At 63.5% G+C, this 56,068-nt stretch carries 55 protein-coding genes, 3 tRNA genes and 1 riboswitch (1 of these 59 running past the window's edge); of the genes, 14 read left to right on the top strand and 44 right to left on the bottom strand.

Features of this window, described 5'->3' with window-relative positions; all coding sequences use genetic code 11:
* A protein-coding gene (locus ACFOLG_RS00835; protein ID WP_386087427.1) for a peptidoglycan DD-metalloendopeptidase family protein crosses the window boundary here: on the top strand, nucleotides 1-406 show its 3' portion. Its footprint begins 683 nt before the window's first position; the window shows 406 of its 1,089 coding nt (coding positions 684-1,089); its start codon lies off the left edge, out of view; it ends in the stop codon at nucleotides 404-406.
* A gap of 45 nt (nucleotides 407-451) precedes the next feature.
* Complete coding sequence (rpoS, locus tag ACFOLG_RS00840; protein WP_386087429.1) at nucleotides 452-1,399, top strand: RNA polymerase sigma factor RpoS; 948 nt, start codon at nucleotides 452-454, stop codon at nucleotides 1,397-1,399.
* Nucleotides 1,400-1,457: 58 nt separating this feature from the next.
* Here the strand turns inward: rpoS and ACFOLG_RS00845 are convergent, their stop codons facing one another.
* The 3 genes from ACFOLG_RS00845 to ACFOLG_RS00855 are packed head-to-tail and all read right to left on the bottom strand — an operon-like array spanning nucleotide 1,458 to nucleotide 5,227.
* Complete coding sequence (locus tag ACFOLG_RS00845) at nucleotides 1,458-3,401, bottom strand: transglutaminase TgpA family protein (RefSeq protein ID WP_386087431.1); 1,944 nt, start codon at nucleotides 3,399-3,401, stop codon at nucleotides 1,458-1,460.
* The gene (locus ACFOLG_RS00850; protein WP_386087433.1) at nucleotides 3,391-4,335 is read right to left on the bottom strand and encodes a DUF58 domain-containing protein; all 945 of its coding nucleotides are present in this window, start codon (nucleotides 4,333-4,335) and stop codon (nucleotides 3,391-3,393) included. Before ACFOLG_RS00850 ends, ACFOLG_RS00845 begins: the two co-directional genes overlap by 11 nt.
* Nucleotides 4,319-5,227, bottom strand: coding sequence for an AAA family ATPase (locus ACFOLG_RS00855; RefSeq protein ID WP_386087435.1), 909 nt, complete (start codon nucleotides 5,225-5,227; stop codon nucleotides 4,319-4,321). The genes ACFOLG_RS00850 and ACFOLG_RS00855 overlap by 17 nt, the downstream gene beginning before the upstream one ends.
* Before the next feature lie 137 nt (nucleotides 5,228-5,364).
* Here ACFOLG_RS00855 and ACFOLG_RS00860 point away from each other — a divergent pair, with 137 nt between their 5' ends.
* Nucleotides 5,365-6,324 (top strand): histone deacetylase family protein, encoded by a 960-nt coding sequence (locus tag ACFOLG_RS00860; protein ID WP_386087436.1) that lies wholly within the window; start codon nucleotides 5,365-5,367, stop codon nucleotides 6,322-6,324.
* Between the two features lie 54 nt (nucleotides 6,325-6,378).
* Here the strand turns inward: ACFOLG_RS00860 and def are convergent, their stop codons facing one another.
* Complete coding sequence (gene def / locus ACFOLG_RS00865; RefSeq protein ID WP_386087438.1) at nucleotides 6,379-6,879, bottom strand: peptide deformylase; 501 nt, start codon at nucleotides 6,877-6,879, stop codon at nucleotides 6,379-6,381.
* A gap of 65 nt (nucleotides 6,880-6,944) precedes the next feature.
* Nucleotides 6,945-7,577, bottom strand: coding sequence for a glycerol-3-phosphate 1-O-acyltransferase PlsY (plsY, locus tag ACFOLG_RS00870; protein ID WP_386087440.1), 633 nt, complete (start codon nucleotides 7,575-7,577; stop codon nucleotides 6,945-6,947).
* Between the two features lie 68 nt (nucleotides 7,578-7,645).
* Between plsY and folB the strand changes: the two genes are divergently transcribed.
* Nucleotides 7,646-8,005, top strand: a complete 360-nt coding sequence (folB, locus tag ACFOLG_RS00875) for a dihydroneopterin aldolase (RefSeq protein WP_386087442.1) — start codon at nucleotides 7,646-7,648, stop codon at nucleotides 8,003-8,005.
* A 77-nt stretch (nucleotides 8,006-8,082) separates the two neighbouring features.
* Here folB and ACFOLG_RS00880 read toward each other — a convergent pair whose 3' ends face one another.
* From ACFOLG_RS00880 to ACFOLG_RS00945, 14 genes are all read right to left on the bottom strand, one after another.
* A complete protein-coding gene (locus tag ACFOLG_RS00880) occupies nucleotides 8,083-8,391 on the bottom strand; it encodes a hypothetical protein (protein ID WP_386087444.1) in 309 nt (102 codons plus the stop codon).
* Between the two features lie 97 nt (nucleotides 8,392-8,488).
* Nucleotides 8,489-8,866, bottom strand: coding sequence for a group II truncated hemoglobin (locus tag ACFOLG_RS00885; protein WP_386087445.1), 378 nt, complete (start codon nucleotides 8,864-8,866; stop codon nucleotides 8,489-8,491).
* Nucleotides 8,867-8,955: 89 nt separating this feature from the next.
* On the bottom strand, nucleotides 8,956-10,212 hold the full coding sequence (locus ACFOLG_RS00890) for a D-amino acid dehydrogenase (protein WP_386087447.1): 1,257 nt from the start codon (nucleotides 10,210-10,212) through the stop codon (nucleotides 8,956-8,958).
* A gap of 88 nt (nucleotides 10,213-10,300) precedes the next feature.
* A complete protein-coding gene (locus ACFOLG_RS00895; protein ID WP_386087449.1) occupies nucleotides 10,301-11,164 on the bottom strand; it encodes a CheR family methyltransferase in 864 nt (287 codons plus the stop codon).
* Between the two features lie 63 nt (nucleotides 11,165-11,227).
* A complete protein-coding gene (erpA, locus tag ACFOLG_RS00900; protein WP_349588435.1) occupies nucleotides 11,228-11,578 on the bottom strand; it encodes an iron-sulfur cluster insertion protein ErpA in 351 nt (116 codons plus the stop codon).
* A gap of 93 nt (nucleotides 11,579-11,671) precedes the next feature.
* Entirely contained in the window at nucleotides 11,672-12,715 is a 1,044-nt protein-coding gene (gene argC, locus ACFOLG_RS00905) for an N-acetyl-gamma-glutamyl-phosphate reductase (RefSeq protein ID WP_386087451.1), read from the bottom strand.
* Between the two features lie 122 nt (nucleotides 12,716-12,837).
* Entirely contained in the window at nucleotides 12,838-13,230 is a 393-nt protein-coding gene (gene rpsI / locus ACFOLG_RS00910) for a 30S ribosomal protein S9 (RefSeq protein WP_386087453.1), read from the bottom strand.
* An 18-nt stretch (nucleotides 13,231-13,248) separates the two neighbouring features.
* A complete protein-coding gene (rplM, locus tag ACFOLG_RS00915) occupies nucleotides 13,249-13,677 on the bottom strand; it encodes a 50S ribosomal protein L13 (RefSeq protein ID WP_386087455.1) in 429 nt (142 codons plus the stop codon).
* Nucleotides 13,678-14,027: 350 nt separating this feature from the next.
* Nucleotides 14,028-14,741: a purine-nucleoside phosphorylase gene (gene deoD / locus ACFOLG_RS00920; RefSeq protein ID WP_386087457.1), complete on the bottom strand. Its 714-nt coding sequence runs from the start codon at nucleotides 14,739-14,741 to the stop codon at nucleotides 14,028-14,030.
* A gap of 160 nt (nucleotides 14,742-14,901) precedes the next feature.
* Complete coding sequence (locus ACFOLG_RS00925; protein WP_386087459.1) at nucleotides 14,902-16,122, bottom strand: phosphopentomutase; 1,221 nt, start codon at nucleotides 16,120-16,122, stop codon at nucleotides 14,902-14,904.
* 138 nt (nucleotides 16,123-16,260) lie between these two features.
* Nucleotides 16,261-17,028 carry a deoxyribose-phosphate aldolase gene (deoC, locus tag ACFOLG_RS00930; protein ID WP_386087460.1) on the bottom strand — a complete coding sequence of 256 codons (768 nt, stop codon included), beginning with the start codon at nucleotides 17,026-17,028 and terminating at the stop codon, nucleotides 16,261-16,263.
* Nucleotides 17,029-17,233: 205 nt separating this feature from the next.
* A complete protein-coding gene (locus tag ACFOLG_RS00935; protein ID WP_386087462.1) occupies nucleotides 17,234-19,444 on the bottom strand; it encodes a RelA/SpoT family protein in 2,211 nt (736 codons plus the stop codon).
* A gap of 37 nt (nucleotides 19,445-19,481) precedes the next feature.
* On the bottom strand, nucleotides 19,482-20,540 hold the full coding sequence (gene mutY, locus ACFOLG_RS00940; RefSeq protein ID WP_386087464.1) for an A/G-specific adenine glycosylase: 1,059 nt from the start codon (nucleotides 20,538-20,540) through the stop codon (nucleotides 19,482-19,484).
* 104 nt (nucleotides 20,541-20,644) lie between these two features.
* On the bottom strand, nucleotides 20,645-22,849 hold the full coding sequence (locus ACFOLG_RS00945) for a hypothetical protein (protein ID WP_386087466.1): 2,205 nt from the start codon (nucleotides 22,847-22,849) through the stop codon (nucleotides 20,645-20,647).
* Here ACFOLG_RS00945 and ACFOLG_RS00950 point away from each other — a divergent pair.
* Nucleotides 22,748-23,941 (top strand): THUMP domain-containing class I SAM-dependent RNA methyltransferase, encoded by a 1,194-nt coding sequence (locus ACFOLG_RS00950; protein ID WP_386087468.1) that lies wholly within the window; start codon nucleotides 22,748-22,750, stop codon nucleotides 23,939-23,941. The genes ACFOLG_RS00945 and ACFOLG_RS00950 overlap by 102 nt on opposite strands.
* A gap of 78 nt (nucleotides 23,942-24,019) precedes the next feature.
* Entirely contained in the window at nucleotides 24,020-24,619 is a 600-nt protein-coding gene (locus ACFOLG_RS00955) for a MarC family protein (protein ID WP_386087470.1), read from the top strand.
* 145 nt (nucleotides 24,620-24,764) lie between these two features.
* On the opposite strand, the gene ACFOLG_RS00960 is transcribed toward ACFOLG_RS00955, so the two are convergent.
* From ACFOLG_RS00960 to hppD, 4 genes are all read right to left on the bottom strand, one after another.
* Nucleotides 24,765-24,840: transfer RNA gene (locus tag ACFOLG_RS00960), tRNA-Phe, on the bottom strand.
* Between the two features lie 22 nt (nucleotides 24,841-24,862).
* Nucleotides 24,863-24,938: transfer RNA gene (locus ACFOLG_RS00965), tRNA-Phe, on the bottom strand.
* 122 nt (nucleotides 24,939-25,060) lie between these two features.
* On the bottom strand, nucleotides 25,061-25,717 hold the full coding sequence (maiA, locus tag ACFOLG_RS00970) for a maleylacetoacetate isomerase (protein WP_386087472.1): 657 nt from the start codon (nucleotides 25,715-25,717) through the stop codon (nucleotides 25,061-25,063).
* Between the two features lie 277 nt (nucleotides 25,718-25,994).
* Nucleotides 25,995-27,068: a 4-hydroxyphenylpyruvate dioxygenase gene (gene hppD / locus ACFOLG_RS00975; RefSeq protein WP_386087474.1), complete on the bottom strand. Its 1,074-nt coding sequence runs from the start codon at nucleotides 27,066-27,068 to the stop codon at nucleotides 25,995-25,997.
* A 361-nt stretch (nucleotides 27,069-27,429) separates the two neighbouring features.
* On the opposite strand from hppD, the gene ACFOLG_RS00980 reads away from it, so the two are divergent.
* Nucleotides 27,430-27,912, top strand: coding sequence for an Lrp/AsnC family transcriptional regulator (locus ACFOLG_RS00980; RefSeq protein ID WP_386087476.1), 483 nt, complete (start codon nucleotides 27,430-27,432; stop codon nucleotides 27,910-27,912).
* 252 nt (nucleotides 27,913-28,164) lie between these two features.
* On the top strand, nucleotides 28,165-29,970 hold the full coding sequence (locus ACFOLG_RS00985) for a sensor domain-containing diguanylate cyclase (RefSeq protein WP_386087478.1): 1,806 nt from the start codon (nucleotides 28,165-28,167) through the stop codon (nucleotides 29,968-29,970).
* A gap of 85 nt (nucleotides 29,971-30,055) precedes the next feature.
* Here ACFOLG_RS00985 and metF read toward each other — a convergent pair whose 3' ends face one another.
* The 3 genes from metF to metK form a co-directional block, all read right to left on the bottom strand.
* Nucleotides 30,056-30,892: a methylenetetrahydrofolate reductase [NAD(P)H] gene (gene metF / locus ACFOLG_RS00990; protein WP_386087480.1), complete on the bottom strand. Its 837-nt coding sequence runs from the start codon at nucleotides 30,890-30,892 to the stop codon at nucleotides 30,056-30,058.
* 140 nt (nucleotides 30,893-31,032) lie between these two features.
* On the bottom strand, nucleotides 31,033-32,433 hold the full coding sequence (gene ahcY / locus ACFOLG_RS00995; RefSeq protein WP_386087482.1) for an adenosylhomocysteinase: 1,401 nt from the start codon (nucleotides 32,431-32,433) through the stop codon (nucleotides 31,033-31,035).
* A gap of 105 nt (nucleotides 32,434-32,538) precedes the next feature.
* Nucleotides 32,539-32,603, bottom strand: a riboswitch (S-adenosyl-L-homocysteine riboswitch).
* 119 nt (nucleotides 32,604-32,722) lie between these two features.
* Nucleotides 32,723-33,892: a methionine adenosyltransferase gene (metK, locus tag ACFOLG_RS01000; protein WP_386087484.1), complete on the bottom strand. Its 1,170-nt coding sequence runs from the start codon at nucleotides 33,890-33,892 to the stop codon at nucleotides 32,723-32,725.
* Between the two features lie 69 nt (nucleotides 33,893-33,961).
* Between metK and ACFOLG_RS01005 the strand changes: the two genes are divergently transcribed.
* Both ACFOLG_RS01005 and ACFOLG_RS01010 read left to right on the top strand, forming a co-directional pair.
* The gene (locus ACFOLG_RS01005) at nucleotides 33,962-34,846 is read left to right on the top strand and encodes a lysophospholipid acyltransferase family protein (RefSeq protein WP_386087486.1); all 885 of its coding nucleotides are present in this window, start codon (nucleotides 33,962-33,964) and stop codon (nucleotides 34,844-34,846) included.
* A gap of 11 nt (nucleotides 34,847-34,857) precedes the next feature.
* Nucleotides 34,858-35,724, top strand: a complete 867-nt coding sequence (locus ACFOLG_RS01010; RefSeq protein ID WP_386087488.1) for a lipid A biosynthesis lauroyl acyltransferase — start codon at nucleotides 34,858-34,860, stop codon at nucleotides 35,722-35,724.
* A gap of 279 nt (nucleotides 35,725-36,003) precedes the next feature.
* Here ACFOLG_RS01010 and ACFOLG_RS01015 read toward each other — a convergent pair whose 3' ends face one another.
* From ACFOLG_RS01015 to tpiA, 18 genes are all read right to left on the bottom strand, one after another.
* Nucleotides 36,004-36,300, bottom strand: coding sequence for a DUF2818 family protein (locus tag ACFOLG_RS01015; protein ID WP_386087490.1), 297 nt, complete (start codon nucleotides 36,298-36,300; stop codon nucleotides 36,004-36,006).
* A 10-nt stretch (nucleotides 36,301-36,310) separates the two neighbouring features.
* Nucleotides 36,311-37,765 (bottom strand): NADH-quinone oxidoreductase subunit NuoN, encoded by a 1,455-nt coding sequence (nuoN, locus tag ACFOLG_RS01020; protein ID WP_386087492.1) that lies wholly within the window; start codon nucleotides 37,763-37,765, stop codon nucleotides 36,311-36,313.
* Nucleotides 37,766-37,783: 18 nt separating this feature from the next.
* Nucleotides 37,784-39,280, bottom strand: a complete 1,497-nt coding sequence (locus tag ACFOLG_RS01025) for an NADH-quinone oxidoreductase subunit M (protein WP_386087494.1) — start codon at nucleotides 39,278-39,280, stop codon at nucleotides 37,784-37,786.
* A 40-nt stretch (nucleotides 39,281-39,320) separates the two neighbouring features.
* Complete coding sequence (gene nuoL / locus ACFOLG_RS01030; RefSeq protein ID WP_386087496.1) at nucleotides 39,321-41,369, bottom strand: NADH-quinone oxidoreductase subunit L; 2,049 nt, start codon at nucleotides 41,367-41,369, stop codon at nucleotides 39,321-39,323.
* A gap of 36 nt (nucleotides 41,370-41,405) precedes the next feature.
* Nucleotides 41,406-41,711, bottom strand: a complete 306-nt coding sequence (nuoK, locus tag ACFOLG_RS01035) for an NADH-quinone oxidoreductase subunit NuoK (protein WP_174875937.1) — start codon at nucleotides 41,709-41,711, stop codon at nucleotides 41,406-41,408.
* A gap of 20 nt (nucleotides 41,712-41,731) precedes the next feature.
* On the bottom strand, nucleotides 41,732-42,376 hold the full coding sequence (locus ACFOLG_RS01040; RefSeq protein ID WP_386087498.1) for an NADH-quinone oxidoreductase subunit J: 645 nt from the start codon (nucleotides 42,374-42,376) through the stop codon (nucleotides 41,732-41,734).
* Nucleotides 42,377-42,385: 9 nt separating this feature from the next.
* On the bottom strand, nucleotides 42,386-42,865 hold the full coding sequence (gene nuoI / locus ACFOLG_RS01045; protein ID WP_197693963.1) for an NADH-quinone oxidoreductase subunit NuoI: 480 nt from the start codon (nucleotides 42,863-42,865) through the stop codon (nucleotides 42,386-42,388).
* Nucleotides 42,866-42,894: 29 nt separating this feature from the next.
* Nucleotides 42,895-43,941: an NADH-quinone oxidoreductase subunit NuoH gene (gene nuoH, locus ACFOLG_RS01050; protein ID WP_386087499.1), complete on the bottom strand. Its 1,047-nt coding sequence runs from the start codon at nucleotides 43,939-43,941 to the stop codon at nucleotides 42,895-42,897.
* A 3-nt stretch (nucleotides 43,942-43,944) separates the two neighbouring features.
* Complete coding sequence (gene nuoG / locus ACFOLG_RS01055) at nucleotides 43,945-46,302, bottom strand: NADH-quinone oxidoreductase subunit NuoG (protein WP_386087501.1); 2,358 nt, start codon at nucleotides 46,300-46,302, stop codon at nucleotides 43,945-43,947.
* Nucleotides 46,303-46,305: 3 nt separating this feature from the next.
* Nucleotides 46,306-47,601: an NADH-quinone oxidoreductase subunit NuoF gene (nuoF, locus tag ACFOLG_RS01060; RefSeq protein WP_386087502.1), complete on the bottom strand. Its 1,296-nt coding sequence runs from the start codon at nucleotides 47,599-47,601 to the stop codon at nucleotides 46,306-46,308.
* Entirely contained in the window at nucleotides 47,601-48,101 is a 501-nt protein-coding gene (gene nuoE / locus ACFOLG_RS01065) for an NADH-quinone oxidoreductase subunit NuoE (RefSeq protein ID WP_386087504.1), read from the bottom strand. Before nuoE ends, nuoF begins: the two co-directional genes overlap by 1 nt.
* Nucleotides 48,101-49,354 (bottom strand): NADH-quinone oxidoreductase subunit D, encoded by a 1,254-nt coding sequence (locus tag ACFOLG_RS01070; protein WP_386087506.1) that lies wholly within the window; start codon nucleotides 49,352-49,354, stop codon nucleotides 48,101-48,103. Before ACFOLG_RS01070 ends, nuoE begins: the two co-directional genes overlap by 1 nt.
* Entirely contained in the window at nucleotides 49,347-49,928 is a 582-nt protein-coding gene (locus tag ACFOLG_RS01075) for an NADH-quinone oxidoreductase subunit C (RefSeq protein ID WP_386087541.1), read from the bottom strand. The genes ACFOLG_RS01070 and ACFOLG_RS01075 overlap by 8 nt, the downstream gene beginning before the upstream one ends.
* 21 nt (nucleotides 49,929-49,949) lie before the next feature.
* Nucleotides 49,950-50,426 (bottom strand): NuoB/complex I 20 kDa subunit family protein, encoded by a 477-nt coding sequence (locus tag ACFOLG_RS01080; protein ID WP_047966924.1) that lies wholly within the window; start codon nucleotides 50,424-50,426, stop codon nucleotides 49,950-49,952.
* Nucleotides 50,417-50,773 carry an NADH-quinone oxidoreductase subunit A gene (locus ACFOLG_RS01085; RefSeq protein WP_349588513.1) on the bottom strand — a complete coding sequence of 119 codons (357 nt, stop codon included), beginning with the start codon at nucleotides 50,771-50,773 and terminating at the stop codon, nucleotides 50,417-50,419. The genes ACFOLG_RS01080 and ACFOLG_RS01085 overlap by 10 nt, the downstream gene beginning before the upstream one ends.
* A gap of 94 nt (nucleotides 50,774-50,867) precedes the next feature.
* Nucleotides 50,868-50,953, bottom strand: a tRNA-Leu gene (locus ACFOLG_RS01090).
* Nucleotides 50,954-50,967: 14 nt separating this feature from the next.
* Nucleotides 50,968-51,312: a preprotein translocase subunit SecG gene (secG, locus tag ACFOLG_RS01095; RefSeq protein WP_349588516.1), complete on the bottom strand. Its 345-nt coding sequence runs from the start codon at nucleotides 51,310-51,312 to the stop codon at nucleotides 50,968-50,970.
* A gap of 1 nt (nucleotide 51,313) precedes the next feature.
* Nucleotides 51,314-52,060, bottom strand: coding sequence for a triose-phosphate isomerase (gene tpiA / locus ACFOLG_RS01100; protein WP_386087509.1), 747 nt, complete (start codon nucleotides 52,058-52,060; stop codon nucleotides 51,314-51,316).
* A gap of 150 nt (nucleotides 52,061-52,210) precedes the next feature.
* Here tpiA and pstS point away from each other — a divergent pair, with 150 nt between their 5' ends.
* From pstS to pstB, 4 genes are all read left to right on the top strand, one after another.
* Complete coding sequence (gene pstS, locus ACFOLG_RS01105; RefSeq protein ID WP_386087511.1) at nucleotides 52,211-53,248, top strand: phosphate ABC transporter substrate-binding protein PstS; 1,038 nt, start codon at nucleotides 52,211-52,213, stop codon at nucleotides 53,246-53,248.
* A gap of 79 nt (nucleotides 53,249-53,327) precedes the next feature.
* The gene (gene pstC / locus ACFOLG_RS01110) at nucleotides 53,328-54,290 is read left to right on the top strand and encodes a phosphate ABC transporter permease subunit PstC (protein WP_386087513.1); all 963 of its coding nucleotides are present in this window, start codon (nucleotides 53,328-53,330) and stop codon (nucleotides 54,288-54,290) included.
* A 51-nt stretch (nucleotides 54,291-54,341) separates the two neighbouring features.
* Nucleotides 54,342-55,205, top strand: a complete 864-nt coding sequence (gene pstA, locus ACFOLG_RS01115) for a phosphate ABC transporter permease PstA (protein WP_386087543.1) — start codon at nucleotides 54,342-54,344, stop codon at nucleotides 55,203-55,205.
* 13 nt (nucleotides 55,206-55,218) lie between these two features.
* On the top strand, nucleotides 55,219-55,983 hold the full coding sequence (gene pstB, locus ACFOLG_RS01120; protein ID WP_386087515.1) for a phosphate ABC transporter ATP-binding protein PstB: 765 nt from the start codon (nucleotides 55,219-55,221) through the stop codon (nucleotides 55,981-55,983).
* Nucleotides 55,984-56,068: the final 85 nt, after the last annotated feature.

The raw sequence follows: 56,068 nt of genomic DNA on the forward strand, positions 1-56,068 counted from the left end.
ACCGGCCAACAACGGTGCCGACGACAAGGCCAAGACAGCCGGCCCGGTCTGGGGCTGGCCGACGCAAGGTAGCGTGATCAGGGGCTTCTCTGATCAGAACAAAGGGCTGGACATCGGCGGCAAGGCGGGGCAACCCGTAGTGGCGGCAGCCGATGGCAAGGTGGTGTACAGCGGTAACGGTCTGCGTGGCTACGGCAAGCTCATCATCCTGCGCCACGACAAAACATTCCTGTCCGCCTATGCCCACAACAGCCAGCTGCTGGTGAAGGAAGGTCAGACGGTCAAAAAAGGGCAGAAGATCGCCGAGATGGGTAATACCGACACGGATCAGACCAAACTGCACTTCGAGATCCGCCAACTCGGCAAGCCTGTAGACCCAAGCAAGTACCTGGAACAGCACTCATGACGGCTAATCCCCGTCTTGAGTCCTAACACAAGCGGGGGGAATATCATGAGCGACGAACTGGACCTGCTGGAAGAAGTACTGGACGAAGAGGCCGAAGCGGAAACCGGGCTGCGCACCGAAGCCGAAGAGGCCGAGGAGACCGCTGCTGCCAAGGAATACGAGGAGATCGCCGACGTTACCCAGATCTACCTCAACGATATCGGTAGCAATGCGCTGCTGACCCCGAGCGAGGAGGTCGCACTGGCTCGTCGCGTAGTGCAGGGTGACTTCACCGCTCGGCAGAAGATGATCGAGCACAACCTGCGCCTGGTTGTGAACATCGCCAAACACTACATCAACCGCGGCCTGGCCCTGCTCGACCTGATCGAGGAAGGCAATATCGGTCTGATGCACGCGCTGGAGAAGTTCGATCCGGAACGCGGCTTCCGCTTCTCCACCTATGCCACCTGGTGGATTCGCCAGAGCATCGAGCGCGCGATCATGAACCAGTCGCGCACCATCCGCCTGCCGGTACATGTCATCAAGGAACTCAACGTCTACCTGCGCGCCTCGCGCCACCTGGAAAGCCAGATGGGACGCGAACCGACCATAGAGGACATCGCGCACCTGACCGGCAAGACGGTGGAAGAGGTGCGCAAGGTACTGAACCTGAACGAACGCATGGCCTCGCTGGATGCGCCGCTGGACATCGATCCGATGCTGTCCATTGGCGAGTCGATCCCGGACGAGCAGCACGAAGAGCCGGACATCCAGCTGCACAATGCGCAGATCGAGCACTTCGTGCACGAATGGCTGGCACAGCTCACCGACAAGCAGCGCATGGTGATCGAACGCCGCTACGGCCTGAACGGCCACGAGGTCTGCACGCTGGAGGAGCTGGCCAGCGCACTGAGCCTGACCCGCGAGCGGGTACGCCAGATCCAGATCGAAGGGCTGGAACACCTGCGGCGCATCCTGCGTCGCCGTGGTGTCACCAAGGATTTCCTCATCTAGCCCCACCCGCCGCAGGCCTCATCCCATCGCCGCTAGCCTGCTAGCGGCGATGTTGTTTTCAACCCGTGCGCCGCGGCCGAAACTGGCGCAGCTGCCGCCGCCACTGCTGAGCGGCATCGGTGCGCGGTTGCGGTGCATACTGCCAGCGCTGCCACTGCTGCAGCAGCGCGTCCAGCTGCTGGTAATCCGCTGCGGCCAACCCCTGTGCCTTTTCCAGCAACTGGCTGGCGGTATCGCTGTCGCGCGCGGCAATCCCCGCGCGCCGCAACCGGCGCAGCAGCTGCTGCCAAGCCAATTGCGCTGCCGGCAGCGTGCGACGCTGGCGCCGCAGCAGCCACCACGCCAGCGGCACCAGCACCAGCGCCATACCGCCGCCCAGCAACAGCAAGACCGCGCTTACCGAGACCCCATCCAGCCCCAGGCGCTGAAACAGCGAGCGCTGCCGTTCCGCGTCATAGCCCACCACCCAGCGCTGCCAGCCAAAGCTGGCCGCCTGCCATTGCTGCGTCGTCCAGCGCAGCCAGTCCGGGGGGCGCCCGCCCAGCAAGGGCATGGCCGGCGCCGCCGCCGGCAGCGCCTGCTCGATACCGGCGACACTGCGCTGCGGTGCCACCAGCGCGGTGGGGTCCACCCGCTGCCAGCGCCCAGCCAGCCAGACCTCGCTCCAGGCATGCGCATCCGAGGAACGAACCAGCCAGAACGCGCCGCCCGGATTGAACTCCCCGCCCTGAAACCCCACCACCACCCGCGCCGGAATGCCGGCCGCCCGCGCCAGCACAGTAAAGGCGGAGGCGAAATGCTCGCAAAAGCCCTGCCGACTCCCAAACAGGAAACCATCCACCACATCGCCTTGCAGCTGCGGCGGGCTCAGCGTGTAACGCAGGCCCTGCGCCTGCAGCCATTGCTGCAGCGCCGCCAGCCGCGCCTGCGGCTCGGGAAAGCCGGCGGCCAAGCCTTGCGCAGCAGACAAGGTCCGCGGGTTGCCCGCCGGCAGCCGCAGATATATCTGCTGCACCCGCGGCGACATGTCCTCCAGGTAATAATCGCTGGCCAGGCTGCCGAGCCGGTAACGCAGCCGGCTATTGTTGCCGACATCATTGCGACGCAGGCGCTGTTGCGACACCAGCCGCACCCCGTCACCGACCTCGCTGGCCTGCTCCAGCTGCGGCAACAACCCGCGGTACGGCTCCGCCACCACGTCATAGCGCAGCAGCGGACGCTCGGCCGGCAGCCGGCTGGGCACCGAATACGGCAGGAAGCCCGCGTTCCAGCTCTCCCCGTCGAACTGATCGAACACCATCACCCGCCAGTACAGCTGCGCCGCCAGCGGCTGGCGGCCGAAGAATTGCGCGGTGAACGCCGGCTCGCGGGAAGGAATCATGCGGCCAACGCTGCCAGGGCTCATGCTGTCGGCCAGGCCGGTGGTAGCGCGTTTGTCCTCGGTAGGCATGCTCCACAGCGGGCCGGGCAGGCGCGGCATGACCACGAACAGCACCAGCATCACCGGGAAGGACAGCAGCAGCACGCGCGCCGCCAGACGCGGGCTGACCCGGGCATCTTCGCCTGCCAGCAGCACCATGGCCCAGGTCAGCGCAAACAGGCTCAGCACCAGCCAGGCGGCAGCCAGCGGCCCCTGCTCGAACAGCAGCGGCGTGGAAGCCAGAAAGAAGCCAGCTGCCAGCAGCACCCGCCAGTCGCGGCGGTCGCGGGTTTCCAGCGCCTTGCCAGCCACCAGCAGCAGCAGGAAGGCGACCCCGCCTTCGCGGCCAACCAGCGTGCGTAGCGTCAGCCACAACGCCAGCACCGGCAGCAGCACGCCCAGCAGCAGCCATAGCCGGGAGGGCAACTCGCGCTGCCGCCACACCAGCGTGCCACGCCAGGCCAGCAGCAAGGCAAACAGCAGCGGCACCCAACCTGGCAGGTAGAAAAACAACGGCAAGCTGGTCAGCGCCAGCGCCGTCAGTACCGCGAAGGCCGGCAGCCGCAGCGCACTAGCTGGCATCACGCACTCCAAACTGCGCCAGCGCCAGCAGACCGGGGGTGATGGCGCCGTCCGCCAGCAACAGCTGCTGTTGCGGCAGGTTCAGCACCACCGTCGCCCCTGCCTGCTGCGCCTGCAGCAGGCGCCAGCACAGGCGGGACAGTCGCTCCTCCACCGCCATCGCCGGCGGATAATCGCTCCAGTCCAGTTGCCACTGCTGTCCTTGCGGCAGCAGGGAAACGAACTCGCGTGCGGCCAACACCTGGCTGCGCGCGTACACCCGCCAGGCGATGCGGTGCATGCCCTGCGCCGGCTGCCAGGCCGCCAGGCCGGCGAACTCGTCGCCATCGCGGCGCTGCAACAGCGGCGCGTCTTCGCCGCCAGCCGCCATAGCAGCACGCGCATCCGGCAACGGTTGCGGATACACCCACACGCTGGCGGCCAACCTTAGCGGCGCAAAGGCGCGGATCAGGCCCAGCGGCGCCTCCGACCACACCTGCAACGGCGGCATGGCAAGTTGGCCGCGCCGCGGCGCCGCCAACGCCAGCAGCACGCGGCCATCGTCTTGCCAGCGCTCGCGCTCGCCGCCGTCCTGCCAGCCCAGCCGCAGCCGCCCCGCTTCCGCCTGTGGCCAGACCAGATGCAATACAAAATCGGCGCGTTCGCCGGCAAATACCGCGCCGGCAGCTTCGGCGCGCAGCGCCAGGCCGGCCAGCTGCCGGTAAGCCATGAACACCGACAACAGCAACAATGCGATGATCCAGAACGACAGCACATAGGCCAGGCTGACGGCGTAATTGAGCGCGCCGATCCACACCAGCACCGCCACACCGAACAGCAGCAGGCCGAAGCGGGTCGGCAGCAGGTAGATGCGGTTCTGGCTGAGGGTGACCGACGGCGCGCGCGGTGCGCGCCGGGTTATCCACTGCTGCAGTGCCTTACGCCAGCGCGACATGGTCCAGCAGGCGCGTAGCCAGTTGCACACTGCTGCTGCCGGGCAGGCGCGGCGTCAGCCGGTGCGCCACCACTGCCACGAACACCGCCTTGATGTCCTCCGGCAGCACGTGATCGCGCCCTTCCAGCAGTGCCCAGGCCTTGGCCGCGGCCAACAGCCCCAAGCCGGCGCGCGGGCTGAGCCCATGCACGAACTGCTCGTTCTGCCGCGTGGCCTGCAGCAGGGCCAGCACGTAGCCGGCCAATGCCGGCGACACATGCAGCGCCGCCACCTGCTGCTGCAGACTGCGCAGTTCGCCCGCGGCCAACGCCGGCTGCAGCTTGGGCAGCAGCTGGCGCCGGTCGCCATCCTGCAGCAGCTTGAGCTCGGCATCCGCCGGCGGGTAGCCCAGCGAGATGCGCATCAGGAAGCGGTCGAGCTGCGACTCCGGCAACGGGAAAGTGCCCTGCTGCCCGAACGGGTTCTGGGTGGCGATCACGAAGAACGGCGACGGCAGTGCATGGGTGGTGCCATCCACCGATACCTGCTGCTCCTCCATCGCCTCCAGCAGGGCGGACTGCACCTTGGGCGAGGCGCGGTTGATTTCGTCCGCCAGCAGCAGCTGGGAAAACACCGGGCCAGGGCGGAACTCGAAGCGCCCGTCGGACGGCAGGAACACGCTACTGCCCAGCACATCGGCCGGCAACAGGTCGCTGGTGAACTGCACGCGGCGATAGCTCAGCCCCAGCACCGCCGCCAGGCTGTGCGCCAGCGTGGTCTTGCCAACGCCAGGGACGTCCTCGATCAGCAAGTGGCCGCCGGCCAGCAGGCAGGCCAGTGCCAAGCGGGTGGCCTGCGGCTTGCCCAGAATCAACGCATTCAGTTGACGATTCGCAAAAGTGACGGATTGCATTTGCCCCCGCTTACGCGCAGTATCTATTAAAAGATCATATATCCCGATTGTCCCGGCAAAGCAATAGAGCCGGCGGCGCACTCCGTGTCCATCGGCAAGCCCGTGACAGACCCGCCGCCGGAAACAAGGAAACGCTCGTGTTGACCTGGTTGAAATCCCATCTTCCCGGCGGTGGCCTGACCGCCTTCATCTCGCACTCCAGCTGTCTGCAACACAATATGGGGGTTGGCCACCCGGAGTGCCCGGAGCGCCTGATCGCCATCCGCGACCAGCTCAAGGCCGCGCAGATCTTCGACAGTCTGAACGAAGTCGATGCCCCGCTGGTGAGCGAGCAGCAGCTGGCCCGCGTGCACCCGCCGCACTATGTGGAGTACATCGAATCCTGCGCGCCGTCGGTGGGCACCTTCCGCGTCGACCCCGACACCGCGATGAACACCGGCACGCTGCCGGCCGCGCTGCACGCCGCCGGCGCGGTGGTCAAGGCGGTAGACATGGTGATGAACCGCGAGGCGCCCAACGCCTTCTGCGCCATTCGCCCGCCCGGCCACCACGCCGAAAGTGCCAAGGCGATGGGCTTCTGCTTCTTCAACAATATTGCCGTCGGCGTGGCGCATGCACTGTCGCAATACCGGCTGGAGCGGGTGGCGGTGATCGATTTCGACGTGCACCACGGCAACGGCACCGAGGAAATTTTCCGCGATGACCCGCGCGTGCTGATGGTGTCCACCTTCCAGCACCCGTTCTATCCGTATTGTGGCGACGTGCCGCTGGGCGACAATATGCTGAACGTGCCGCTGAAAGCCGGCAGTAGCGGCCGCGAATTCCGCGAGGCGGTGGAATACCAATGGCTGCCGCGGCTGCAGGAGTTCAAGCCGCAGATGATCTTTATCTCCGCCGGCTTCGACGCCCACCGCGAGGACGACATGGGCTCGCTGGGGCTGGTGGAAGCCGATTACGAATGGGTGACGCGCCAGCTGGTACAGCTGGCCGCCGAGCACTGCGAGGGCCGCATCGTATCGGCGCTGGAAGGCGGCTACGACCTGTCGGCGCTGGCGCGCAGCGTCACCGCGCACGTGAAGGTGCTGTCCGACGGCTAGCCCGGCCGCGCCCCCACCAGGCACAACGGCACCCACAAGGGTGCCGTTGTCGTTTCAGCCTGGGCGCCGCCATTGCGGGTGGCGCCAGTACAGCCAGCACTGCCGCCAGCGCGGCAGGTGGTCGATGAACACCCGCCCGGCCAGATGCTCCAGCTCGTGCTGGATGGCGGCAGCCAGAAAGTCGGCGGCCTGGTACTGCTGCCAGCAGCCGACACGGTCCTGCGCCCGCAGCGTGATACGGTTGGCGCGGCCAACCTTGGCGCGCACGCCGGGCACGGACAGGCAGCCCTCACGGTTGACGTCGTAGCCGCTGCTGTCCAGCAGCTGCGGGTTGATCAGCAGCAGTGGTGCATCGCGGCGTGCGCTGACATCCACCACCGCCAGCGCCAGCGACTCGCCCAGCTGTGGCGCCGCCAGCCCGACCGCGTTGGTGGTGGCGTAGAGAGTATCCAGCAGATCGTCGATCAGCGGCTGCACGGCGGAGAAATCGGTAACCGGCTGTGCCGGCTGACGCAGGCAGGCGTCACGCAGGGAAAGGATGGGGCGAATGCTCATGACGAGAACCTGCACCCGAGCACGCTGCGTCGCCCGGAACGGACGCGCAGCGCGCGGGGCGGTTCTCAGGGCTGCGACTGGTCGCCGGAAGACGGTTTGCCGATCTTGTCTTCGTTGCCGGTCAGCAGATTGATCAGGTTCGATTTATGACGATGAATAACCAGGATGGCAATGATGATGCAGGTGCCGAAGTACACGCTTTGCGGCCCGACAATAAAGTAGGCATAAACCGGCACCAGCACGCAGGCCACGATGGCGGACAGCGAGGAGATCTTCACCACGAAGGCCATGAACAGCCAGGTGACGACCGCGGCCAGGGCCAGCCAGGCGTTGAAGCCGAACAGCACGCCCACGGCGGTGGCCACGCCCTTGCCGCCCTTGAAGCCGAAGAACAGCGGCCACATGTGGCCGATCAATACCGCCAGGCCGGCCATCGCCATGCCCTGCTCCGTCAGGCCGTAAGCCGGGCCGAAGGCCTGCACCAGCGCCACCGCCACCCAGCCCTTGACGCCATCGCCCAGCAGCGTCAGCACCGCGGCCAACTTCTTGCCGCTGCGCAGCACATTGGTGGCGCCCGGGTTTTTCGAGCCGTAGGTCCGCGGATCGGCCATGCCCATGAACTTGGACACGATCACCGCAAACGACAGGGAACCGAGCAGGTAGGCGCCCAAAATGAAGGCAAATGCTGTTGTGGTCATGTCTTATCCACTAGAATGCAAGGCTTGGCATTTTACGGTATCGGGCAGCAAACCCAAAGCCCGCAACGATGGACATTATTTACTTGCGCGAAGTGCGCGCCGAAACGGTGATTGGCGTGTACGACTGGGAGCGCACCGCGCCCCAAACCGTCCTGCTGGACATCGAATACGGCATCCCCAGCGAAGTGCCGTGCCACAGCGACGATATTGGCGACACCATCCACTACGGCGAGGTGGTGGAACGCGTGCGCAACTCGCTGGCCGAGCAGCACTTCCTGCTGATCGAGGCGCTGGCCGATCACATCGCCCGCATCGTACGCGAGGAATTCGGTGCGCCGTGGGTGAAGGTAGCAGTCACCAAGCTCAACATCCTGCCGGATGTGAAACATGTGGGCGTGATGATCGAGCGCGGTCATCGCCCGCATTAACGCCGCCCCGCGGCAAACAAAACGGCCCGCCATGTTGCGGGCCGTGCTGTTTGGCAAGCCGTCAGCAGCCGCCGACGCTACCAGTTCACTCTCAAACGCAGCTCGGCCTTGCTTTTACCGAGCTTGAACGACAACCGGGTATGGTTATCCAGCTGCCAGCTGGGCCGCAAACCGAAACGCCCGCCGTCACTGGCATCCACCCGCTCCAGGCGGAACGCCCCGGCCTGCCACAGCGTGCCCTCCTGCCCGGCCAGATGCAGCGGATCGCCATCGGGCGGCGCGGCCGGGATCGGCGTGGCGCACAGCAAGGCGCTTGGTGGGCAGGTGGCCAACGCCGGCACTGCGACGGCAAACAGCAGCGCGCCACAGCATGATGCGAGTTTCATGATGATCGTCCCGCAGGATCGACAAATAACTGTCGCTGATCTCAGCTTGGATCATCTACCACTACATGCAAGTGCTGATTACACTCTAAACGCGCAGTTATTCCTGCTGGTTACGCATGAAGTCGGCGGTGTTGTAAAAAGCCTCCAGCAGCTTGGCTTTCAGCCAGTCTTCGCACAGCAATTCGCCCACCGCCTGCGTCATGCACTTCATCCACATATCGCGAGCCTCGCCATCCACCGCGAACGGCATATGGCGCATGCGCAGCCGTGGATGGCCGAACTTCTCGATGAACAGCTGCGGGCCGCCCAGCCAGCCAGACAGGAACATGTACAGCTTCTCGCGCGAGCCGGCGAGGTCCGCCGGATGCATGTCGCGCAGCGGTTTCACCGCCGGATCGCTGTCCATGATGTCGTAGAAGCGGTCGGTCAACCAGCGCACCACACCGGCCCCACCCAGCAATTCGTAAGGGGTCATTTCCTGCATCGTGTCATCCCCGTTTTCGTCAGGGCGGCATGGTAACACGCTGCCGCCGCCCTACTCTGTCCATGATCAAAGCGCCGCGCTTAAGCGCGCAGAAACGGAAACGCCAGTGCCGGCTCCCGCCCGGACATCAGCTCCGCCAGCGCCCGCCCCGAGCCGGGGCCTTCGGTCCAGCCCAGCGTGCCGTGGCCGGTGTTCAGCCACAGGTTGTCGAACTGTAGCCGGCCGATCAGCGGCACATTGCCCGGCGTGGCCGGGCGCAGCCCGCTCCAGAAGCGCGCCGCCTGCCAGTCGCAGGCCTCGCCGAACAGCTCGCGGGCGCGGCGCAGCAGCGCGGCGCAGCGCACCGGGTTGAGATGGCTGGAGTAGCCGGACAACTCGGCGGTACCGGCGAGACGCAGCTCGTCGTCCAGGCGCGAGAACACCAGCTTGTGCGACTCATCGGTGATGCTGACCTGCGGCGCCAGGCTGGCGTCCCGCACCGGCACGGTGGCGGAGTAGCCTTTCAGCGGATACACCGCCAGGCGCAGGCCCAGCGGCTGCAGCAGCAGCGGGCTGTGGCTGCCCAGCGCCAGCACGAAGGCATCCGCCGCCAGACTGCGGTAGGCGCCATCCGGCCCGGTAACCGACACGCGGGCAATGCGTCCGCCCGCCGGCTCCAGCGCGTTGATGCGCGTCTGATAGCAAAATTCCACCCCGGCGGCGACGCAGGCCTCCGCCAGCTGGCTACTGAAGCGGTGCACATCGCCGGATTCATCGCTCTCGCACCAGCTTGCGGCCAACATGCGCGGCGCAATGCCGGCCAGCGCCGGCTCGCGCGCCACCGCCTCGGAGACGCTGATCAGCTCGCGGCGTATCCCCTCCGCCGCCAGCAGGCGGCAGGCCTGCTCGGCATGGCGCACACCCTGGCGATCGAACAGCAGCGCCAGGATGCCCTGCTGCCGGTGCGCGTAACTGGGCGCCAGCTGCTGGCGCAACTGGGCAAAGGTCTGCTGGCTGTAACGCCCCAGCGCCACCATGGCCCTAAGGTTGGCCGCATGCCGGCTGCTGCGGCACTGGCCGAGAAAACCAGCGATCCAGCGCCATTGCTGCAGGTCGACGCGCGGCCGGAACAGCAGCGGCGCGTCGTCGCGCGGCAGCCACTTCAGCACCTGCCACGGCGTGGCCGGATGCGCCCACGGCTCGGACTGGCTGACCGAGATTTGACCGCCGTTGGCAAAGCTGGTTTCGCGCGCCGGCCCGCTGCCGCGGTCGATCACCACTACCTCGTGCCCGGCCTGCCGCAGGAACCAGGCGGTGCTGATGCCCACGATGCCCGCCCCCAGAACTGCCACCCTCATCGCCATCCCCCAAAGACAACGGCCCGCAAGGGGCCGTTTATTGTCAGACAGGACGATGGTAATGCTGCAGCCGCAGCATGCCAAGCCATCATTGTTTGGGTTTGGACAGTTCGTACACCGTTTTGCCCTTGAGCGTGAAGTAGTCCGACGCGAAGTAGAAATTCTCGGAGTGGCCGACAAACAGCAGGCCATGCGGCTTGATCAGCGGGTGAAACTTCTTCAGCACCGCGAACTGGGTGTCGCGGTCGAAGTAGATCATCACATTGCGGCAGAAAATGGCATCGAACTGCTTGCGCATGCCCCAGTTGCTGTCGATCAGGTTCAGGCGCGAGAACTGGATCATGTCGCGCAGCACGCTTTTGGCCTGGTAGTGGCCATCCGCCAGCTTGTCGAAGTACTTGCCGGCATAGCCGGCCGGCAGCTTGGCGATCTTGTCCTCGCTGTAGATCCCCTTGCGGCCAACCTCCAGCATGCTGGTATCCAGGTCGGTGGCAATGATGTGGATCGGCGGCTTGCTGCCCAGCGGAAAGGCCTCCAGCGCGCTCATCGCGATAGAGTACGGTTCCTCGCCGGAGGAGGCCGCCGCGCACCAGATCGCCACCTCGCCCTTGCCGGCGAGGGTTTTCAGATGCGTCGACAGCATGTGGAAATGATGCTCTTCGCGGAAGAAGAACGTAAGGTTGGTGGTCAGCGCGTTGACGAACTGCTCGAACTCGCGCTTGCCGCCCAGGCTTTGCAGGAAGTCGATATAGGCGGCGAAAGTCGGCAGCTTCAGCTCGCGGATGCGGCGCACCAGCCGGCCGTACACCATGTCTTTCTTGGTGGGATTCAGCGCGATACCGGCTTCCTTGTGGATCAACTGGCGGATACGCTCGAAGTCCTGATCGCGAAAGTCGAACTCGCGCTTGAGTTCGAACTTGGGCAACACAATGGGCGGTATCTTGTTCTGCATGCCGTTCTCCGCAAAATAAAAAACCCGGGAGCAAGCCCGGGTTTCCGTGGTGCATAAAGCGAATTATACCGAGAACGACGAACCGCAACCGCAGGTAGTTTGTGCGTTCGGATTGCGAATCACGAACTGCGAACCTTCCAGGCTGTCCTGGTAGTCGATCTCGGCGCCGACCAGGTACTGGTAGCTCATCGGGTCGACCAGGAAGGTCACGCCGCCCTTATCGATCGCGGTATCGTCTTCGTTGGCGATTTCGTCGAAGGTAAAACCGTACTGGAAGCCGGAGCAGCCGCCACCGGTCACGAACACGCGCAGTTTCAGGTCAGGATTGCCCTCTTCTGCTACCAGGTCGCGCACCTTGTCGCATGCAGCGTCGGTAAACATGATCGGGGACAGGGTTTCGGTTGCAGCAGTCATGTCTCAAGCCTTTCACAACGGGACAGGCCGCGCCGGCGGCCTTTCATCCTAGTATTTTAGTCGGATATTGGTCCGGTTGGCGAGTTTTCAAGCTCAGGGCAGCAGCGGCACGATGTCCAGACCGGCGTTTTCCGGCTGGCCGAACATCAGGTTCATCACCTGCACCGCCTGGCCGGACGCGCCTTTCACCAGGTTGTCCTCCACCACCAGGATGATCAGCAGATCGCCGTTGTCCGGGCGATGCACCGCGATACGCGCTGTGTTGCTGCCACGCACCGAGCGGGTTTCCGGGCAGCTGCCGGCCGGCAACACGTCCACGAACGGCTCAGCGGCAAAGCGCTGCTCGAACAGCTGCTGGTAGTCGACATCGCGACCTGCCGGCTGGATGCGCGCGTAGATGGTGGAGTGGATGCCGCGGATCATCGGCGTCAGGTGCGGCACGAAGGTCAGCTTTACCGGTGCGCCGTGAATCGTGCTCAGCCCCTGCTCGATTTCCGGTGAGTGGCGGTGACCTTTCACGCCGTAAGCCTTGAAGTTGTCGCCAGCCTCGGCGAACAGCGTGCCGACTTCGGCCTTGCGGCCGGCGCCGGACACGCCGGACTTGCAGTCGGCGATCAGCGTCTGGCTGTCGATGTACTGCTTGCCGCCTTCCAGCAGCGGCAGCAGGCCCAGCTGCACCGAGGTCGGATAGCAGCCGGCCATGCCGATCAGGCGCGCCGCCTTGATCGCCTCGCGGTTCACCTCCGGCAGGCCATATACCGCTTCGGCCAGCAGGTCGGTGCAGCTGTGCTCCATCGCATACCACTGGGCGAACAGCTCCGGGTCTTTCAGGCGGAAGTCGGCCGCCAGATCGATCACCTTCACCCCGGCTTGCAGCAGCTCGCGCGCCTGCGCCATCGCCACGCCGTGCGGGGTGGCGAAGAACACCACGTCGCACTGTTTGAGGTCGCTCTCGTCCGGGGTGGTGAACGCCACGTCCACACGGCCACGCAGGCTGGGGAACATCTCCGCCACCTTCATGCCGGCTTCCTTGCGCGAGGTCACGGCCACGACCTCTGCCCCCGGATGGTTAGCCAACAGACGCAACAGCTCGACACCGGTATAACCCGTGCCGCCGACGATGCCCACCTTGATCATGCGAGGCTCCTTGATATAAAAAAATGTCGCAAAGGCGACATGGTAAGGAGTGCAGCAGTGCATTGCAACAACGAAAAAAGCCACCGCGAACGGTGGCTTTTTTGAACATCGCAACAAGCAGATTAACGCTTGGAGAATTGCTTGCGACGACGTGCTTTGCGCAGACCCACTTTTTTACGTTCCACTTCACGGGCATCGCGAGTAACGAAGCCAGCGGTGGACAGGGTCGGCTTCAGCTCGGCGCTGAAGTCGATCAGCGCGCGGGTGATGCCCAGACGGATCGCGCCGGACTGGCCGGTTTCACCGCCACCGGAAACGTTGACCATGATGTCGAACGATTCCAGGTGCTCGGTCAGCTGCAGCGGCTGACGGATAACCATGCGACCGGTTTCGCGAGCGAAATACAGGTCAACCGGCTTGCCGTTAACGACGATCTGACCGGTGCCCTTTTGCATGAACACACGAGCTACGGAGCTCTTGCGACGGCCAGTGCCGTAGTAGTATTTACCGTTCATTTAAATGTTGCCTCTGAATCAGATTTCCAGCACTTTCGGCTGTTGTGCGGCGTGCGGGTGCTCGGTGCCAGCGTAGACCTTGAGCTTCTTGATCATGGCGTAGCCCAGCGGACCTTTCGGCAGCATACCCTTAACGGCTTTTTCCAGAACGCGCTCTGGGAACTGGTTTTGCAGTTCGGTGAAGTTGCGTTCGTAGATACCGCCCGGGTAACCGGAGTGACGGTAGTATTTCTTATCCAGTGCCTTGTTACCGGTAACGCGCAGTTTGTCGGCGTTAACGACAACGATGTAATCACCGGTATCAACGTGCGGAGTGAACTCCGGCTTATGCTTGCCGCGCAGACGACGAGCGATTTCAGCAGCGAGACGGCCCAACACCTTGTCTTCGGCGTCGACCACGAACCACTCGCGCTTTACCTCATGCGGCTTGGCAGAAAAGGTCTTCATGGAACTCTTCCATCGTAATTCTTGAAAGTTCCGGATTCTATTACAGAGAGCTTACGCTGTCAAACCAAAGTGGCAGTTCAAAGCCTTGTCCGGCAAAGAAAAACCTGACGCGCAACAACAGGGCGGAAAAGCAAAAAAAGAGCGCAACCAGACAATCTGATTGCGCCAAGTTCCACCTGTTGAAGGAGGATGGAGGAGACAACACCAAAACGCACACCTTCGTGCAACGCCCTGATGTGTTTTGATTATGGTGACGCCATGGCGGTTTGGCAAGATTTTTTTGTGCATTGCATCAAAAATTGTTGGCCGCAACCGACACACAACCAACAATTGTTTGAAAAAGCAGCGCGTTACAGCACCAGCGCGGTTTCCAGCGCGATTTCCATCATGTCGCGGAAGCTGGTCTGCCGCGCTTCGGCATCCATTGCCTCCCCGGTGGGGATCACATCCGACACCGTGAGTATGCCCAGCGCCCGTGCGCCGTATTGCGCCGCAACACCATAGATACCTGCCACTTCCATCTCCACGGCGTTCACGTTCATGCCCTTGAGCACGTCCAGCAGCTGCGGCTGCACGCCGTAGAACAGGTCGGCGGAAAACACATTGCCAACCTGTACCGGCTTGCCCAGCCGCGCCGCGGTATCCACCGCGGTGCGCAGCAGCTGGAAGTCGGCGATGGCGGCGAAGTCGTGATCGAGAAAGCGCATGCGGTTGACCTTGCTGTCGGTGCAAGCGCCCATGGCGATCACCACGTCGCGCAGCCCCAGGCGCGCGCCGTCCACCGAGCCGCAGGAGCCGATGCGGATGATGGTGCTCACGCCGTAGTCCTTGATCAGCTCGGTGGTGTAGATGCTGGCCGACGGAATACCCATGCCATGCGCCATCACCGACAGCCGCCGGCCGCGATAGCTGCCGGTGTAGCCGAATACATTGCGCACGCTGGTGACCTGCACCGCGTCCTGCAGATAGGTCTCGGCGATCAACTTGGCGCGCAGCGGGTCGCCCGGCATCAGGACGATGTCGGCGAAATCCCCTTTTTCCGCGCCGATATGCGGTGTTGCCATGTTTCAGTCTCCTGTATTACCCGGCGGCGCCCGTTACACGGCAGCCGCGGCCTGCGCCGCGCGGGATAGGTGCGCCAGGCACCGCCGGGTGCTAGCGCGGGGAAACGTCCGTATCCGTCCGTGTATTTCCCCGCCGCAAAAGTCTTTCTGTCAGCAAGCTTTACGCCAGAAACGAGCTACCGTAATCCAGCGCCGGCAGCCCCAGCCAGTGCGCCACGCTCTGGCCGATGTCGGCGAAGGTGGCGCGCTCGCCGATGCTGCCCGCCGGTACCTGCCGGCCGTAGCACAGCACCGGAATGTGCTCGCGGGTGTGGTCGGAACCGGGCCAGCTCGGGTCGCAGCCATGGTCGGCAGTGAGGATCACGATATCATCGTCGCCCAGCCTGGCCAGCAGCTCCGGCACCCGCACATCGAACGCCTCCAGTGCCCGGGCGTAGCCGGCCACGTCGCGGCGGTGGCCGTAACTGGAATCGAAGTCCACAAAGTTGGTGAAGATGATGCTGTTACCCGCCGTGGCGTCCATTGCGGCCAACGTCTTGTCCCACAGCTCGTCCAGCCCGGTGGCCTTGTGCTGCTGCGTGATGCCGACATGGGCATAGATGTCGGCGATCTTGCCGATGGACACCACCTCGCCACCTGCCTCGGCCAGCTGCTGCAGCACGGTGGGCGCCGGCGGCGGCAGTGCCAGATCCTTGCGGTTGCCGGTACGCTGGAAGCGGCCCGGCGCATCGCCGACAAAGGGTCGCGCGATGACGCGCCCGATGTTGTACGCTTCCAGCAGGCGGCGGGTGATGTGGCACAGCTGGTACAGCCGCTCCAGCCCGAAGCTCTGCTCGTGGCAGGCGATCTGGAACACCGAATCTGCCGAGGTATAGAAGATGGGCTTGCCGCTGGCCATGTGCTCTAGCCCCAGGCGGTCGATGATCTCGGTACCGCTGGCATGGCAGTTGCCCAGCCAGCCCGGCAAGCCGGCCTCGCGCACGATGGCCGCCAGCAGCTCCGGCGGGAAGCTGTTTTCCCGTTCGCTGAAGTAGCCCCAGTCGAACAGCACCGGCACGCCGGCGATCTCCCAGTGCCCGGACGGCGTGTCCTTGCCGCTGGACAGCTCGCATGCATAGCCGTAGGCGGCGATCGGCGCCGTGCGCACCATGCCTGCCGGAAAGTAGCCGGACGACAGCTCGCAGGCGTGCGCCAGCCCCAGCGCCGACAGATTGGGCAGCCGCAGCGCCCCGTTGCGGCCAACGTTGGCCGCACCGCTGGCGGCGGCACGGGCGATGCTGCCCAGGGTGTTGCTGCCGACATCGCCGAAACGTTCGGCGTCGGCACTGGCGCCGATGCCCAGCGAATCCAGCACCAGCAGGATGACGCGTCGCTTGTTCATGTCCAGTCTCCTCGTCGCGCCCGCCGTGGCGGGCCTGCGCTGATGATGCCGCGCCGCTGTGCTTCAGCATAGCCAGCGGGTAGCAATAAAAATGGCCGCCCCGGCAGGGAGCGGCCTGTGTTACCGGCGGATGCTGGTTCAGTAGCCGCAGCCGGGTGCCGCCGCCTGGCCGGCGATCACCGCCTGCAGGTTGTCCAGCAGGCCGGAGGCGCCGAAGCGGAAGTGCGCCGGCGTCAGCCAGTCCGCGCCCATGATGTCGCGCGCCAGCTGCAGGTAGACGGCGGCATCGGCCAGCGTGCGCACGCCGCCCGCCGCCTTGAAGCCGGCGTCGCGGCCGCTGTCGCGTATCGCCTGCAGCATGATGCGCGCCGCCTGCGGCGTGGCGTTCACCGCCACCTTGCCGGTGGAGGTCTTGAGAAAATCGGCGCCGGCCGCCAGCGCGATGTCGCTGGCCTGGCGGATGGCCGCCGGGCTCGCCAGTTCGCCGCTTTCGATGATCACTTTCAGCAGCCGCCCATCGCAGGCGGCCTTGCAGGCGGACACCAGCTCGGCGCCCACCGCGGCATTGCCGGCCAGCAGCGCGCGCCAGGGGAACACCATGTCCACTTCGTCGGCGCCGCAGGCGATGGTGGCGCGGGTTGCCGCCACCGCGCCGGCGACATCGTCATCGCCATGCGGAAAATTCACCACCGTGGCCACCCGCACCTGCGGCAGGCCGGCGGCGGCCAGCGCCTGGCGCGCCTCCGCCACGAAGCGCGGGTAGACGCACACCGCCGCCACGGTGCCGGCGTCGCTGCCGGCCCGGGCGCACAGCGCGCGCACCGTGTCGCGGCTATCGTCGTCGTTCAGCGTGGTGAGGTCCATCAGCGACAGCGCCAGCCGCGCCGTGTTTACCGCGTCCTGCATGTCTGTCTCCCCAAGGTTGGCCGCATGCGGCCAACGTTTCAACCGCGTGAGCAAGTGCTTCGCGCTGGCGGAACCGGCGCCGGCAACACCGAACCGATCCAGCCCGGCGATTGAATCGGCTGCCGCCCGATAAAGCAAAGTCCTTTCACCAAAGGAAAGGACGGTGCCAACACACGCCAAGCCTGGCCGCAAGCGGCCAAGCCGCTTACACCCGGCGCGCTTCCTGCACGCCGCGCACTTCCATCACGTGCGCCAGCACCCGGCTGATGTCGCGCACGTGGCGCACCTCCACCGTGAAGCGCAGCTTGGCCTTCTGGTTGCGCGACAGGGTGTTGACGCCGATGACGTTGAGCTTCTCGCGCGAGAACACGTCGGAAATATCGCGCAGCAGCCCCGGCCGGTCGGCGGCATGCACCTCCAGGTCGATGGGGAACACGCTGCTCTTCTGCTCGCCCCAGTCGGCGGCGATCAGCCGCTCCGGCGCATCCGCCGACAAGCGCTTGAGGGTGATGCAGTTGCTGCGGTGGATGGAGATGCCGCGGCCACGGGTAACGAAGCCCACCACGCCATCCGGCGGCGCCGGCTTGCAGCAACGGGCGAGGATGGTCATCAGGTTGCCCACGCCCTCGATCAGCACGCCGCCGGCATCGTGGCCGCCCTTGCTGCGGCGGATGATGTCGTCGGCGGTCAGCTCCGCCACCGGCGGCGGCGCAAAGCTCTCGATGCCGTTGGCCAGCGCACGCAGCCCCACTTCGCCGTGGCCGATGGCGGCGTGCAGCTCGTCCAGCCGGTCATAGCCCAGTTTCTCGGCCAGCGCCGACAGGTTGGGCTGCACCTGCGGATGGCGCGCCAGCTCGCGCTCGAAGATCTGCCGCCCGCTTTCGCGCACCGCGTCGGCGTTCTGCTGGCGGATGAACTGGCGGATCTTGGCGATGGCGCGCGGGCTCTTCACCCAGCCTTCGTGCAGCCAGTTCACCGACGGGCCGCCGTCCTTGGCGGTGAGGATCTCCACCCGCTGGCCGTTCTGCAGCGGGGTGGACAGCGGCACGATGTGGCCCTCCACCTTGGCGCCACGGCAGCGGTGGCCGACGTCGGTGTGCAGCGCGTAGGCAAAGTCGATGGGCGTGGCGCCGTGTGGCAGCGCCAGCACCCTGCCCTGCGGCGTCAGCACGTAGATGGTGTCGGAGAACAGCTCGGTCTTGAAGGCGTCGGCCAGGTCTTCCTTGTCGGAGCCGGACATCTCCTCGCGCCAGTCCAGCAGCTGGCGCAGCCAGGAGATTTTCTCCTCGTACTGCGCATCGCCCTGCCCGCCTTCCTTGTAGCGCCAGTGCGCCGCCACGCCGAATTCGGCATGCTCGTGCATCTCGAAGGTGCGGATCTGCACCTCCACGCCGCGATCCTCCGGGCCGATCACCGCGGTGTGCAGGCTGCGGTAGTCGTTGGCCTTGGGGTTGCTGATGTAGTCGTCGAACTCGCCGGGAATCGGCTGCCACATGCTGTGGATCAGGCCCAGCACGGTGTAGCAGTCCGGCAGCCGCTCCACCAGGATGCGCACCGCACGGATGTCGTACAGCTCGGAGAAGTCGAGCTTCTTTTTCTTCATCTTCTTCCAGATGGAATAGATGTGCTTGGGCCGGCCGGCCACCTCGCCCTTGATGCCGGCCTTTTTCAGCTCGCCGCGCAAGGTGTCCAGCACCCGCTCGATGTAGTCGATGCGCTCCAGCCGGCGCTCGTCCAGCAGCTTGGCGATCTTCTTGTAATTGTCCGGCTCGATGTGGCGAAAGCCCAGGTCTTCCAGCTCCCACTTGATCTGCCACACCCCCAGGCGGTTGGCCAGCGGCGCGAACAGGTCCAGCGTCTCCTGCGCGATCTGTCGCCGCACGCGTTCGTCCGGCACCTGCGCCAGGTAGTGCATGGTCTGCGTGCGCCAGGCCAGCTCGATCAGCACCACGCGGATGTCGGCCACCATCGCCAGCAGCATCTTGCGCATGGTTTCCGCCTGCTTGGCGCGGTCGTCCGGGGTGGCCAGCCGGTCGATGCGCGCCAGCTCGGTGAGGCGCTGCACGCGGTTGCCGCCTTCCACCAGCGTCAGCACGGTGCGGTTGAACGCCTTGGGCAGCCACTCCTGCCAGTCGCTGCGGTATTCCGGCACCGCGAACAGCAGGGTGGCGGCGATGGCGTCCGGCAGCAGGTTGAGATCGGCGACGATGGCGGCGGCACCTACCGCGTGGCTGAACACGTCCTCGCCGGTGTGCGGCAGGGTCTTGCCGGCATACAGCTCGCGTGCGGCGTCGAAGGCGCGGGTCAGCAGGATGCGCTCGTCGGCGCTGAGCGAGGCGCCCAGCTGCGCCAGCCAGTTGGCCGGATCGGCGGCGTCGGCCAGGGTATCGGCCACGGAACGGACTACGGAAACCATGTATCAATCCAACCTTGCGGCCAACGCCGCTGCTAACTCATTCCGCCGGAACGGCACCTGACAGCGCCTGCTGCAACAGGCGGCGCACCGGGGCCGGCACGCCGGCATCCAGTGCCTCGCGCAGCGGCAGCCACTGCCAGCCGTTGTCAGCACAGACGCCGCCGGACAACCGGGCCAGGTCCACACATTGGGGCGTGATGGTCAATTTAAAATGGGTAAAAACATGCACCAGCGGCGGCCAGGCCGGCAGCAGGTCGCCTTCGCCGCTGGCCGCCAGCCAGTCCGCCACCGCCAGCGTGGAGTCGAACTGCGGCAGCGACAGCAAGCCGCCCCAGATACCGGTGGGCGGGCGGCGCTCCAGCAGCACCTCGCCAGCGCGCAGCGCCAGCAGCATCACCGTTTCGCGCTGCGGCACCGCCTTCTTCGGCTTTTTCACCGGCAACTCGGCGGTGCGGCCGTCGCGCGCCGCCACGCAGCCATCCACCATCGGGCAGATGGTGCAGGCCGGCTTGCTGCGGGTACAGACCGTGGCGCCCAGGTCCATCAGGCCCTGGGTGTAGGCCACCATATCGGCGTTGTCGGCCGGCAGCAGGCGGGCGGCCAGCTGCCACATCTGCGCCTCCACCTGCTTATCACCGGGGAAGCCCTCCACGCCGAAGCAGCGCGCCAGCACCCGTTTGACGTTGCCGTCGAGAATGGTCTCGCGCCGGCCGAAGCAGAAGGCGGCAATCGCCGCCGCGGTGGAGCGGCCGATGCCCGGCAGCGTCTCGATGGCGCTGCGTTCGGACGGAAACACACCGCCGAAGTCGCGCATCACCTGCTGCGCCGCCTTGTGCAGATTGCGGGCGCGGCTGTAGTAGCCGAGGCCGCTCCAGTACGCCAGCACATCGTCCACCGGCGCCGCGGCCAACGTTGCCAGGTCGGGAAAACGTTGCAGGAAGCGCGGGTAGTAACCCAGCACGGTACTGACCTGCGTCTGCTGCAGCATGATTTCCGACAGCCACACCCGGTACGGGTCGCACACCTGCCACGGCAGGCCATGCCGCCCGTGCGTTTTTTGCCAGGCCACCAGCCGGGGCGCGAATTGCTGTTCCACTGCCAAGCACCACCGCCTGTTGAAATCGAACCGGCCATGGTAAACCAAAGGCAGGCGGCAACCAAGCGGGAGACGGGCGAATAGGCTAGAATGATGGATTGTTTTCAAAGGATTACCGCTTTATGTCCACCTTCCGCTCCCGCCAGCGCGCAGCAGTGCGCCGCCAGCCCACCACGCCCGCCGAGCGCAACACGCCCGCCAGCGGGCAGCAGCCGCCCGCCGGCGGCCAGGCTCCGGCCAAGCCGCGCTTCGGTGGCGACAAGCAGCATCGCGAAGGTGGCTTCAAGCGCGAAGGCGAGTTCCAGCCACGTGGCGACCGCCAGTTCGACAAGCCGCGCTTCGGCGGCGATAACCAGCGCCGTGAAGGCGGTTTCAAGCGCGAAGGCGAATTCCAGCCGCGTGGCGACCGTCAGTTCGACAAGCCGCGCTTCGGTGACGACCAGCGTCGTGAAGGCGGTTTCAAGCGCGAAGGCGAGTTCCAGCCGCATGGCGAGCGTCAGTTCGACAAGCCGCGCTTCGGCGGCGACAACCAACACCGTGAAGGCGGTTTCAAGCGCGAAGGCGAATTCCAGCCGCGTGGTGAGCGCCAGTTCGACAAGCCGCGTTTCGGCGGCGACAAGCAGCACCGCGACGGCGGCTTCAAACGCGAAGGCGAATTCCAGCCGCGCAGCGAACGTCAGTTCGACAAGCCACGCTTTGGTGGCGACAAGCCCCGCGAAGGTGGCTTCAAACGCGAAGGCGAATTCCAGCCGCGTGGCGACCGCCAGTTCGACAAGCCGCGTTTCGGCGGCGAGCAGCAGCATCGCGAAGGCGGCTTCAAACGCGAAGGCGAATTCCAGCCGCGCAGCGAACGTCAGTTCGACAAGCCGCGTTTCGGCGGCGATAACCAGCACCGTGAAGGCGGCTTCAAACGCGAGGGCGAATTCCAGCCACGCGGCGAGCGCAACTTCGATCAACCGCGCCACGGCGCCGGGGATAAGCCGCGCTTCGGCGGCGACAAGCCCCGCGAAGCTGGCTTCAAACGCGAAGGCGAATTCCAGCCGCGCGGCGAGCGCAACTTCGATCAACCGCGCCACGGCGCCGGGGACAAACCGCGTTTCGGTGGCGACGATAAACCGCGCTACAGCAACGAGCACCGCGAAGGCGGCTTCAAGCGTGAGGGCGAGCTCCAGCCGCGCGGCGGGCGTGATTTTGATCGCGCACGCCATGGCGCCGACGACAAGCCGCGCTACAGCAATGAACACCGCGAGGGCGGCTTCCGCCACAACGACGGCATGAAGCGCGATGGCAGCAGCCCGCACCAGCGCCACGAATTCCAGCCACGCGGCGATCACGCCATCGAGAAACCGCGCACGCTGTTTGGCGGCAAAACGGTTACTCCGGCGACGCCGGCCGCCGGCGAAGCAGCACCGGAACGGCGCTACACCCGCGACCGCGTCGCCGGCCGCGGCGGCAAGACCCACCCGGATTATGTCGCCCCGCCGGTGCGCGAAGATGCGGCGGCGGCCAACCCGCCGGCGCCGGGCGCCGCGGCAGCACGCAGCGCAACCAACACCAGCTTCCTGAAGCGCGTTAACGACGAGCAGCCAGGCACCGCAGGCAGCAACGCGCAGGCCGCCAGTGGCGGCGAGCGCCGTGAAGGTGAGTTCCAGCCGCGCAGCGAGCGCAACTTTGATCAGCCGCGCCACGGCGCTGGGGACAAACCACGCTTCGGCGGCGAGCGTCGTGAAGGCGAGTTCCAGCCGCGTGGCGAGCGCAGCTTTGATCAACCGCTCCACGGCGCTGGGGACAAACCACGCTTCGGTGGCGAGCGCCGTGAAGGCGGGTTCCAGCCGCGTGGCGAGCGCAGCTTCGACAAGCCGCGCTTCGGCGGCGAGCGTCGCGAAGGCGGGTTCCAGCCGCGTGGCGAGCGTAACTTTGATCAACCGCGCCACGGCGCTGGGGACAAACCACGCTTCGGTGGCGAGCGTCGTGAAGGCGAATTCCAGCCGCGCGGCGAGCGCGGCTTCGACAAACCGCGCTTCGGCGGCGAGCGGCGCGAAGGCGGGTTCCAGCCGCGTGGCGAGCGCAGCTTCGATAAGCCGCGCTTCGGCGGTGAGCGGCGCGACGGCGGTTTCCAGCCGCGTGGCGAGCAGCCGCGCACCCTGTTCGACAAGGGCCCGCAGGAAGGCGGCGAACGCGGCGGCAAGGTTGGCCGCACGCCGTTCGTGAAGACCCAGTTCCGCGCGCTGCAGGAAAACGAGCTGGCGCTGTTTGCCAGCTGCCCGCGCGGCCTGGAACAGATCCTGGCCGACGAGATCACGCTGCAAGGCGGCAGCGAGCTGCAGCTCACCGACGGCGGCATCGCCTTCATCGGCAACCGCGAGGTGATGATGCGCGTCAACCTGCATTCGCGCGTGGCCAGCCGCGTGCTGATGCAGCTGGCGCAGGGCAGCTTCCAGCAAGAGCGCGACATCTACACCCTGGCGCACGGCATCGACTGGCCGGCACTGTTCGCCGTGGGCTGCACCATCAAGGTGAACACCGATGGCCACTCGCGCCTGCGCAGCATGGACTACGTGTCGCTGCTGGTGAAGGACGCCATCTGCGACCGTTTCCGTGAAGCCTGCGGCGAGCGCCCCAGTGTGGACACCCGCCACCCGGACATGCGCATCCGCGTGTTCATTTCCGGCTTCGACGTGCAGCTCTACCTCGACACCAGCGGCGAGGCGCTGTTCAAGCGCGGCTGGCGCGAAGAGACCGGCGAAGCGCCGCTGCGCGAGAACCTGGCCGCCGGCATTCTGCTGCTGGCCGGCTACACCGGCAGCCAGCCGCTGCTGGACCCGATGTGCGGCAGCGGCACCTTCCTGGTGGAGGCCGCCGACATCGCCATGAACCGCGCCCCGGGCCGCGACCGCCGTTTCGGCTTCGAGCAGCTGCTCGGCCATAACGATCTGCTGTGGCACAGCATCCGCAACGATGCCGAACTGGCGCAGCGCAAGTTGGCCGCATTGCCGCTGTACGGCAACGACCGCGACCCGCAGCTGGTGGAGATCGCCCGCCGCAACCTGGCGCGCGCCGGCATCGAACAGCTGGTAACGCTGAGCTGCAGCGACGCCACCAGCGTGAGCGCCCCGGCCGCCAGCGGCCTGATGGTGTGCAATCCGCCGTACGGCGTGCGCCTGGACGAGCAGGACAGCCTGGCCGAGCTGTATCCGCAGCTGGCCACCTGGCTGAAACGCAACTTCGCCGGCTGGCACGCGCATTTCATGACGGCGGACACCCGCCTGCCGTCGCTGATGCGCCTGTCCGCCAGCAGCCGTCCGCAGCTGTTCAACGGCCCGCTGGCCTGCCACGTGTACGGCTTCGAGCTGGTGGCCGGCTCCAACCGCAAGGAAAAAGCCGCCGACGATAGCCAATAAACCCGCAGGTAGGCTATGTTGCAAAAGGGCGTGTCACAGCGCCCTTTTTCGCATTCTGCCCCTTTCCCGGAACGCCCGATGAATACCTCTTTCCTCTCCGCCACCGTGCTGCTGATCCTGATTACCGATCCGCTGGGCAATATCCCGCTGTTCATCTCCGCGCTGAAGCAGGTCAAGCCGGAGCGCCGGCGCAAGGTGGTGTACCGCGAATGCCTGATCGCCTTTGTGGTGTTGCTGACCTTCATGTTCTTCGGCAAGGGCTTTCTGGAGGTGATGCACCTGACCGATGAAAGCCTGCGTGTGGCCGGCGGGGTGATCCTGTTCCTGATCGCGCTGAAGATGATCTTTCCGGGCGACGGCGGCCATGCGGCCAACCAGTTGAACGGCGAACCGTTCATCGTGCCGATCGCGGTACCGCTGATCGCCGGGCCGTCGGCAATGGCCACCGTGCTGCTGATGTCGACGCGCGAGCCGGAACGCATGTTGGAATGGATCGGTGCGCTGAGCATCACCATGCTGGTGACGCTGCTGGTGTTCCTGTTCTCCGGCAAGATTCACCGCCTGCTGGGCGAGCAGGCGATGACGGCGATGGAGCGGCTGATGGGCCTGATCCTCACCGCGATCTCCATCGAGATGCTGCTGGGCGGCGTGGCGGCGTATATCAAGAAGCTGGCGTGAAGGGGCGGGGCAACGGCGCATGCCACTTTTTTGCGATTGTGGCCGTGCCGATCCGCCGCCGCGCCAAGGCCACCCTGCTGGCCCGCTTGGCGCAGCAGCAATGCAAAAAGCCGCAACCCGTTAAGGATTGCGGCTTTTCATGATCTGGTGGCCAATCTCGGAATCGAACCAAGGACACACGGATTTTCAATCCGTTGCTCTACCAACTGAGCTAATTGGCCAAACATCTGGCGCAGGGAAAAGTGGTGGCCAATCTCGGAATCGAACCAAGGACACACGGATTTTCAATCCGTTGCTCTACCAACTGAGCTAATTGGCCTCTTTGCCGCGCACTTGCGTGCTGCATCAGAGGGACGCATTAAAGCAGATCAGAATTTTTGCGTCAAGGATTTTCCAGAAAAAACCGCAGAAATGAGCGGTTTTTTCAAATCTGCCGCTTTTTTATGCAGCGTCTGGCTGTTGCGCCGGATGGGCGGCGGCAAAGGCCGGCAGCTGCGCCAGCCGGCCGGCGATGGCCGCCAGCAACGGGTACGGCGTCATGTCGACATTGAAGCGTTGCGCGTTGAATACCTGTGGCAGCAGGCAAGCGTCGGCCAGGGTAAGCACGTCGCCGAAGCAGTACTGCCCGACACTGGCGGCCAACTGCTGCTCCAGCGCGGCAAAACCGGCGGCCACCCAGTGGCGGTACCAGGCGTTGCGCGCCTCTTCCGGCTGCTGCAGTTCGTTCTTCAGGTAATTGAGCACGCGCAGGTTGTTCAGCGGGTGGATGTCGCAGGCAATGCTCTGCGCCGCCGCGCGCACCTGAGCCCGCAGCGCCGGCGCCGCCGGCAGCAGCTGTGGCGTGTCCGGGTAGGCATCGTCCAGGTATTCGCAGATCGCCAGCGACTGGGTGAGCAGCACACCGCTATCCAGCAATGCCGGCACCAGACCCTGCGGGTTCAGCGCCAGGTAGTCGTCACCGCGCTGTTCGCCCTTCACCAGACTTACCGGCTGCTGCACATAAGCCAGCCCCTTCAGGTTGAGGGCGATGCGCACGCGGTAGGCGGCGGAGGAGCGGAAATAGCCGTACAGGATGCGCACTCTGGCGTCGTGGGTCATGGTGTTCTCCGTGGTATCAAAAACGTTGGCCGCAAGCCCGAAGGCTGCGGCCACGCGTTCACTGCCTGGATTCGGCTGGCGGTGCCGAGCGGCCCAGATCGTCCACACCCTGCCACCGGCACCGCGGCCGAAACTTTGCGCATGCTCACAATCTGCTGCGCGTCGGCGATACCGCGTTAAAAACGATTTCGGAATGCTCATTTACGCGGTGTAAATTCCGCTTCCTCAACCGTTTTTGCCTTGTCTCGCCCTAGCTCGCTAGATTGTGGATACGTTCCTAGTCCGCGGACAGCACGCCGCGGCGGATCTGGTCTTCCTCGATCGATTCGAACAGCGCGCGGAAGTTGCCCTCGCCGAAGCCTTCATTACCCTTGCGCTGGATGATTTCGAAGAAGATCGGCCCGATCACGGTCTCGGTAAAGATCTGCAGCAGGATGCCTTCCACCGGCGCGCCGTCGATCAGGATGCTGTTCTGCTGCAGGCGGGCCAGGTTCTCGCCGTGGTTCGGCACGCGCTGGTCCACTTTCTCGTAGTAGGTGGCCGGCGTGTCGAGGAAACGGGTGCCGCGCGCCTTCAGGGTTTCCACCGTAGTGTAGATGTCCTCGGTGGTCAGCGCGATATGCTGGATGCCTTCACCGTTGTACTGCTTGAGGAATTCCTCGATCTGGCTCTTGTCGTCGGACGACTCGTTGATCGGGATGCGGATCTTGCCGCACGGGCTGGTCATCGCCTTGGACACCAGGCCGGTGAGCTTGCCCTCGATGTCGAAATAGCGGATTTCCTTGAAGTTGGCGATGTTCTCGTAGAAACCGGCCCACTTGTCCATATTGCCGCGGATGACATTGTGGGTGAGGTGGTCGATCACCTTGAGGCCAACCCCCGCCGGGTGCTGGTCCACACCGTCCAGCGGCACGAAGTCGATGTCGTAGATGTCCTTGCTGCCGTAGCGGTCGACGAAGTACAGCGCGGAACCGCCGATGCCTTCCACCGCCGGAATGTTCAGCTCCATGTAGCCGATCGGGCGGGAGTACGGCTTGGCGCCGTGCGACAGTGCGTAGTCATAGGCCTTGGCGGCATCCTGCACCCGCCAGGCCATGGCGCAGGCGGACGGGCCGTGCTGGCCGGCGAATTCGCTGGCCGGCTGCGTCGGCTCGGCATTGAGGATGAAGTTGATGTCGCCCTGGCGGAACAGGCTGACATCCTTGCTGCGGTGACGGGCGATCTCGATGAAGCCCAGCGACAGGAACAGGGCCTTGAGCTTTGCGACGCCCTCGGCGTCGGGCGCGGTGTATTCGACAAACTCGAAACCGTCAGTGGCCAGCGGGTTCATCAGGTGGTGTTCCATCTTCATGCGGTTCTCCTCTTTGCGGCCACGGTGCGGGCTGCAGCTCTGTAGGTGTGCGGCACGGATGCCGGTGTCGCCAGGCCACGGCGTCCGCCGGATACAGGGAGATGAAAATGCAACAGCGCTACAAGCAGATACCATCTGGCGTGGCTGCTGCCTGCAGTGCCGTAAGCCGCCGCCAAGCGGCGTGCCCACGGCGTTCTCCTCTTGTGTTGGGGTATCCGGCGATCTACTGCCGCCGTAATAAATGACTGGCTATGGCGAAGTATTCTAAGTAAACTTGCCAGCAATTTTCTTGCGATATAATGCGCAGAAAATTAAAAACATAAAACAATATTCCAGAGCAAAACCATAATCAGGAGATATCATGCCCGTGGCAACACTGGACAAGACCGACATCAAGATGTTGGCCGCACTGCAAGCCAATGGACGCCTGACCAACGTCGAACTGGCCGAGAAAGTGGCCCTCTCCCCCTCCCCCTGCCTGCGCCGCCTGAAACAGCTGGAAGAATCCGGCGTCATTCGCCAGTACGTGGCGCTGCTGGAGCCGGCCAAGATCGGCCTCGGCCTGCAGGCCTTCGTGCGCGTGTCGCTGGAAAAACGCGGCGGCGGTCACCTGGAAAACTTCATGGAGGCGGTACAGCGCTGGCCGGAAGTAGTGAACTGCTATGCGATGACCGGCGAAATGGACTACCTGCTGCAGGTGTACTTTGAAGACCTGGAACATTTCTCGCGCTTCGTGATGGACGACCTGCTGCAGCAACCGGGGGTGGAGGACGTGAAATCCAGCTTCGTGCTGAAGGAGTTCAAGAAGACCACCGCGCTGCCCATCCTGCATCTGGGGCAATAAACCGCTGCCGCGGTCGTGTGACAGTGGCCGCCCGCAGCAAACCGCCCTGCCGATGTGAGCGCAAGGCCCGGCATTGCCGGGCCTTGCTGCATTTCAGCGCCTGCCGACTGCGCGCCAGCACCGCCCCGCCACCGCGCGGCCAGCCGCCGCCCTGCCGACGCGCTTGCCAGCGCCGGTTTTTTGCCGGACAGTAGGCGCGCAGGACACTGGCACAACCGGTGTCCTGATGCCGACTTTTGCGGAAACCCTGCCGTGACGCTATCCAAACCCCTCAAACAGCAACTGCTGCAGCGCGCGCTGTTGTTCAGCGCCGTGTTCTGCGCGCTGGCGCTGCTGCTGCAGCTCGCACTCGGCTATCGCGCCAAACAGCAGCAGCTGGCCGATATTCCACAGCGCATCGAGCTGCAGCTGATGCCGATGCTGGCGCAAAGCGTCTGGGACGTAGACCAGGGTGCCACGCTGCAGCTGCTGCGCGACCTGCTGCAACAGGAAGGCATCCGCCAGATTTCGCTGCGCAACAACCAGGGCGCGGTGCTGCAGGAGCTGGGCAGCGGCGACGATGTCAGCCATGTCATCGAGCTGCCGGTGCAGTCGCGCCGCACCGGCGACCAGCCGCTGGGCCTGCTGCATATCGGCCTGTCGCAAGCGGCGCTGGAACAGCAGCTGTGGCGCGACAGCCTGCTGATCCTGCTGGAGTTGCTGGCCGGCCTCGTCGGTCTGACGCTGCTGTGCTACCGCTTCCAGCAGCGCCGCATTCTGCAGCCCCTGCAGCAGCTGCATGGCCGCATGCTGCCGGCGGCCAACCTTGACGCTGCCAACGACGAAATAGCGGCACTGACGCAGGCGCTGCAGCAGCTGCAGCAGCAGCACCACGGCTACGAAACCACCCACCAGCACCAGGAGCGCGAGCTGGCACGCCACCGCGACCACCTGACCGAGCTGGTGGCGATGCGCACCGCCGAGCTGGAGCACCTCAGCCGCTTCCAGCACCTGATCTCCGAGCTGTCCACCCGCTTCATCCACCTGCCACTGCAGGAGCAGCACCAGGCGGTGGACAGCGCGCTGGAGCGCATCGGCAGCCTGCTGGAGGTCGAGCGTTGCTACCTGTTCCGCGTCACCCCGGAAATGACCATCCACGACAACCAGGAGTGGTGTGCCAGCGGCGTGCAGAGTACCGCCGGCTTTTACGAGGACTACCCGATCAGCGAATCGCTGTGGTTCGTGCCGCAGCTGCTGCGCCAGCAACAACTGGCGTTCTCCAGCCTGGACGAGATCCCGCAGGAAGGCCATTACGAACGCGAGCGCTTTGCCGAGCACGGCATCCGCAGCATCGCGGTGGTCACCCTGTCGCACCAGGGCCAGCTGCTGGGCTTTGTCGGCTGCGACGCGGTCAGCCGGCCGCGCGCCTGGCTGGACAAGGAGCTGGCGCTGCTGCGGCTGGTGGGCGAGATGCTGTGCAATGTGCTGCTGCGCAAGCAGCACATGGAAGAACTGGACAGCACGCAGCGCGCGCTGGCGCAGGCCAACAGCAAGCTGGAGAGCATCGCCAACACCGACGGCCTGACCGGGCTGGCCAACCGTCGCCTGTTCGACCAGCGCAAGCAGCTGGAATTTACCGCCGCCTGCGCGCTGAAACAGCCGCTGGCGCTGCTGCTGCTGGATGTGGACCTGTTCAAGGCCTACAACGACTGCTTCGGCCACCTGGAAGGCGACCAATGCCTGCGCCAGCTGGCCGCGGTGCTGCAGCAGCAGTTCCCGCTGGAGGAACAGCTGGTGGCGCGCATCGGCGGCGAGGAGTTCGCCGTGCTGCTGCCGCGTACCGATGCCGCCAGCGCCGGCCAGCTGGCGGAGCAACTGCGCCAGCGCGTCTGGCAGCTGGCCATCCCGCACATGGCCTCGGCGGTCTCCACCCACGTCACCGTCAGCATCGGCATCGCCAGCCTGGACCTGGCGCGCCACGACAGCATCGACGACCTGCTGGCCGAGGCCGACAGCCGGCTGTACCAGGCCAAGCACCAGGGCCGCAACCGCGTGGTCGGCCCGGATCTGCGCCTGTAGCCGCCGCACCGCCGGCAAGAAAAAACCGCCGCACTGCCACGCAGTCGGCGGTTTTTTTACGCGGCAAGGTTGGCCGCATGCCCCATCACAGCCCCAGGCGCTGCCACACGGTGGAGACGATGCCGGCCTGGTTCAGGGTGTAGAAGTGCAGGCCGGGCGCGCCGTTCGCCAGCAGGCGGTCGCACAGCTCGGTGACCACGTCCAGCCCCAGTGCGCGGATCGACGCGGTGTCGTCCATGTACGCCTGCATGCGCAGCCGCAGCCAGCGCGGCACTTCCGCGCCGCACATGTCAGAGAAGCGGCACAGCTGGCCGAAGTTGGCGATCGGCATGATGCCCGGCACGATGGGCACATCCACGCCGCGCGCCTGCACCTCGTCGACGAAGCGGAAATAGGAATCGGCATTGAAGAAATACTGCGTCATCGCCGAGTTGGCGCCGGCCTTCACCTTGCGCACGAAGTTGTTCATGTCGTCTTCGGCCGAACGCGCCTGCGGGTGGAACTCCGGGTAAGCCGCCACCTCGATGTGGAAATGGTCGCCATGCTCCTCGCGGATGAAGGACACCAGCTCGTTGGCGTAGCGGAACTCGCCCGCCTCCACCATGCCGGACGGCATGTCGCCGCGCAGCGCCACGATGTGGCGGATGCCGTGGTTGCGGTATTCATTGAGGATGGAGCGGATGTTGTCGCGGGTGGAGCCGATGCAGGACAGGTGCGGCGCGGCGGCATAGCCTTCGCCGCGGATTTCCAGCACCGTGGCCAGCGTGCCTTCGCGGGTGGTGCCACCGGCGCCGAAGGTCACCGAGAAGAATTCCGGCTTGAATTGCGCCAGCTGCTGGCGGGTGGTGCGCAGCTTGCTCATGCCTTCCGCGGTGCGCGGCGGAAAGAATTCGAAGCTGAAAGTATGTTTGCGTTCTGTCATGGCAGCTCTGCTTGCTGAGTTCTGGGATCCCTGGCATGGCGTAACGGTCTGGGCCGCTTGTCGCCTGGCGGCCAACGTTGGCCGCAAAAAAGCGGGCAGGAAATTCTAGCCGCCTGCCCGCTTTTTACCGACATCAAATATCAATAACGATAGTGTGCCGGCTTATATGGGCCGTCCTTCGGCACGCTGATGTAGGCGGCCTGCTGGTCGGACAGCTCGGTCAGGCGCGCGCCGATGCGCTCCAGGTGCAAGCGTGCCACCTTCTCGTCCAGGTGCTTGGGCAGCACGTACACCTTGTTTTCGTACTTGTGCTCATTGGCGAAGATTTCGATCTGCGCCAGCACCTGGTTGGTGAAGGAGTTGGACATCACAAAGCTGGGGTGGCCGGTGGCGCAGCCCAGGTTCACCAGGCGGCCTTCGGCCAGCAGGATGATGCGGCGGCCGTCCGGGAAGATGATGTGGTCGACCTGCGGCTTGATGTTTTCCCACTGGTACTGGCGCAGGCTGGCGACTTCGATCTCGCTGTCGAAGTGGCCGATGTTGCACACGATGGCGTTATTGCGCATGCGCGTCATGTGCTCGTGGCTGATCACGCCAACGTTGCCGGTGGTGGTGACGAAGATGTTGGCCTGATCGCAGATTTCGTCCATGCGTACCACGCGGTAGCCTTCCATCGCCGCCTGCAGGGCGCAGATCGGGTCGATCTCGGTCACCCACACGGTGGCGCCCAGGCCACGCAGCGATTGCGCGCAGCCCTTGCCCACGTCGCCGTAGCCCAGCACCACCGCGACCTTGCCGGCGATCATCACGTCGGTGGCGCGCTTGATGCCGTCCACCAGCGATTCGCGGCAGCCGTACAGGTTGTCGAACTTGGACTTGGTCACCGAGTCGTTGACGTTGAACGCCGGGAACGGCAGCGCGCCGTCTTTTTCCAGCTGGTACAGGCGATGCACGCCGGTGGTGGTTTCCTCGGTCACGCCCTTGATGTGCTGCAGGCGCTTGGAGTACCACTGCGGGTCGATGGCCAGGTGGCGCTTGATGGAGGCGAACAGCGCGGTTTCTTCGTCGTTGGTCGGGTGGCCGATCACGCCCAGATCCTGCTCCGCCTTGCTGCCCAGCATCAGCAGCAGGGTGGCATCGCCACCGTCGTCGAGGATCATGTTGGCCGGCTGACCTTCCGGCCATTCGAAGATCTTGTGGCTGAATTCCCAGTATTCGTCCAGGCTCTCGCCCTTGAAGGCGAACACCGGGATGTTGGCCGCAGCAATCGCCGCCGCGGCGTGGTCCTGGGTGGAGAAGATGTTGCACGACGCCCAGCGCACTTCGGCGCCCAGCGCGGTCAGGGTCTCGATCAGCACCGCGGTCTGCACCGTCATGTGCAGCGAGCCGGCGATGCGGGCGCCGCGCAGCGGCTGGCTGTGCTGGTATTCCTTGCGCGTCGCCATCAGGCCCGGCATTTCGGTCTCGGCGATGTTCAGCTCTTTGCGGCCCCAGTCGGCCAGGTTGATATCGGCAACAACGAAGTCGTTGAAGTCAGCCATCGTGCAAATCCTTTTCACGAAGGCCGGGAGGGATGGCTCACCCGCGCATCCCGTGCCCGGCACGGGGTTTCTGGCCGCTTCCGTTCGGGAAGCAACCAGCCAAATAGCAGGTGAGCGCCGTTTTGAAGGTTCCGGGCCTGGGGCACAGCCTCGCAGCGCTCCCCGGAAGCCGGCGATTATACGTGGTTTTTCCGGGCTTTACCGCAGCCTGCGGCCAACCTTCTGCCCCCGGAAAAACAAAAACCGCCAGCACGGGCTGGCGGTTTGCTGGCGGGTAAGCTGAGCGTGCTTACAGACCGGCGTCGGCGCGCAGCGCCTCCACCTTGTCGGTGCGTTCCCAGCTGAATTCCGGCTCTTCGCGACCGAAGTGACCGTAGGCGGCGGTCTTGGTGTAGATCGGACGCAGCAGGTCCAGCATCTGCACGATGCCTTTCGGACGCAGGTCGAAGTGGCGCTTCACCAGCTCGACGATCTGCTCGTTCGGAATCACGTTGGTGCCGAAGGTATCCACCGAGATCGAGGTCGGCTGTGCCACGCCGATGGCGTAGGAAACCTGGATCTGGCACTGGCGCGCCAGGCCGGCGGCGACGATGTTCTTGGCCACGTAACGACCGGCGTAGGCGGCGGAACGGTCGACCTTGGTCGGATCCTTGCCGGAGAAGGCGCCGCCGCCGTGCGGTGCGGCACCGCCGTAGGTGTCGACGATGATCTTGCGACCGGTCAGGCCGCAGTCGCCCATCGGGCCGCCAATCACGAAGCGACCGGTGGGGTTGATCAGGAACTTGGTTTCAGCGGTGATCATTTCCGCCGGCAGCACCGGCTTGATGATGTCTTCGATTACCGCTTCGGTCAGGATCTTGTGATCGATGTCCGGGCTGTGCTGGGTGGACAGCACCACGGTGTCGATGCGCTTGGGCAGGCCGGTGGCGCTGTCGTACACGCAGGTGATCTGGCTCTTGGCGTCCGGGCGCAGCCACGGCAGGCGGCCATCCTTGCGCAGTTCGGCCTGGCGCTGCACCAGGCGGTGCGCGTAGTAGATCGGGAACGGCATCAGCGTCGGAGTTTCGTCGCAAGCGTAGCCGAACATCAGGCCCTGGTCGCCGGCGCCCTGTTCCAGATCGAGACCTTCGCCTTCGTTCACGCCCTGGGCGATGTCCGGCGACTGCTTGTCGTAGCCGACCAGCACCGCGCAGCCGTGGTAGTCGAAGCCCAGCTCGGAATTGTCGTAACCGATGCGCTTGATGGTTTCGCGCGCCACCTTGATGTAATCGATGTTGGCGGTGGTGGTGATTTCGCCGGCCAGGACGACGAGGCCGGTATTTACCAGCGTTTCGGCCGCGACGCGGGCATACTTGTCCTCGCGCAGGATGGCATCCAGGATGGCGTCAGAGATCTGATCGGCAACCTTGTCCGGATGTCCTTCCGATACCGATTCCGAGGTAAAAAGATATTCGCTCATTGTCTTCGTTCCAGAAAATGGCCAGTGAGTTGATGATAAAATAGCGTGTTTTTTTGTCCGTCCAAGTCCATGACCCGACTCGCACGTTTTGTTCTGCAGGCGCTTGCCGCCTTGCCGCTGCCGCTGCTGCACGCTTTGGGCAGCATGCTCGGGCGGGCGCTGTACTGGTTTTCGCCGGGATTTCGTGCGCGCATGCGCACGAACATTGCGAACAGTAAAATCGCTGGAAATTATCAGGTTTGTGAACAGCTCGTCAAACAGTCCGCGGCGGAAACCGGCAAGGGCGCGCTGGAGCTGGCCATCGCCTGGTGCCGCGAGCCGGCCGCCATCATCGGTCTGATCAAGCACTGCCAGGGCTGGGAACACGTCGAGGCGGCGCTGGCCGCCGGCAAGGGCCTGATCTTCGTCACCCCGCACCTGGGCAGCTACGACATCGCCGGCCGCTATATCTCCTCCCGCCTGCCCTTCCCGCTCACCGCCATGTACCGTCCACCCAAGCTGGGCTGGCTGGAGCCGATCATGAACGAAGGCCGCGTCCGTGGCGGCGCCAAGACCGCACCGGCCACTGGCGCCGGGGTGCGGCTGTTGATGAAGGCGCTGAAATCCGGCGAAGCCACCATCATCCTGCCGGACCAGGTGCCCGGCAGCGGCGAAGGGGTATGGGCGCCGTTCTTCGGCCGGCCGGCCTTCACCATGAGCCTGCTGCCGCGGCTGGCACAAATGGACAATGTGGCGGTGCTGTGGTTTACCGGCGAACGGCTGCCGCACGGCCGCGGTTTCGTGGTGCACATCGCGCCGCAGTCGCAGCCGTTCTGCGGCCAACGTGACAGCGATGTCGCCATCCTCAATGGCGAAGTGGAACGGCTGATCCGCCACTTCCCGTCCCAATACCTGTGGAGCTACAACCGCTACAAGCGCCCTGCCGGCGCACCGCCAGCTCCCGATTCCGTCTGAAAGACTGCTGCATGAAACTTGCGTTGGCCCTGTTGTGGCTGCTCCGCCTATTGCCCCTGCCCGTCATTCACGCCCTGGCCTGGCTGCTGGGCCAGATCGTGTATTGCCTGGCCCGCGAGCGCCGCCGCGTCGGCCTGATCAATCTGCGGCTGTGTTTCCCCGACATGAGCCCGCAGGCGCGGCGACGGCTGATTCGCCGCCATTGCGTGGAGATGATGAAGCTGCTGCTGGAATACGGCGTGGTGTGGTGGTCGTCGCCGGAACGCCTGCGCCGGTTGGTGGAGATTCGTGGCCTGGAGCACATCAGCCGCCTGCGCGAGGCCGGCGAAGACGTGATCCTGTTCTACCCGCACTTCGTTGCCTTCGAAATCTGCGCGCTGCGCCTAAACCTGGAACTGCCGCTGGTCAGCGTGTATTCGCACCAGAAGAACAAGACGCTGGACGCGCAGTTCTACCAGGGCCGCAATCGCTTCGACAACGCCTTTATCGTATCGCGGCAGGAGAGCCTGCGCAGCATCATCAAGGCGATGCGCAAGAATCACACCCCGTTCCTGTATCTGCCGGACCAGGACTTTGGCGCCCGCGACTCGGTGTTCGTGAAGTTCTTCGCCACCGACGCCGCCACCATTACCGGCCTGTCGCGCATCGCCTCGCTGGCGAAGGCCAAGGTGGTGCCGGCGATTGCCCGCCGCGAAGGCGGCCGCTTCGTGCTGGACATCCATCCGCCGCTGCAGAACTTCCCCAGCGACGACCTGACCGCTGACACCCGCGCGATGAATGCCTTCCTGGAACAGCGCATCCTGGAGGCGCCGGAACAGTATTTCTGGCTGCACAAACGCTTCAAGACCCGCCCGGCGGGCCAGCCCAAGCTGTACTGAGCGCATCAGCCGGCACCACAAGGCGGCCATGCGGTGACACCGCTGGCCGCTTTTTCTTTGCCGGCAGTTGCTCACGTGGCACATGACCGACTGCGCACGCGGCTCGCCACGTTGGCCGCATTGTGCTGCCACTGGTGATGGGCACTGCGGGTGATGGCAAGCTCTCCGCCGACTGCGGCGCCAGGCCAATCGCCGTACGCACAAGCTTCGCCCCCGCTGTGCGCATGCAAAACAAAACAGCCCGCAGATGCGGGCTGTTTTTGCTTGATCGCGGCGGACTCAGCTACTACGGCGCTTCCAGAAGTAGCGCGCCACAAAACCGGGGAACGCGAACACCAGGAACAACGCCACGGTGGTCACGTAGAACTGCCAGTTTTGCGCATGCAGCGGCGCCAGGCGCCCTTCCAGCAGCCGTGCCAGCAGGCCCAGCAGCAGGAACAGCGCTACCAGCTCCAATAGATGCCAGCCGAAGTGCTTGCGCGCGACCTGCTTGAAGCCGGCAACACGGTTGCTGACGAACGGCAGGTTGGCCGCAACAAAGGCGACGAGCAACAGGAGGGTAACGCTGGTTTCCACGATTCGATCCTTACAGGCTGGTGAGCGACAGTTTCATCGCTTCGACACACATGGCCACCAGGCGTTCCGGCATCACGCCCAGCACCAGCAGCGCCATGGCATTGACCGACAGCACCAGCTTCATGTCGCCCGGCATGCTGATCGGGCTGTTGTCCTGTACGTCATCGAAGTACATGGCCTTAACCGCACGCAGGTAGTAGAAGGCACCGATCAGCGACATCAGCACCGCCACCACCGCCAGCCATACCAGGTTCACGTTGACGATGGCCTGGATCACCGCGAACTTGGCATAGAAGCCTGCCAGCGGCGGAATACCGGCCATGGAGAACAGCGCCAGCAGCATCAGCAGTGCGTACCAGCTGTTGCGGCCGTTCAGGCCCTTCAGGTCGTCCAGGGTTTCGCACTCGAAACCGGCGCGCGACAGGCCCAGCAGGATGCCGAAGCCCACCAGCGTGGTCAGCACGTACACGATGGCGTAGAACATCGCCGCGGAATAGCCTTCCGGGGTGCCCGCGATCAGGCCCAGCAGCAGGAAGCCCATGTGCGAGATGGTGGAATACGCCAGCATGCGCTTGAGGTTGGTCTGCGCGATGGCGGTGATGTTACCGATCGCCATCGACAGCACGGCGATGATCACCAGCATGCCCTGCCAGTCGGCCACCATGGCGCCCAGACCCTGCACCAGGATGCGCAGCACGAACACGAATGCGGCCAACTTGGGGGCGGCACCGATCATCAGCGTCAGCGCGGTCGGCGCACCGTGGTAAACGTCCGGTACCCACATGTGGAACGGTACCGCACCCAGTTTGAACGCCAGGCCGGCCACGATGAACACCAGGCCGAATACCAGCAGGGTCTGGTTGGCAGAACCGGCGGCAATCGACTTGGCGATCAGTGCCAGATCCAGCGAACCGGTGGCACCGTACAGCATGGACATGCCGTACAGCAGCAGGCCGGAGGCCAGTGCGCCCAGCACGAAGTACTTCATCGCCGATTCGGTGGCCCGCGCGGCATCGCGCTGCAGCGCGATCAGCGAGTACAGCGACAGCGACAGCAGTTCCAGGCCCAGGTACAGGCTGACGAAGTTGCTCGCCGACACCATGAAGTTCATGCCCAGCAGGGCGAACAGGCTCAGGGTGAAATATTCGCCCTTGAACAGGCCGCGGTCGGTGGCGTACTGACGGGTGTAAACCAGCACCGTGGCTGTCACGCCGTACATGGCGACCTTGACGATATCCGCCAGCGGGTCGTCAACAAACATGCCGCTGAAGGTGTAGCTGGCAAACGGTTCAAACGTGTTGATCTGCAGGAACGCGCACACCGCCAGCGTCACCAGCGACAAGCCGTAGGTGATAACGCGTTTGGCATCCGAGATAAACAGATCCAGCATCAGGATGACCAGCAATGCTCCGAGCAGAAACATCTCGGGCAATGCCGGCATCAGGTTGAGATCAGCCCAATTCATCGCTTGGTCCTTGTTGGCTTAGAGCTTGCTGATCGCAACATGCGCAATCAGGTCATTAACGGAGAGGTGCATCTTCTCGACAAAGGCTTGCGGGTACAGACCCATGCCCAGCACGGCAACCGCCAGGATTACCAGCACCAGGAACTCGCGCTTGTTCACGTCGGAAAGCTCGGCCACATGATGGTTGCCCACATCACCGAAAATCACGCGCTTGTACATCCACAGGGTGTAGGCGGCGCCGAAGATCAGCGTGGTGGCAGCCAGCGCGGCAACCCAGAAATTCACTTGCAGGGCGCCCATGATCACCATGAATTCGCCAACGAAGCCGGAGGTCGCCGGCAGGCCGGAGTTGGCCATGGCGAACAGCATCATGAAGGCGGCAAAGATCGGCATCTTGTTGGCCACACCGCCGTAGTCGGCAATGTTGCGGCTGTGCACGCGGTCGTACATCACACCGATACAGAAGAACATGGCGGCGGATACGAAGCCGTGCGACACCATCTGCACCAGCGCGCCCTCTACTGCCCAGGCGTTCAGATTGCTACCGCTGAACAGGAACATGCCCAGAGTCACGAAGCCCATGTGGGAAATGGAGGAGTAAGCCACCAGTTTCTTCATGTCGGTCTGCACCAGCGCCACCAGGCCGATGTACACCACCGCCACCAGCGACATCACCACGATGACCGGAGACAGCTGCAGTGCGGCATCCGGCACGATCGGCAGCGCGAAGCGCAGGAAACCGTAGGCACCGATCTTCAGGGTGATGGCAGCCAGCACCATGGAACCGCCGGTCGGCGCCTCCACGTGGGCATCCGGCAGCCAGGTGTGCACCGGCCACATCGGCACCTTCACCGCGAAGGACAGGAAGAAGGCAACGAACAGCAGGATCTGCACATCACGCGGGATCTTCGCCAGCGCCTGGAAGGCCTCGATCTCGAAGCTCTTGCCGGCCTGGAAGTACAGGTAGATGAACGCTACCAGCATCAGCAGCGAGCCCAGCAGGGTGTACAGGAAGAACTTTACCGAAGCGTATACACGACGCGGACCACCCCAGACACCGATGATCAGGTACATCGGGATCAGCATGCCCTCGAAGAACACGTAGAACAGGATGGCATCCAGCGCGGCAAACGCGCCGTTGATCAGGCCGGACATGATCAGGAACGCGGCCATGTACTGCCCGGTGCGCTTCTGGATCACTTCCCAACCAGCCAACACCACCAGCAAGGTGGTGAAGCTGTTCAGCACGATGAACAGCATGGAAATGCCGTCCACCCCCAGGTGGTAGTTGATGCCCAGCGATTCGATCCACGGCATCTTTTCAACAAACTGCATGCCGCCATGCAGATTGTTGAACCCGGTGAACAAGGGCAGCGACACCAGGAAACCGGCCAGGGCGCCGGCAACAGCCAGCCAGCGGGCCAGCGTCGCTCGCTGGTCGCCGCCGGTGGCCAGCACCAGCAGGCCGGCCACGATCGGAGTCCAGATCACCAGACTCAAGGTATTAGCAAACATATCGATAACCTATTCTTTTTGCGATTCCGGTAACCGACCCTCAACGCAGGATCAGCGGCTTCAACCAGTAGGTCATCAGCACCAGCACGCCAACGATCATGATGGCGGCGTAGCTGTAGATGAAACCGGTCTGCAGCTTGCGTACCACGCCGGAGAAGTAACCCACCAGACGCGCCGTGCCGTTCACCAGCAGGCCGTCGATCAGCAGCATGTCGCCCACTTTCCAGAAGAAAGTGCCCAGCAGGCGCGAGCCCTTGGCGAATACGGCAAAGTAGATCTCATCCAGGTAGTACTTGTTCTCCAGCAGGGTATGCACCGGAGCGAACTTCTGTTTGATGGCGGCCGGGATCTGCGGCGCCTTCATGTAGAAGAACCAGGCAACGGCAACGCCGGCTGCGGCCAACCAGAACGGCGCGGTGGACAGCGCGTGGATTGCCATCGCCACCGGACCATGGAACTCGTGGCCCATTTCTTCCAGCGCCGGGTGCAGTTCGTGGTTGATGTGAATCACGCCCTTGAAGAACTCACCGTACAACAACGGGTCAATGGCGAAGAAGCCGATCAGCACCGACGGAATCGCCAGCAGCACCAGCGGCAGGGTTACCACCCACGGGCTTTCGTGCGGCTTGTCGTTCGGGCCCAGGCCGTGATGGTGATCTTCGGACGGCTCTTCGTCATCGTGGTCGCCATGGTGGGCATGCTCGCCATGATTCTGCATCCAGCGTTCCTTGCCGTGGAACACCAGGAAGTACATGCGGAAGGAGTAGAAGGCGGTTACGAACACGCCGGCGATGACGGCAAAGTAGGCAAAACCGGCTGCCGGCAGATGCGACGCATGCACCGCCTCGATGATGGAATCCTTCGAGTAGAAGCCGGAGAAAAACGGGGTACCGATCAGCGCCAGCGAGCCCAGCAGCGAAGTAATCCAGGTAATCGGCATGTACTTGCGCAAGCCGCCCATATTGCGCATGTCCTGGTCATGGTGCATGCCCATAATTACGGAGCCGGCGCCGAGGAACAGCAGAGCCTTGAAGAAGGCGTGCGTCATCACGTGGAACATGGCCACCGAGTAGGCGGAGGCGCCCAGCGCCACGGTCATGTAACCCAGCTGCGACAGGGTGGAATAAGCCACCACGCGCTTGATGTCGTTCTGCACGATGCCGAGGAAGCCCATGAACAGCGCAGTGATGGCACCGGCAGTCATTACCACGTTCAGCGCCACGTCGGACATCTCGTACAGCGGGCTCATGCGCGACACCATGAAGATACCGGCAGTCACCATGGTCGCGGCGTGAATCAGTGCCGAGATCGGGGTCGGGCCTTCCATGGAGTCCGGCAGCCACACGTGCAGCGGGAACTGTGCCGATTTACCCATCGCGCCGATGAACAGCAGGATGCAGGTTACGGTCAGCAGCGACCATTCGGTGCCCGGAATCAGGCTGATGGTCTTGCTGGCCAGCGCAGGCGCGGCAGCGAACACGTCGCTGTAGTTCAGCGAGCCACCGAAGTAGGCCAGCACCAGGCCGATACCCAGCAGGAAGCCGAAGTCGCCTACGCGGTTAACCAGGAAGGCCTTCAGGTTGGCGAAGATCGCAGTCGGGCGCTTGAACCAGAAGCCGATCAGCAGGTAGGACACCAGGCCAACCGCCTCCCAGCCGAAGAACAGCTGGATGAAGTTGTTGGACATCACCAGCATCAGCATCGAGAAGGTAAACAGCGAGATGTAGCTGAAGAAGCGCTGGTAGCCCGGATCTTCCTGCATGTAGCCGATGGTGTAGATGTGCACCATCAACGACACGCTGGTCACCACCACCAGCATCATCGCGGTCAGCGAATCCACCAGGAAACCGACGGAGAATTCGTAGCCACCGACCGTCAGCCAGGTGTAGACAGGACCGTTGAATACCTGGGCGCTGCCATCGAGGAAGCCCTTCAGTACGCCGATCGACAGTACCGCCGATACTGCCACGCCGAGAATCGTCACAACGTGGGCAGCACGGCGACCAATCGCCCAGCCAAACAGGCCTGCAATGATCGACCCCACCAGCGGTGAGAGCGCAATCAGCAGGTATAAGCTCTTCATATCCATGTTTGTCGTGCTTTTTAGAATTGAAATCCGGTTTTGTTAGCCTTTGAGGCTGCCCAAGTCTTCCACGTTGATGCTGTTCAGGTTACGGAACAACACCACCAGAATCGCGAGGCCGATTGCCGATTCGGCGGCCGCCACGGTCAGGATGAAGAAGACGAAAATCTGCCCTGCCGAATCCGACAGGTAGTGCGAGAACGCGATGAAGTTGTAGTTCACCGCAAGCAGCATCAATTCGATGGCCATCAACAGCACAATCAGGTTTTTCCGGTTCAGGAAAATGCCCAGGACGCTGATGGCGAACAGGATGCCGGCCAGCACCAGGAAGTGAGTCAGTGTAAGCACGTTTACTCCCGTTACGGCCGTCAGGCCTGTTGCTCGGTATTGGACTCGGATGCAGCCGCCACTTCTGGCTTCACCGCATCCATCTTGACGATGCGCACGCGATCGTCGCGACGGACACGTACCTGCACCCCCGGATCAACCGCCTTGCTGTCTTTGCGCTGACGCTGGGTAATACCGATGGCAGCCACCATGGCCACCAGCAGGATCACCGCAGCCGCTTCAAATGGCAGCAGGTAGGTGGTGTACAGCTGGCCACCCAGCACCTTCACGTTGCTGATCTTGGCCATGGCATCGGCCGCCGGCTGCAGCTTGGACAGGCCGGCCTCCGGGCTGGACAACACCAGAATGATCTCGGCCATCATGATCAGCGCCACGATGGCAGCTTGCGGGAAGTGGCTCCAGAAACCGGCGCGCAGCTTCTCCACATTGATGTCGAGCATCATCACCACAAACAGGAACAGAACGGTTACCGCCCCCACGTACACCAGTACCAGTGCGATGGCCAGGAACTCGGCCTGCAGCAGCAGCCAGTGGCCGGAAGCGGTAAAGAAAGCCAGCACCAGGTACAGCGCAGCATGTACCGGGTTTTTCGCCGTGACCACGCGGAAACCCGCGAAAATCAGGATCGCCGACAGGATATAGAAAACGACAGCCTGAAAATTCATGGGTCCCCCTTAGCGATACTTGGCGTCCGCAGCCTTGTTGGCCGCGATCTCGGCCTCGTACTTGTCACCTACCGCCAACAGCATCGGCTTGGTGTAGTACAGGTCGCCACGTTTCTCGCCGTGGTATTCAAAAATATGGGTCTCGACGATGGCATCTACCGGGCAGGCCTCTTCACAGAAGCCGCAGAAGATGCACTTGGTCAGGTCGATGTCGTAACGCGAGGTGCGGCGGGTGCCGTCATCACGCTGTTCCGACTCGATGGTAATCGCCATTGCCGGACACACAGCCTCGCACAGCTTACAGGCGATGCAGCGCTCTTCACCGTTGGCATAACGGCGCTGGGCGTGCAGGCCACGGAAGCGCGGCGAGATCGGGGTCTTCTCTTCCGGGAACTGTACGGTGATCTTGCGGGCGAAGAAGTGACGACCAGTCACCATCAGGCCCTGCACCAGTTCTACCAGCAGGAAGGTTTTGAAAAAGTTGCGGATCATTTCCATGCTATTTCACCCAAGCTCCATCACTTCCACAGCGACAGCGGAGACAACATCCACACGCCGAGAACCAGCACCCATACCAGCGTCACCGGAATGAACACTTTCCAGCCCAGACGCATGATCTGGTCGTAGCGGTAACGCGGGAAGGTGGCGCGGAACCACAGGAACATGAACAGCACCACGGACATCTTGGCAAACAGCCACAGGATGCTGCCAGCGCCCAGAATGCCCCACGAGGCCGGGAACGGCGACAGCCAGCCACCCAGGAACATGATCGAGGTCAGTGCCGCGATCAGGATCATGTTGGCGTATTCGGCCAGGAAGAAGATGGCGAACGCCATGCCGGAGTATTCCACGTGGAAACCGGCCACGATCTCGGACTCACCTTCTGCCACGTCGAACGGTGCACGGTTGGTCTCGGCCACGCCGGAGATCAGGTACACCATGAACAGCGGAAACAGCGGCAGCCAGTTCCACGACAGGATGGAACCGCCAGCGATGCCGAAGCCCTGCTGTTTCACGATGTCCACCAGGTTCAGGCTGCTGGACACCATCAGTACGCCGACCAGCGCGAAGCCCATGGCGATCTCGTAGGACACGATCTGGGCGGAGGAACGCAGCGCGCCCAGGAACGAGTACTTGGAGTTACCGGCCCAACCGGCGACGATCACACCGTACACGCCCATCGAGGTGATGGCCATGATGTACAGCAGCGAGGCGTCGATATTGGTTACCTGCAGACCGTCATCGAACGGGATCACCGCCCAGGCCGCCAGCGCCGGCATGATGGACAGCACCGGTGCCAGCAGGAACAGCCCCTTGCTCGACTTGGTCGGCAGGATGATTTCCTTCATCAGCAGCTTGACGCCGTCAGCCAGCGGCTGCAGCAGGCCTTTCGGGCCCACGCGGTTCGGACCGATACGAATCTGCATGTAGCCGATCACCTTGCGCTCGGCGAGCGTCAGGTAGGCCACAGCACCCATCATCGGGCCGACGATGACCAGGATCTTCAGCAGTGTCCACACTGCGAGACCGGCATCGACGCCCAACAAGCTTTGCAGCAGTTCCATGGATTAACCTCGCTTGATCTGAATCGGTTCGAACAGGCCGGCCAGCACCTGGGTTGCCGGGTGAGCGGCAGCCACACGAGCAGCACCCTGCGCCAGCGCCTTTTCGGTGCGCAGCACCAGGCTAACCTCGGCACTGCCCTGTGCCACGATCACGCGCTGACCATCCTGCAGACCCAGACGCTCGGCATCGGCCGGGCTCAGCTGCAGCTGTGGTACGGCGGCGGCAGCGGTCTGCTGCAGCGAATCGGCACGACGGCAGATCGGGTCGGCGTGGTACAGCGGCACATCGCCGACACGCACCAGCTCGCCGTTGCCGGCAGCCACGTTGGCCGCAAGCACGGACTGGCCGTTGTTCAGCTGAGCGGCGATGTCGCCCAGTGCCAGCAGCTCGGCGCGCACGTCTTCGCAGGAGCTGTGCTCGAAGCCGTTCAGGTTCAGCATATTGCCCAGCACGCGCAGCACCTTCCACGCCGGACGAGTGTCGCCCAGCGGACGCACCACACCGTTGAAGGACTGCAGCTTGCCTTCCATGTTGATGAAGGAGCCGGCGGTCTCGGAGAACGGCGCGATCGGCAGCAGTACGTCGGCGTAATCCAGCAGACCGGCACCCTTGTAGGCGCTCAGCGCGATCACGGTGGCCGCCTGCTTCATGGCAGCAACGGCTTGCTGGCCATCGTAGCAGTCAGCTTCCACTTCGTTGTTCAGCAGCACGTAGGCCTTGCGCGGGGCTGCCAGCATCTCGCGGGCGGACAGACCGGCAGTCACGCTCTGACCGAAGGCGCCGCGTGCCGGGTTGGCACCCACCACCTCGGCACCCACGGTGTTGGCGGCAGCAGCGGCGATACCGAAGCGGGCACCGCTGATACGGGCGATTTCCTGCGCCAGCGCCAGCAGTTCGGAAAACGCAGGGTGGTTCTGCGCCACGTTGCCCAGCACGATGGACGCACCGTCGGCACCGCACAGGCTGTCGGCAATCGCCTGGGCCTCGGCGGACACGTTGGCCGCAGCCAGGTCGATGGCGATGTCGCCGCCCTTGGCAGCCACCACGGCCTTCAGCACTTGCGCCAGGCCGTTCACCAGCTGCTGCGGTGCCACGATCAGCTTGGCGTTGAGGCTGGTGAACAGCTCGTCGTCGGCCACGTGGATCACGTTCAGCTGGCTGCCCTTCTTCACCGCCTGACGCAGGCGGGAAGCCAGCAGCGGCTGCTCGCTGCGCTGGGTGGCGCCTACTACCAGGATGGATTTGCTGGCGGCCAGTTCCACGATGGAGGAACCCAGCCACAGCGCGCCCTGCTGCTGCTTGGCCACGCGGGCATCGCCGCGGCGCAGGCCGGCGTCAATGTTGTTCACGCCGAAGGCACGGGCCAGCTTCTGGGCCAGGTACAGTTCTTCGGTGGTGCTGTGCGGCGACAGCAGGAAGCCGATGGCATCCTTGCCGTGATCGGCGGACACGCCGTTCAGGCCTTTCACCACGTATTCCAGCGCGGTCTGCCAGTCAGTCTCGTGCCACTTGCCGTCGAACTTGATCATCGGCTTCTGCAGACGCTCGGCGCTGTTCAGGCCTTCGTAGGAGAAGCGGTCACGGTCGGCGATCCAGCATTCGTTGATGGCTTCGTTTTCCAGCGGCAGCACGCGCATTACTTCGTTCTGCTTCACCTGCACGATCAGGTTGGCACCCAGGCCATCGTGCGGGCTTACCGACTTGCGGCGCGACAGTTCCCAGGCACGGGTGCTGTAGCGGAACGGCTTGGAAGTCAGCGCGCCTACCGGGCACAGGTCGATCACGTTGCCGGAGATTTCCGAATCCACGGTCTTGCCCAGGAACGGCATGATTTCGGAGAACTCGCTGCGGTTCGCCATGCCGATTTCTTGGAAGCCGCCGATTTCCTCGGTGAAACGTACGCAGCGGGTGCAGTGGATGCAGCGGCTCATTTCCTCGGCGGAAACCAGCGGGCCCATGTCCTTGCCTACCACCACGCGTTTTTCTTCCTGGTAACGGGAAGCGGAGTTGCCGTAGCCCACCGCCAGATCCTGCAGTTGGCACTCGCCGCCCTGATCGCAGATCGGGCAGTCCAGCGGGTGGTTGATCAGCAGGAATTCCATCACGCCAGCCTGGGCCTTCTTGGCCAGCGGCGAGGCGGTATGCACTTTCATGCCGTCGGTCACCGGGGTGGCACAGGCCGGCAGCGGCTTCGGCGCTTTCTCGACTTCCACCAGGCACATGCGGCAGTTGGCCGCAATCGACAGTTTCTTGTGGTAGCAGAAGTGCGGAATGTAGGTACCGGCAGCGTGGGCGGCATCCATTACGGTGCTGCCCTGGTTGACTGTCAGTTTTTTTCCGTCGATTTCGATTTCAAGCATCGCTCAACACCATTTGTGATCTACCAAAGACTTCTTGTGCTCGATCAGATGCTCGAACTCGTGACGGAAGTGTTTGGTAAAGCTTCGAACCGGGAACACGGCAGCATCGGCCAGCGCGCAGATGGTGCGGCCAGCCATGTTGTTGCCGACGGACTCCAGCAATTCCAGATCGCCCTCGCGGCCTTCGCCGTGGGCAATGCGGTGAATCACGCGATACAGCCAGCCGGTACCTTCACGGCACGGGGTGCACTGACCGCAGGATTCCTCGTGATAGAAGTAGGCCAGACGCTCCAGCGCCTTCACCATGCATACGTCTTCGTTCATCACGATCACCGCGCCGGAGCCCAGCATGGAGCCGGCCTTGGCGATGCTGTCGTAATCCATGGTCAGTTCCATCATCACGTCGCCCGGCAGTACCGGCGCGGAGGAGCCACCAGGAATCACGGCCTTGAGCTTCTTGCCGTCCTTCATGCCGCCGGCCATTTCCAGCAGCGTAGCGAACGGCGTGCCCAGCGGAATCTCGTAGTTGCCCGGGCGATTGACGTGGCCGGAAATCGAGAACAGCTTGGTGCCGCCGTTGTTCGGCTTGCCGGCTTCTAGGAATTTCTGGCCACCGTCGCGGATGATGAACGGCACCGAGGCGAACGATTCGGTGTTGTTGATGGTGGTCGGCTTGCCATACAGGCCGAAGCTGGCCGGGAACGGCGGTTTGAAGCGCGGCTGGCCTTTCTTGCCTTCCAGCGATTCCAGCAGCGCGGTTTCCTCGCCACAGATGTAGGCGCCGTAACCATGATGGGCAAACAGATCGAAGCTGAAGTCGGTGCCCAGGATGTTCTGCCCCAGGAAACCGGCCTTGCGCGCTTCGTCCAGCGCCGCTTCGAACAGCTCGTAAGCCTCGAAGATTTCGCCGTGGATGTAGTTGTAGCCTGCCTTGCAACCCATGGCGTAGCCGGCAATGATCATGCCTTCGATCAGCGCATGCGGGTTGTACAGCAGAATGTCGCGATCCTTGAAGGTGCCCGGTTCGCCCTCGTCGGTGTTGCACACCACGTACTTGTCGCCCGGGAAGGAACGCGGCATGAAGCTCCACTTCAGGCCGGTGGGGAAGCCCGCACCGCCGCGGCCGCGCAGGCCGGAGCCCTTCACTTCCGCGATCACGTCTTCCTGCGGCATCTGGCCTTCTAGGATCTTCTTCAGAGCCTGGTAGCCGCCACGCGCCATGTAGGCATCGATGTGCCAGCAATCCGGTGCGGTGGTGTCCACACCTTCGAAAATCACGCCTTTGACGAAGATAGCCATTATTCCAACTCCGCCAGTTTCTTATCGATGGCTTCAGGGGTCATGAAGCTGCACATGGAGTGGTTGTTCACCAGCAGTACCGGCGCATCGCCGCAGGCACCCATGCACTCACCCTCCAGCAGGGTGAACTTGCCGTCGGCAGTGGTTTCGCCCAGGTGGATGCCCAGTTTCTTGCCGATGTACTCGGCGGCGTTCATGCCGCCACGCAGCGCACAGGGCAGGTTGGTGCACACGGTGATCTTGTGCTTGCCTACCGGCTTCATGTCGTACATGTTGTAGAAGGTGGCGACTTCGTACGCGGCTACCGGCGCGATGCCGATATAGTTGGCGACGAACTCAATCACTTCCGAATTCAGGCAACGCTCTTCCGGCGTTGCACCTTGTTCACGGCGCTCGGTCAGTGCGATGCGCAGGGCGCCCATCACGGCAGAACGAGCCTGATCGGCCGGGTATTTCGCCAGTTCGCGATCAATTTTTGCCAGGGATTCAGCGGATAGCATCAGCGGTCGATCTCCCCAAATACGATATCCTGGGTACCGATGATTGCCACCACGTCGGCAATCATGTGGCCGCGCGACATTTCGTCCAGGGCTGCCAGGTGGGCATAGCCAGGTGCGCGGATTTTCAAGCGGTACGGTTTGTTGGCGCCGTCGGACACCAGATAGATACCGAACTCACCCTTCGGATGTTCCACCGCGGCGTAGGCCTCGCCTTCCGGCACATGCATGCCTTCGGTGAACAGTTTGAAGTGGTGGATCAGCTCCTCCATGTTCGACTTCATGTCTTCACGGCCCGGCGGAGCGAACTTGTGGTTGTCGGTGATGACCGGACCCGGATTGGCTTTCAGCCAGGCCACGCACTGCTGCACGATGCGGTTGGACTGGCGCATTTCTTCCATGCGCACCAGGTAGCGGTCGTAGCAGTCACCGGTCACGCCTACCGGCACGTCGAAGTCGACACGGTCGTACACGTCGTACGGCTGGGTCTTGCGCAGGTCCCAGGCGATACCCGAGCCGCGCAGCATGGCGCCGGTCAGACCCAGGTTCTTGGCACGCTCCGGCGACACCACGCCGATGCCGACGGTACGCTGCTTCCAGATACGGTTGTCTGTGAGCAGGGTCTCGTACTCGTCGATCTTTTCTGGGAAGCGCTTGGTGAAGTCTTCGATGAAGTCCAGCATGGTGCCCTGGCGGCCTTCGTTGAGCTTGGCCAGTTCACGGGCGTTCTTGATCTTGGATACGGTGTACTGCGGCATGGAATCCGGCAGGTCACGGTACACGCCACCGGGGCGGAAGTAGGCGGCGTGCATACGGGCGCCGGACACGGCCTCGTAGCAGTCCATCAGGTCTTCGCGTTCGCGGAAGGCGTACAGGAACATGGTCATCGCCCCGATATCCAGCGCGTGCGCACCAATCCACAGCAGGTGGTTGAGGATACGGGTGATCTCGGAAAACATCACGCGGATGTACTGCGCGCGCAGCGGCACGTCGATGCCGGCCAGCTTCTCGATGGCCAGGCAGTAGGCGTGCTCGTTGCACATCATGGACACGTAGTCCAGGCGGTCCATGTACGGCAGCGACTGGATGAAGGTCTTGCTTTCCGCCAGCTTCTCGGTGCCGCGGTGCAGCAGGCCGATGTGCGGGTCGGCACGCTGTACCACCTCACCGTCCAGCTCCAGCACCAGACGCAGCACACCGTGCGCTGCAGGGTGTTGCGGACCGAAGTTCAGCGTGTAGTTACGGATTTCAGCCACCGTAGTTCTCCTCGCGGATGATGCGCGGTGTGATTTCGCGCGGCTCGATGGTGACCGGCTGGTAGATGACGCGCTGCTGGGCAGCGTCGTAACGCATTTCTACGTGGCCGGACAGCGGGAAGTCCTTGCGGAACGGATGGCCGACGAAGCCATAGTCGGTCAGCAGGCGACGCAGGTCGGGGTGGCCATCGAACACGATGCCGTACAGGTCGAACGCTTCGCGCTCGAACCAGTTGGCCGCAGTCCAGATATCCACCACGGACGGCACCACCGGGAAGCTGTCATCCTCGGCGAAGATGCGCACGCGGATGCGTACATTGTGCTTGAGCGACAGCAGGTGGTAGACCACGGCGTAACGCGGACCGTCCCAGGGCTGGTCCTTGTATGCGCTGTAGTCCATGCCACAGACGTCGATGCATTGTTCAAACGACAGGGTGTCGTGGTCGCGCAGGGCGGTCATCACTGCCAGCGTATCGGCAGCCTTGCACACCACGGTCAGCTCATCCAGTGCGATTTTGGTGCTGACGAGCTTGTCGCCCAGCACCTCTGCAACCGCCGTCTTGAGCTTTTCCATTTTCACGGACATGGTTTTACCTCAACGGGCGATGGTATTGGTTCGCTTGATCTTGTTCTGCAGCTGGATGATGCCGTACAGCAGCGCCTCGGCAGTCGGCGGACAGCCCGGAACATAGACATCCACCGGCACGATGCGGTCGCAGCCGCGCACGACGGAATAGGAATAGTGGTAGTAGCCACCACCGTTGGCACAGGAACCCATGGAGATCACCCAGCGCGGCTCGGCCATCTGGTCGTATACCTTGCGCAGGGCTGGCGCCATCTTGTTGCACAGCGTACCGGCCACGATCATCAGGTCAGACTGGCGCGGACTGGGACGAAACACGATGCCGAAGCGGTCCAGGTCATAACGCGCTGCGCCTGCGTGCATCATTTCGACGGCACAGCAGGCGAGGCCGAAAGTCATCGGCCACAGGGAACCAGTGCGGGTCCAGTTGATGAGCTTGTCCGCCGTAGTGGTGACAAACCCCTTTTCGAGAACGCCCTCTACTCCCATTCCAGAGCTCCTTTTTTCCACATGTATACGAAGCCAAGCGTCAGGACGGTGAGAAACTCCAGCATGACGCCGAAGCCATACACACCCAGTTCCTTGAACACAACGGCCCATGGGAACAGAAAGGCGATCTCCAGATCGAACAGGATGAACAGAATGGCGATCAGATAGTAGCGAACGTCAAACTTCATCCGTGCATCTTCGAAAGCTTCGAAGCCGCATTCGTAGGGAGACAGCTTTTCGGGATCAGGCCGATTGGGCGCCAGAAGCCACCCCAGAACCAGCGGACCTACCCCGACCAGCAGGCCGACGATGACAAACAACAGAATGGGAAAGTAATTTTGCAGCATTTCCCGCACACCCCTAAAAGAAAGGAGGCCAAAGACCTCCTTAGACTCCAAACAAAACAGGCCACCGGAATCCCGGTGGCCTGCTTATTGAATGTGGTGCCGACAGTGAGACTCGAACTCACACAGCCTACGGCCACTACCCCCTCAAGATAGCGTGTCTACCAATTTCACCATGTCGGCAATACTCTAGATTGTTACTCCGGAATTACCTTGCCGGAGTTTTTATCCTTTGCGGCTCCGCTCGGGATTTGCGGGGCAACATTTTCGACTGCCGTATCCATCACGCCAAGCTTGCTAGTAGCAGCAACATGCAAATAACTGATCAGCATCAACATCGAAAAGAATACGACTGCCGCCAAGGCGGTAGCCCTACTCAGGAAATTTGCGGAACCAGTTGCACCGAACAGACTACCAGACGCGCCACTACCAAAGGCCGCGCCCATATCTGCACCCTTGCCATGCTGCATCAGGACAAGGACGATAATTGCCAGCGCCGAAACGATCAGCGCGACGAGTGCAAAAGTATTCAGAAGTTCCATATTATAAAGTCTTTTTAGCCGACTGACAAATCTTGCCAAACCCTTTAACTTCAAGAGAGGCCCCGCCAACTAAGGCTCCGCCTACACTTGCCAGCGACAGGATTGCGTCGGCGTTATCGGCTTTGACGCTTCCGCCATAGAGGACGCGAATACTAGCAGACGCCCCATGGCATTGCAACACGCGCCCCAGAATCAGCTGGTGCGCTTCGTCAATCTGCTCGATGCTGGCCACACGACCGGTACCGATCGCCCACACCGGCTCGTAAGCCACCACGTATCCCTGCCCGGCGATGGCATCCAGCGCCTTGAGCTGCTCGCCGACCACCTCGGCAAAACGCCCGGATTCGCGCTCTTCCAGCGTTTCGCCGACGCAATACACCGGCACCAGGCCGGCGGCTACCGCGGCCTGCAGCTTCAGACGCAGGCAGGCATCATCTTCCGCAAAGTACTGGCGACGTTCGGAGTGACCGATCAGCACGTAGCGGCAGCCGATATCGGACAGCATGGCAGCGCTGACTTCGCCGGTAAATGCGCCGTCGGCGGCATAGCGGCTGACATCCTGCGCCGCCACCGCCAGTTGGCTACCGGCAAACACTGCCCCCAGCTGGGCAAGATAAGGATAGGGCGCGGCAATGCCCACTCCCGCACGGTTGATGTCCTCATCCGCCAGCATTGCCTGCAGCAATGCCAGGTTGGCCGCATGACGGCCATTCATTTTCCAGTTGCCCAGCACCAGCTTGCCTTGCATCGCCCATCTCCATGTCTGTTCTTTTTTACAGCGCACGATTATAGCAGCAGGCCATCACTGGGGCCGCCTGTGACGAACTGTAATATTTCTGAAACGCCAAGCCTCTAGCATCCGAACCGTCGAAACGCGTACTTCAACTTCGGAGCAAGCATGAACTTCACTACTCGTTGGGCCGTTACCCTGGCAATGTCCGGTTTTGTTGTTGGCAATGCGGTGGCAGCAGATATCACTGGCGCTGGCGCCACCTTCCCCTACCCGCTGTACGCCAAGTGGGCCGAGGCCTACAAGGCCAAGACCAACAACAACATGAACTACCAGTCGATCGGCTCCGGCGGTGGCATCAAGCAGATCCAGTCCAAAACCGTTGATTTCGGCGCCTCCGACATGCCGCTGAAGCCGGAAGAGCTGGAAAAAGCCGGCCTGACCCAATTCCCGACCGTCATCGGCGGCGTGGTGCCGGTAGTGAACCTGCCGGGCATCACCGCAGGCCAGCTGAAGCTGACCGGCCCGCTGCTGGCCGATATCTACCTGGGCAAGATCAGCAACTGGAACGATGCCGCACTGGCCAAGCTGAACCCGGGTGTGAAGCTGCCGGACCAGAAAATTACCGTGGTACGTCGCTCCGACGGCTCCGGCACCACCTTCATCTTCACCAACTACCTGTCCAAGGTCTCGCCGGAGTGGAGCAGCAGCATCGGCTCCAACACCGCGGTGAACTGGAAGACCGGCGTTGGCGGCAAGGGTAACGAAGGCGTGGCCAACTATGTAACCCGCATCAAGGGTTCCATCGGCTATGTCGAGTACGCCTACGCCAAGCAGAACAAGATCGCCCACGCCGCAGTGCAGAACGCCGCCGGCACCTTCGTACAGCCGGACGACAGCACCTTCAAGGCTGCCGCCGCCGGCGCCGACTGGGCCAAGACTCCGGGCTTCTACCTGATTCTGACCAACCAGCCGGGCAAGGACAGCTGGCCGATCTCCAGCGCCACCTTCATCCTGATGCACAAGAAACAGGACAAGCCGGAACAGGGCAGCGAAGCACTGAAGTTCTTCGACTGGGCCTACAGCAACGGTGATGCCACTGCCACCCAGCTGGACTACGTGCCGATGCCGGCCAACGTAAAAACCCTGATTCGCGGCAGCTGGAAGCAGATCACCAGCACTGCCGGCGCGCAGGTCTGGAAGTAATTCGGCAGCCTGACTGCCAGATAAGCCGGGGGCGCGCGCCTCCCGGCTTTTTACCTGCATTACCGCAAATGTGAGCAACATGGAAAACACCCAGAACGCAGCGCATCTCAAACGGCAGATGCTGCTTGACGCCCTGTTCCGCCTGCTGACCCGAAGCTTTGCCTTCCTGGTACTGGCGCTGCTGCTCGGCATCCTGCTTTCCCTGCTGATCGGCGCCCTGCCCAGCATCAAACATTTTGGCTGGGGCTTCCTGACCAGCAGCGACTGGGATCCGGTCGCGGAAAAATTCGGCGCCGTGGTGCCCATCTTCGGCACGCTGGTGACCTCGGTTATTGCACTGCTGATCGGCGTGCCGATCAGCTTTGGTATTGCGCTGTTCCTGACCGAACTGTGCCCGCCGTTCCTCAAGCGCCCGCTGGGCATCGCGGTAGAGCTGCTGGCCGGCATTCCTTCCATCATCTACGGCATGTGGGGGCTGTTCGTGTTTGCCCCGCTGTTCGGCGAATACGTGCAGCCGTGGGTGCTGGACAATATGGGCAGCCTGCCGCTGGTGGGCTTCCTGTTCCAGGGCGCGCCGATGGGCATCGGCATGTTCACCGCCGGCCTGATCCTGGCCATCATGGTGATCCCCTTCATTGCCTCGGTGATGCGCGACGTGTTCGAAGTGGTGCCGCCGATGCTGAAGGAATCGGCCTATGGCCTGGGCGGCACCACCTGGGAGGTGGTGCGCCACGTGGTTCTGCCCTACACCAAGACCGGCGTGGTCGGCGGTATCATGCTCGGCCTGGGCCGCGCGCTGGGCGAGACCATGGCGGTCACCTTCGTGATCGGCAACTCGTCCAACTTCTCCACCGGCCTGTTCGATGCCGGCAACTCCATTGCTTCCACCCTGGCCAACGAATTTGCCGAGGCCAACGGTGAGCTGTACCTGGGATCGCTGATCGAACTCGGCCTGATCCTGTTCTTCATTACCTTTGTCGTGCTGGCCTGCTCCAAGCTGCTGTTGCTGCGCTTGAAGAAGCAGGAAGGCCGCACATCCTGAGGAGGCGACATGACCATGACCGTTGCCCGTAACGACAAAAGCAGCAAGCCGATGGCAAGCCAGGCACACCGCAGCCGTGCGATCTACGCCCGCCGCCGGCTGATCAACAACTTCAACATGCTGGGCGCCACCCTGGCCATGGCCTTCGGCCTGTTCTGGCTGCTGTGGATCCTGTGGACGCTGCTGCAGTACGGCCTGTCCGGGCTGTCGCTGGACGTGTTCACCAAGATCACCCCGCCGCCCGGCTCGACCGGCGGCCTGGCCAACGCCATTGCCGGCTCGCTGCAGATGACCTTCTTCGGCACGCTGATCGGCACCCCGATCGGCATCATGGCCGGCATCTACCTGGCCGAATTCGGCGATCGCGGCTGGCTGGCACCGGCCACCCGCTTTATCAACGACATCCTGCTGTCGGCACCGTCCATCGTGATCGGCCTGTTCATCTACGAGGTGTACGTGATCTCGGTCGGCCACTTCTCCGGCTGGGCCGGCTCGCTGGCACTGGCGCTGCTGGTGATCCCGGTGGTGGTACGCACCACCGAGAACATGCTGCGCCTGGTACCGGGCAGCCTGCGCGAAGCAGCGTTCGCGCTGGGTGCGCCGCAGTGGAAAGTCACCCTGTTCGTGACGCTGCGTGCCGCCAAGTCCGGCGTGATCACCGGTATCCTGCTGGCGGTGGCACGTATCTCCGGCGAAACCGCACCGCTGCTGTTCACCGCGTTGAACAACCAGTTCTGGAGCAATATGAACCAGCCGATGGCCAACCTGCCCATCGTGATCTTCCAGTTCGCCATGAGTCCGTACGAAGACTGGCATCAACTGGCGTGGGCTGGCTCCATCCTGATCACCTTCAGCGTACTGACCCTCAACATCGTTGCCCGCTGGCTTGGTAGCCAGAAATCGCAATCTCATTAAGGCTTGGCGCCCCATGACCACTAACGATATCAAGCTCCAGGTAAAGAACCTGAACTTCTACTACGGCAAGTTCCACGCGCTGAAGAACATCAACCTGGACATTCCCGCCGGCAAGGTCACCGCCTTCATCGGCCCGTCCGGCTGCGGCAAGTCCACCCTGCTGCGCACCCTGAACCGCATGTTCGAGCTGTATCCGGGCATGCGCGCCGAAGGCGAGATCCTGTTCGATGGCAGCAACCTGCTGGCCAAGAGCGTGGACGTGAACATGCTGCGCGCCAAGGTGGGCATGGTGTTCCAGAAGCCCACCCCGTTCCCGATGTCGATCTACGACAACATCACCTTCGGCGTGAAGCTGTATGAAAACCTGTCGCGCGCCGAAATGGACGACCGCGTGGAATGGGCGCTGCGCAAGGCGGCGCTGTGGGGCGAGGTGAAGGACAAGCTCAAGCAGTCCGGCAACTCGCTGTCCGGCGGCCAACAGCAGCGGCTGTGCATCGCCCGTGCCGTGGCCACCCGCCCGGAAGTATTGCTGCTGGACGAGCCGACCTCGGCACTGGACCCGATCTCCACCGGCCACATCGAAGAGCTGATCCACGAGCTGAAAGAGGACTACACCATCGCCATCGTCACCCACAACATGCAGCAGGCGGCGCGGGTGTCCGACTACACCGCCTACATGTACCTGGGCGAGCTGATGGAATTCGGCGACACCGACAACATCTTCACCGCGCCCAAGCGCAAAGAGACCGAAGACTACATCACCGGTAAATTCGGCTAATATTACGGTTATATTACAAAGCCCTTACGGTTTGCGCCGCAAGGGCTTTTTCCGTTTTGCATCAAATACCTACCACGTCGCCAAA

It is taken from the genome of Vogesella facilis (assembly GCF_042648525.1).
GTDB classification, from domain to species: domain Bacteria; phylum Pseudomonadota; class Gammaproteobacteria; order Burkholderiales; family Chromobacteriaceae; genus Vogesella; species Vogesella facilis.

Bases quoted from the DNA above. Each gene is read 5' to 3' on its own strand.
- rpoS (WP_386087429.1), top strand. From the start codon at position 452: ATGAGCGACGAACTGGACCTGCTGGAAGAAGTACTGGACGAAGAGGCC.
- ACFOLG_RS00845 (WP_386087431.1), bottom strand. From the start codon at position 3,401: ATGCCAGCTAGTGCGCTGCGGCTGCCGGCCTTCGCGGTACTGACGGCG.
- ACFOLG_RS00850 (WP_386087433.1), bottom strand. From the start codon at position 4,335: ATGTCGCGCTGGCGTAAGGCACTGCAGCAGTGGATAACCCGGCGCGCA.
- ACFOLG_RS00855 (WP_386087435.1), bottom strand. From the start codon at position 5,227: ATGCAATCCGTCACTTTTGCGAATCGTCAACTGAATGCGTTGATTCTG.
- def (WP_386087438.1), bottom strand. From the start codon at position 6,879: ATGAGCATTCGCCCCATCCTTTCCCTGCGTGACGCCTGCCTGCGTCAG.
- plsY (WP_386087440.1), bottom strand. From the start codon at position 7,577: ATGACCACAACAGCATTTGCCTTCATTTTGGGCGCCTACCTGCTCGGT.
- folB (WP_386087442.1), top strand. From the start codon at position 7,646: ATGGACATTATTTACTTGCGCGAAGTGCGCGCCGAAACGGTGATTGGC.
- ACFOLG_RS00880 (WP_386087444.1), bottom strand. From the start codon at position 8,391: ATGAAACTCGCATCATGCTGTGGCGCGCTGCTGTTTGCCGTCGCAGTG.
- ACFOLG_RS00885 (WP_386087445.1), bottom strand. From the start codon at position 8,866: ATGACCCCTTACGAATTGCTGGGTGGGGCCGGTGTGGTGCGCTGGTTG.
- ACFOLG_RS00890 (WP_386087447.1), bottom strand. From the start codon at position 10,212: ATGAGGGTGGCAGTTCTGGGGGCGGGCATCGTGGGCATCAGCACCGCC.
- ACFOLG_RS00895 (WP_386087449.1), bottom strand. From the start codon at position 11,164: ATGCAGAACAAGATACCGCCCATTGTGTTGCCCAAGTTCGAACTCAAG.
- erpA (WP_349588435.1), bottom strand. From the start codon at position 11,578: ATGACTGCTGCAACCGAAACCCTGTCCCCGATCATGTTTACCGACGCT.
- argC (WP_386087451.1), bottom strand. From the start codon at position 12,715: ATGATCAAGGTGGGCATCGTCGGCGGCACGGGTTATACCGGTGTCGAG.
- rpsI (WP_386087453.1), bottom strand. From the start codon at position 13,230: ATGAACGGTAAATACTACTACGGCACTGGCCGTCGCAAGAGCTCCGTA.
- rplM (WP_386087455.1), bottom strand. From the start codon at position 13,677: ATGAAGACCTTTTCTGCCAAGCCGCATGAGGTAAAGCGCGAGTGGTTC.
- deoD (WP_386087457.1), bottom strand. From the start codon at position 14,741: ATGGCAACACCGCATATCGGCGCGGAAAAAGGGGATTTCGCCGACATC.
- ACFOLG_RS00925 (WP_386087459.1), bottom strand. From the start codon at position 16,122: ATGAACAAGCGACGCGTCATCCTGCTGGTGCTGGATTCGCTGGGCATC.
- deoC (WP_386087460.1), bottom strand. From the start codon at position 17,028: ATGCAGGACGCGGTAAACACGGCGCGGCTGGCGCTGTCGCTGATGGAC.
- ACFOLG_RS00935 (WP_386087462.1), bottom strand. From the start codon at position 19,444: ATGGTTTCCGTAGTCCGTTCCGTGGCCGATACCCTGGCCGACGCCGCC.
- ACFOLG_RS00955 (WP_386087470.1), top strand. From the start codon at position 24,020: ATGAATACCTCTTTCCTCTCCGCCACCGTGCTGCTGATCCTGATTACC.
- maiA (WP_386087472.1), bottom strand. From the start codon at position 25,717: ATGACCCACGACGCCAGAGTGCGCATCCTGTACGGCTATTTCCGCTCC.
- hppD (WP_386087474.1), bottom strand. From the start codon at position 27,068: ATGAAGATGGAACACCACCTGATGAACCCGCTGGCCACTGACGGTTTC.
- ACFOLG_RS00980 (WP_386087476.1), top strand. From the start codon at position 27,430: ATGCCCGTGGCAACACTGGACAAGACCGACATCAAGATGTTGGCCGCA.
- metF (WP_386087480.1), bottom strand. From the start codon at position 30,892: ATGACAGAACGCAAACATACTTTCAGCTTCGAATTCTTTCCGCCGCGC.
- ahcY (WP_386087482.1), bottom strand. From the start codon at position 32,433: ATGGCTGACTTCAACGACTTCGTTGTTGCCGATATCAACCTGGCCGAC.
- metK (WP_386087484.1), bottom strand. From the start codon at position 33,892: ATGAGCGAATATCTTTTTACCTCGGAATCGGTATCGGAAGGACATCCG.
- ACFOLG_RS01005 (WP_386087486.1), top strand. From the start codon at position 33,962: ATGACCCGACTCGCACGTTTTGTTCTGCAGGCGCTTGCCGCCTTGCCG.
- ACFOLG_RS01010 (WP_386087488.1), top strand. From the start codon at position 34,858: ATGAAACTTGCGTTGGCCCTGTTGTGGCTGCTCCGCCTATTGCCCCTG.
- nuoN (WP_386087492.1), bottom strand. From the start codon at position 37,765: ATGAATTGGGCTGATCTCAACCTGATGCCGGCATTGCCCGAGATGTTT.
- ACFOLG_RS01025 (WP_386087494.1), bottom strand. From the start codon at position 39,280: ATGTTTGCTAATACCTTGAGTCTGGTGATCTGGACTCCGATCGTGGCC.
- nuoL (WP_386087496.1), bottom strand. From the start codon at position 41,369: ATGGATATGAAGAGCTTATACCTGCTGATTGCGCTCTCACCGCTGGTG.
- ACFOLG_RS01040 (WP_386087498.1), bottom strand. From the start codon at position 42,376: ATGAATTTTCAGGCTGTCGTTTTCTATATCCTGTCGGCGATCCTGATT.
- nuoH (WP_386087499.1), bottom strand. From the start codon at position 43,941: ATGGAACTGCTGCAAAGCTTGTTGGGCGTCGATGCCGGTCTCGCAGTG.
- nuoG (WP_386087501.1), bottom strand. From the start codon at position 46,302: ATGCTTGAAATCGAAATCGACGGAAAAAAACTGACAGTCAACCAGGGC.
- nuoF (WP_386087502.1), bottom strand. From the start codon at position 47,601: ATGGCTATCTTCGTCAAAGGCGTGATTTTCGAAGGTGTGGACACCACC.
- nuoE (WP_386087504.1), bottom strand. From the start codon at position 48,101: ATGCTATCCGCTGAATCCCTGGCAAAAATTGATCGCGAACTGGCGAAA.
- ACFOLG_RS01075 (WP_386087541.1), bottom strand. From the start codon at position 49,928: ATGGAAAAGCTCAAGACGGCGGTTGCAGAGGTGCTGGGCGACAAGCTC.
- ACFOLG_RS01080 (WP_047966924.1), bottom strand. From the start codon at position 50,426: ATGGGAGTAGAGGGCGTTCTCGAAAAGGGGTTTGTCACCACTACGGCG.
- ACFOLG_RS01085 (WP_349588513.1), bottom strand. From the start codon at position 50,773: ATGCTGCAAAATTACTTTCCCATTCTGTTGTTTGTCATCGTCGGCCTG.
- secG (WP_349588516.1), bottom strand. From the start codon at position 51,312: ATGGAACTTCTGAATACTTTTGCACTCGTCGCGCTGATCGTTTCGGCG.
- tpiA (WP_386087509.1), bottom strand. From the start codon at position 52,060: ATGCAAGGCAAGCTGGTGCTGGGCAACTGGAAAATGAATGGCCGTCAT.
- pstS (WP_386087511.1), top strand. From the start codon at position 52,211: ATGAACTTCACTACTCGTTGGGCCGTTACCCTGGCAATGTCCGGTTTT.
- pstC (WP_386087513.1), top strand. From the start codon at position 53,328: ATGGAAAACACCCAGAACGCAGCGCATCTCAAACGGCAGATGCTGCTT.
- pstA (WP_386087543.1), top strand. From the start codon at position 54,342: ATGGCAAGCCAGGCACACCGCAGCCGTGCGATCTACGCCCGCCGCCGG.
- pstB (WP_386087515.1), top strand. From the start codon at position 55,219: ATGACCACTAACGATATCAAGCTCCAGGTAAAGAACCTGAACTTCTAC.